The following is a 56,241-nucleotide window of genomic DNA, read 5'->3' as shown; positions in this document are numbered from 1 at the left end:
GGTGGACTGCGCCAGCGCCAAAAAAGCGGAAGATACGCTGGCGCTGCTGCGTAAAACCCTGGGCTCGCTGCCGGTTGTTCCGCTGGCGCTGGAAACCCCGATCGAACTGACGCTGACCGAGTGGGTGCGTTCCGGTACCGTGGCTCAGGGCTTCCAGCTGCTGGATGAAGCCGAGCTGAAAGCGATGCTGGAAGATGGCGGCGTGATCCGCGCGAAAAAACAGGATCTGGTCAGCGATGAGATCGCTGTGCACATTGAGGCTGGTAAGGTGGTGACCAAGCTGGCGCTCGACTGGCAGCAGCGCATTCAGTTCTTAATGTGCGATGATGGTTCGATTAAACGTCTGAAGTTCTGCGACGAGCTGCGGGACCAGAATGAAGATATCGACCGGGAAGATTTCGCTCAGCGCTTTGACGCGGACTTTATTCTGATGACCGGCGAACTGGCCGCGCTGATTCAGAATCTGGTAGAAGGGTTAGGCGGCGAAGCGCAGCGCTAATCGGGTAAATTCCTTCCTGCCTGCGCAGGAAGGAAACGAACATTACAGATAGCGGCACAGATAAGAGGTCGGCTCAGCCACCTGCAAATTAAACTCGCTATTCCCCGGAACGTTGAATACTTCCCCGGCAGCATAGACTTTCCACTCGGTTTCACCCGGCAGAAGAACGTTCAGCGCGCCGCTGACTACGGTCATCTCTTCCGGCTGCGCGGTCCCGAAGGTGTATTCCCCTTCCGCCATCACGCCCACGCTCGCACGACCGGTGCTGCTGCTGGTGAAGCCAATGGATTTTACTTTTCCGTCAAAGTATTCATTGCTTTGAAGCATAAACTCGCCCTTATGATCTTGTGTTGAAGGCACAATATAGGGGGCGCTCCTTGCCCCTGTCACGTAAAATTAACGTGTTACAACAGGTTAAACTAATAGTTCTGCCGCCAGCCGTGAAATCAGTATATTTGACAATAAAACCGGAATATCCAGCGCTTTTTGTAATATATCGCGATGCTGCTGGTGGTAACAAAGACAATCCAGCATTAATACGTCAGCGCCTTGTTCAATCAACTCCCTGCCCGCGGCCAGCAGCTGTTCTTTACTACCGTTAACCGGACTGCAGATAGCATAAAGAGGAGTATGCGTTAACACCTGCCATTTATCCCGCTGCAGCGGCAGCATCTCTTCCACCGGAACAATTACTCCCACCTGATGGCCGTCAACAATCGACGCGACCAGCGGCGGAATGATCCTTTGCGGCTCGAGCAGGATTGCATTATTTGCTTTAAATCCGCTAAAAGGATGGGTACTCATCAGTAAAATAAGGTCGTAATTTTGTTTATCGAGCATCGCAATGACGCTATGTAAATCACGTTCAACTTTCTGCCGCGAGACTTGCGCGATTTGATTATCATTGAGCAAGGTTAACAGCGCTTCATCGCCGGGTTCCACGCAGTAATCGCGCATAACCTCTTCGCGCGCCATTTTGCCTAACAGGCTAATATGATTGATCTGATCTTCCCTGATATGTTCAGTTAAAAGCGGCAACATCTCCGCCACCGGTACCACCCCAATGGTCAAAATTGCCATCGATGCACTACTCATATCATTTACCTTTGTCACAACCGCTGTTTCAAAACAGGCTTCTATTTACGACTTCTGCCCCCTGGTGACCAAAATCAACCGTCGTGAAGCGTAGCAGGTTACGGCTAATATGGAATGTAAAGATTCCAGAAGCGCTTAAAACGCTCCTGAAAATCCGTATCTTAGTTAATCATTAGTACTGTTAATTAATTAAAAATGTGATATATGCCCGGTTACGACTTTTTCAGAGCGAATCCCGGACATTTATTGGGGAATTATGACTTGTCAGGATCTTCGTAACGCCGTTTAGCGTCCAGCGCTTCCTGTTCTGTAGGGTGCTCACTGATAAGCGAGTTAGGCGTCGGATGGTCAGCGCGCAGTTCATACCAGGTCACCGTTTGCCCCTCGGGGCCTTTCTCAACGGCGACAACGCGCGCTTCCCTTGGATATGGAGGTCTGGTCGGCATAGCATTTCCTTTTTTTACCTTAAGAGATTTAAAGTATAGGCGCTGCCGATCCGTTTACCCCAGGTAAAGTCTTAACTGGTATAGGTCTCACCGCAGACGGTCGTCATAATCTGTTCAACGACTTCATCCGGCGGGACGGTCGCGTTGATAATATGATGCGCGGCGGCCCGATACAGCGCTTCCCTCTGTGCCAGCACCTCCCCCACTTCATCGCGGATCGGCTTTCCGGTCAGCGTAGGGCGCTGTTCCGCCTTCGGATAGGCTTCAAGACGACCAATCAGGGCAGAAACCGTGGCCTCAAGATAGATCACGACGCCATTTTCCCGCATAAACTGACGATTGTATTCGCTGAGAATAATGCCGCCGCCGGTAGCGATGATCGTTGCGGGTTGAGCGACGCGTTCCAGCGCCTGCGTTTCCAGAGCGCGAAAGCGTTCCCAGCCTTCCTGCTGAACGATAGTCGCCACGCTGCGTTGTTCATGCTCCTGAAGCTCATGATCCGTATCGGCGAACTGGAAACCGCGAGCTTCCGCCAGCGCATGACCGATCGTCGTTTTACCGCAGCCGCGAGGCCCGACAAGAAAAATTAGCTGTGTCATTACCGAAGACCCCTTGGTTCCGCGTTTTGCGGATAAATGAAAGCGAAAAGAGAAACAATGGTACCGCAAACTTACCCGACGATAACCGTAAAATAAACGTTACACACCATCTGCAAACCCTTTCACCTTAGTATTAGAAAGGACTTTAAATGTAAACTTATCATTGCATGTGGTGTTATGCCAGCTTTACTTTTGTACAAAAGTTATTTTTTGTTCGCAGTCTGGCGTAAACAGTAACACATTTCTGCACAGCTTTACGCAGCCACATATTTACAACATCCGTGCTTCGGAGCGAATCTGAGGCTAATCAATCAGTATGACAGAGGTATGTAGTATGCAATCTGAAGAGCAACGCCTTATCGATGGACTGTTTTCCCGGTTAAAAGAGGCCGAGAGCCGCAGCGCATCGCGCGATTCCAGCGCCGAGGAGCGGATTGCCGGGCACATTAAAGAACAACCGTTCGCCCCTTACTATATGGCGCAAACGATTCTGATTCAGGAAGCGGCAATCAAGCAGCTCAACGAGCGGATTCAGGCGCTGGAAAGTCAGGTCAGCCAGCTGCAGGCCGCGAAGCCGAGCAGCGGTGGCTTTCTCTCTGGTCTGTTTGGCGGCGGTCAGTCTCGCGGTTCCGATCCCATTCCTGGGGCCGAGCAGTATGGTCGCCCTCAGGCCAGCGTCCAGCCTCAGTATGCTCCGCAGACGCAACAGCAGAGCTATGCGCCTCAGGGCGCCCGCAGCGGCGGCGGTTTTATGGCCGGTGCGCTGCAAACCGCGGCGGGCGTTGCGGGCGGGGTGGTGCTGGGAAACATGCTCACCAATATGTTTAGCGGCTCGCATCCGCAGGAGATCGTTAATATCATCGAAGAGAAACCGCAGCCGGATCTCAGCCAGGCGCAGGACAATAGCGTCGCTGACGATACCTTCCGCCAGGATGACAGTCAGTTCCTTGCCGACAACAACGACTATGATGCCGACTTCGACGCCGGTTTTGGCAACGATGATTTCGGCAGCGACGACGACAGCTGGGTTTAACCCTGCTGGCGCTTGACGTCCAGCAGCCATTTCTCCAGCGCGGCGGCAAACTGCTGTCGATCGCGCTGGGATAAGCTATCCGGGCCGCCGGTCTGCACGCCGCTGGCCCGCATCGTTTCCATAAAATCGCGCATCGTGAGGCGTTCGCGTATCGTCGCCTCACTGTAGCGTTCGCCGCGCGGGTTCAGCGCCGCCCCACCCTTCGCCAGCACTTCCGCCGCCAGCGGGATATCGGCGGTAATCACCAGATCCCCCGGTTCACATAAACGTACGATTTCGTTATCCGCCACGTCAAAACCCTGCGCCACGCGCAGCGTGCGAATAAAGCGCGACGGCGGGACGCGCAGCGGCTGGTTAGCGACCAGCGTCAGCGAGATTTGCGTACGCTCGGCGGCGCGGAACAAAATATCTTTAATGACGTTCGGACACGCGTCCGCATCAACCCAAATAGCCATTGCGGCTCCTGTCGATGAAAAAGAGATAACGTATTGTCGCCTGCTTTGGCCTTCCGCGAAAGCAACAAGATGATAAGCTATGTCGCTAACGATAAAACAAACAAGGGGATTGGTGATGGAGAAGAAAATCGGCTTTATCGGCTGCGGCAACATGGGCAAGGCCATTCTCGGCGGCCTGATCGCCAGCGGACAGGTTCAGCCGGGACAAATCTGGGTCTACACCCCGTCGCCGGATAAAGTGGCGGCCCTGCACGACCAGTACGGCATAAATGCGGCGCAAAGCGCGCAGGAAGTGGCTCAGGTAGCGGATATTATCTTTGGCGCCGTTAAGCCGGGCGTGATGGTGAAAGTTCTCAGCGACGTTGCCTCCAGCCTGAATAAAGACTCTCTGGTGGTTTCCATTGCCGCTGGCGTCACCCTCGACCAGCTGGCGCGCGCTCTGGGCCACGATCGTAAAATAGTCCGCGCGATGCCCAATACGCCTTCGCTGGTTAATGCGGGCATGACGTCGGTTACGCCAAACGCGCTGGTTAGCGCCGAAGAGACCGCGGATATCCTGACCATCTTCCGTTGCTTTGGCCAGGCGGAAATTATTGCTGAGCCGATGATCCACCCGGTGGTAGGCGTCAGCGGCTCCGCGCCGGCTTACGTCTTTATGTTTATCGAAGCAATGGCTGATGCCGCCGTACTCGGCGGAATGCCGCGCGCTCAGGCATATAAATTCGCAGCCCAGGCGGTGATGGGCTCGGCCAAAATGGTGCTCGAAAGCGGGGAACATCCGGGCGCGCTGAAGGATATGGTGTGCTCGCCGGGCGGCACGACGATCGAGGCCGTGCGCGTGCTGGAAGAGAAGGGTTTCCGTTCCGCCGTTATCGAAGCCATGGCGAAATGCATGGAAAAATCAGAGCAGCTGAGCCGTTCCTGATATCCACATCGGACAGCGGGTGGGGTATCCCTCACCCGCTCATTTTCTACACCTGTTTTTTCAGGCACGCGCTCATAAATTTGCTGCGATCGTCACCTTTCAGCGACTGCTGGGTCGCCTGACCGTTGCACTCGCGCATTTTTAGCTGCTGAGGCGTTAACCCCTTACCGTCCTGGGCCGCGCCCTCTTTCTTCAGGCAGCTGCTCATAAACGTTTTACGCTCATCCCCTTTTAGCGACTTCGCTGATGCTTCTTTATTGCAGACGCTCATCTTTTGCTGCTGGGGGGTCAACTCTTTTTCCGCGGCACTCACCGCTGTCATAAATACCAGGCCAAAAAGTAGGGTCACAAGTAATGTTATTTTCATCGCACCATCCTCTATGAGTGGAACACTGTAAGTCTGGTCGCTGATGGAGAAAAAACCAGCCGGTAACGAAAATTCATCACCGGCGTCCGGTTATTTCAGATTAAGTGCGGCTTTCATGGTGTAAAACAGGTCGGTCTGATCGGTTAAGCCCACCACGTTAGCCGCATGCGGGCCATAGGCGGCGATACGCAGCTGAGTACCGGTATGCTCCATCGACTCTTCTTCAGAGTTGCCGTAGCTCATCACCATCACCGAGCCATCTTTGGTGTTCAGCGCCTGCGTCAGGCCCGGCGCTTTGGTATCGGCGGGGATAATCTGGCTGGCGTGAGCGTGGTCGGCGGTGACGATAACCAGGGTGTTGCCCTCTTTTTTGGCAAATTCCAGCGCCTTCTGTACCGCTTCATCCAGATCGACGGTCTCGCCAATCTGGCCGCACGGATTCGCCGCATGATCCTGTTTATCGATGGAAGCGCCTTCCACCTGCAGGAAGAAGCCTTTCTCATTGCTGCTCAGCAGATCGATGGCTTTTTCAGTCATCTGCGCCAGCGTCGGCACCGATGCATCGCGTTTCGGGTTCGGAGTACAGGTTACTGCCGCCTTATCGATATTGCCGTGATAAGACGCCTTTGGGCCTTCCCAACGCACCGGCATATTGCCTTCCGCGAAGAGACCGAGCAGCGGTTTATCCTGATTTGCCTGGCTAATGGCGGCCAATGAGCTGGCATCGGTAACGATCTGGTAGCCGCGGGCCACCGCCTGCTCGTGCAGCGTTTTGCCCTGCCATTCGCCGGCCGTCGCGCTTTCAGCGAAGGTTTTCGCTCCGCCGCCCAGCGTCACGTCGGGACGCGCGTTCAGCAGTTGTTCGGTAATGGAACCTTTCCCGCCCTTTTCCAGCGCATTGCTGGCGCATTTTTCGCTGGTCACGCTCGGGCCGTAGCATTTACGCGAAGTGACGTGCGCCACCAGCGCAGCCGGCGTCGCGTCCTGCAGTTCCGCCGTTGAGACGTTACCGGTGGCTAAACCCGCCGCTTTCGCCAGCTCAAGGATAGTCTGATGATCTTTTTCATGGATATCGACGCCCAGCGCGCCGTTATAGCTTTTTACGCCGGTGGTCCATGCGGTAGCGGAAGCGGCGGAGTCGGTCACATAATTCGGCTTGCCGGTTTTCTTATCCAGCGAATAGTGGGTGTACTGGCCAGTCAGCGGCAGCGCGTCAATCCCTTTAAAAAATCCGCCCGCCCCTTCTGCATAATTTCGCGCGGCGGTAATTTCAGAATCCCCCATCCCGTCGCCAATCAGCAAAATAATATTTTTAGCTGGTTTATTGATTAACGAAGCGCGCAGCGCCTCGGTCCGATCGCCGCTTAAACGACGCGCGCCGCCCGGCGTGGTGATATCGCCCTGGGCGGCGCGATTTTCCAGAACCGGTGCGGTTGTTGTTTCTGCGTGAATAATCGGGGAGCCCAGCAGAGGTAGCAGGGCAATAAACAGGGCGCTTAATTTCACTTTTATCGTCTCCATGTAAAAAATACTTTAAAAAACAAAACGAGGGAGACTGTATAAAAGCGATGTGACAGTAAAATGACAGCATCCATACCTTGTCACGAAACTAACTACGAGGATGCCGTAACAGCTTTTTTATATATTGCTGCAGTAGCTGGGTATCGCGGTCATCGACCAGCGGGCCGGGGCTGGCCTCGTCGATCGCCTGCTCGATATCGCTGATGAGCGCCTGCTGGGCGTCCTGCGCCATATGGCGCAGCAGAGCAGTGACCACCACTTCCAGCGCCTCGACCTGGGCCGTCAGTTCCTTCGATTCTTCTTCCTTTTGGGCGAGTTTTACCAGTAGCTCAGCAATGAGATTCTTCACAGCGCTTTATCCTTATGCGAGGTCCGTAGTCTGCTATTTATGTCATACATTAGCCGTCGGTTGCCACAATTATTTTTTTAAAATGAATCGGCTCATCGATGAATAACAAGCGAAACGTTTTGCTCTTTACACCCCGCCATCCAGGAAATGACTCAATGACGGATTAATAAGCGACATAACCAAATTTAACAAATAAGAATAAAATGGAATATCGCTATTCTATCGATAACTATAACGTATCGCCATAATATATCTGGTAGGCCAGATTAACGCTGTCCGGCGCGTCTTTTCCGGCCAGACGTGCAATAAGTATTTCGCTCGCAGTTTTACCGATTTCATAACGTGGGGTAATGACGCTGGCGATTTTTTGCAACCGGGCGCGGCCAATTTCCAGCCCGTGAAAACCGGCAATCGCCATCTCCTGCGGGACGTTTTTTCCCTGAGCCTGGCACTCCAGCAGCACGCCTACCGCCAGATCGTCGTTGGTACAAAAGATCGCATCGATATCCGGCCGCACCTGCTGCATTTGCAGAAACATCTGCCGGCCAAGCGCAACCGAGGAGATGGTGCGCGGCGCCATATGATAGGGCTTCAAACCGTGGGCCGCCAGCGCCAGTTCGGTTCCGTGAAAGCGGCTTAAATCGCGGGGATCGTCCATTGAACCAAAAAAGGCGATCGCCCGTTTACCGCTCTCAAGAAAGGCGTTCGTCATGTCCCACGCCGCCTTTTCGTTATCGAAACCTACCTGGATATCCAGTTGCTGACCGCCAAAATCCATCAGTTCAGCAACAGGAATACCGCTGGCGCGGACGTATTGCACCATGCGATCGCTATGCTGTTTTCCGGTCAAAATCAGCCCGTCAATGTTATAAGAGAGCAGGTTAAGCACCTCGCGCTCTTCACGCTGCGGATCGTATTCGTAGTTGGCAATCAGGGTCTGGTACTGGTGAGCGGAAGTGACGGATTCGATTCCGGCCAGCACATCGGCAAAAATCTGATTGCGAAAAGAGGGAATGAGCACGCCAATCGTTTTGCTGCGGGCATTAAGCAGGATTTCCGGCGCCCGATTAGGAATATAGTTGTTCTCTTCCATGACCTTCGAAATCAGCTCACGGCTGCGCTGGGAAACCTGACCGGGGTCGCGTAAATAACGACTGACCGTCATTTTATTCAACCCCGCCAGGTTGGCGATATCCTGCAATGTCATCCGGTTGTTTTTCATCAGGTTCTCTACGACAAACGACTTATGTCCTTGCAGAGAACCTTACCACAGCAGCGGCGGTTTATGTTAACCGGCGACCTTTTTTGCCGTCACCGAGGAGGTGGCGGGTTGTGGGTTAGCGCGCACGTTGTACATCAGCACGACGGAGGACAACAGCGCGATAGCCATAAAGGTATAGGATACCCCCGGTCCGCCGGTAATACCGTTCAGATACCCCACCAGCCACGCGCCAAGGAAAGCGCCGAGCGCGCCGAAGCTGTTGATCAGGCCCATCGATACCCCGGAGACGTTACGCGGCAACAGTTCAGGAATGAGCGCGAAGAACGGGCCATAGGGCGCGTACATGCACGCCGCGGCAATCACCAGCAGCAGGTAAGAGAGCCAGAACGCCTGGTTGCCCACCATCCACGAACCAAAGAAAGCGATAGCGGCAATCAGTAATAATGGCCAAATAAACAGCTTTCGATTCTGAAACTTATCCGACAGCCAGGAGACCGTCAGCATCAGGATGATTGCCGCCAGGTACGGCACCGCCGCCAGCCAGCCCACAGCCACGATATCCATCTGCGCGGCGTTTTTCAGAATTGACGGCATCCACATCATGAAGCCGTACACACCGATGCTCCACAGCGCATGGACCGCGCAGAGCATAATGACATTGCGCGAGCGCAGCGCTTCACCGTAGTTGCGCACTGGCTTGATATGACTCTGCTCGCTGTCCATCACCTTCTGCAGGGTCTCTTTTTCCTGCTCACTCAGCCAGGAAACCTCGGACGGTTTATCGCGCACCAGAATCCACCAGCATACCGCCCACAGCACCGCCGGAATGCCTTCGATAATAAACATCTCGCGCCAGCCCCACGCCTGAATGAGGTAGCCCGAAACGATCGACATCCACAGCACCGTCACCGGATTTCCGAGGATCAGGAAAGTATTGGCGCGTGAACGTTCGGTTTTGGTAAACCAGTTACTGATATAAATCAGCATTGCTGGCATCACCGCCGCCTCGACCACGCCCAGCGTAAAGCGAATCGCCATCAGCATCGGAATATTGCTGACGAACCCGGTCGCCGCCGCGCAAAATCCCCATAAAATAAGACTGAAGAAAATCATTTTTCGCACGCTGCGTTTTACCGCATATATCGCACCGGGCACCTGGAAAAAGAAATAGCCGAGAAAAAATAGTGCGCCAATAAGCGATGCCGTTCCTTTCGTAATCCCTAAATCACTTTCAATTCCCGCCGCAGCGGCAAAACCATAATTTGCGCGGTCAAGGTAGGCCAGACTATAGGTAATAAATATAATCGGCATTAAATACCACCAGCGACGCACGGGTAATTTCGCGAGCATTTGCATAAGCCATCCTCAGGTGTTGAATACCATCACACGGGTTTAATAATCCGTCCTTCAGGCAGTGCGTGCGCGCATGCGGTTCGAAGGACGTGAAGTGATTCAGACGGCGGCAAGCATCCCGCCATCCACGAATAACAAATGACCGTTAACAAAGTTTGCCGCTGAAGAAGCCAGATACACCGCGGCGCCAATCAGTTCTTCCGGTTTGCCCCAGCGTGCCGCCGGGGTGCGCTGATACAGCCAGGCGGAAAATGCCTCATCGTTGACCAGGGCGGTGGTCATCTCGGTGGCAAAATATCCCGGTGCGATACCGTTAACCTGAATATTGTATTCCGCCAGCTCAACGCACATGCCGCGGGTCAGCATTTTAACTGCCCCTTTCGAGGCCGCATAAGGCGTAATGGTTTTACGCCCCAGCTCGCTCTGCATTGAGCAAATATTAATTATCTTCCCGGCGCGGCGGCCGATCATATATTTCGCCACCTGCTGCGAAACCAGGAAAACGCCCTTCTGGTTGACCTCAATAACGTTATCCCACTCCTCCTCCGGAAACTCGGTAAAAGGGAAACGTCGTTGAATCCCGGCGTTGTTAATTAAAATATCAATGGCGCCGACCTCCGCTTCGATGCGGGCTATCGCCTGCTCGACCTGCGTCGCCTGAGTGACATCAAATGCGTACCCTACCGCGCGGAAGCCCTGCGCCACCAGCGCCTGCGCCGCCTGGTCCGCACGAGCCTGAGTCCGATCGTTGATGATGATTTCTGCCCCATACTCCGCAAGGCCGCCGGCCAGCAAATTGCCTATCCCCTGAGCAGACCCGGTGATCAGCGCGCGCTTCCCTGTCAAATCGAATAAATTTCGCATAAAACCTCTTTTTTAGATAACTGTTACGCGTAACTGTATACGCGTAACAGTTAATAATAGAAGAGGATGAGAGGAGAAAATGATCGTTTTGTGATCGGTAATACATTTGAAGCTGAAGGCGGTCGGCGACCGGCATTGACGCTGTGATGTCAATACCGGCGAAGGAGAAGAGAAGGGAAGGGATTAAGCCGTTGTACGACGGCTGCGACGCAGCATGATGGCCAGCTGCCAGATATTGATCAGGACAATAACCGCCGTCGCGATAAACACCCAGCGGAAGCCGGCCATGGCCGAGACCGATGCGCCGATTAACGGACCGGCTACGTTGCCAAGATACATAAACGACTGGTTATAACCAAAAATCCGCCCGGTCACGCTGTCGCTGCAGTATTTCAGCAGAAGCGTTTGCACCGCCGGCAGCATTGCCCCATCGGCAAAACCGAGCAGAAAACGCAGCACACCAAGCTGGAATGGGGTTGTGACGAACGACATGGCAAAGAACATCACCACCGCGCAGCATAGCGTCGCCAGCAGGATCCGCGAGGTGCCGATCCTGTCGCCCAGTTTCCCCAGACGGGGAGCCGAAATCAGCGCCGACACGCCCGGTACGGCGGCGATCATGCCGGCAAGAAAGGCGATGTTATTGCTATCCGGCGCCATCGACTTAATAAAGAGCGCCAGAATCGGGCCAATTGAACCATTGCACAGTTGGATCACCAGGGTGGTGAAAAACAGGCTGATTACCAGACCCGGATAAGGCAGCGAGGCAAACACCGCCTTACCGCTCAGCCGCTCCGCTTTACTCATCTGCGGGCGGACGCCCTCTTTGATCAGAAACAGCGTCACCAGGAAACTCACGGTCAGTAAAACAGCAGTGATGATAAAGACCGCGCGCAAACCGACATGGTCAGCCAGGAAACCGCCGAGCAGCGGCCCACCGATCACGCCGCTGATTTGCGCCGTTGAAAGTGTACTCAGCGCCCAGCCGCTACGCTCGCGCGGAACCTGAGACGCCACCAGCGCCATAGCGTTAGGAATATAGCCGGAGGTCAGCCCCATCACCGCACGCAGGATAAACAGTTGCCAGACGTTGGTGGCAAAGGCCTGGAGTAAAATGGCGATGGCCATCCCCAGCGAGGCGCGCAGCAGCATTAGCTTGCGCCCTTTGCGGTCGGCCAGGCTGCCCCACATCGGCGAGACGATCGCTGACACCAGAAAGGTGACGCTGAAGGTCAGCCCAGACCACATGGATAACGCTTCGTGCGAGGTTACGCCGAGTTGAGAAACGTACAGCGGCAAAAAGGGGAGAATTTGGCTGATAGCCAGTCCGGTAAAAAAACAGCCAAACCAGACGGAGATAAGATTAACCTTCCAGGATTCCATAACTACGCGTATTCATTAATTTTTTGGCAATTATTACCTAGCTTAGCAATTTCCCCGATCCGCCGTACTACCAGAGATGCGCCAGAGGTGAGTTTAGTGTTTTATGACACCATATAGCCCTGTTGCGAATGATTTCGTGGTGAAAATCGTGGTGTACAGTGAGTTATGCTTAGAAACAGAAACCCTGGCCGCGCATCCCGAAGTGAAAATGGTTGGCATGGGCCGCGTTATAGTCCGGCCCTAAAGCGTTGCCGTAATAGCGGCAACCGCCGGCCAGTAACGCCTGCAGCCAAGGGTGATACTGCGCATCGGGCCACCCTTTCAGCACGCTGACGCGTCGGCCATCGGACAGACGAAAGCCGCTGACATCCAGCGCCTCCGCGGTAGCATGCTCACTACGCCGCGCGTTCTGGCGATGGTAAATATTACGGCAGGCATAGCTGCCAAAATGGTCAATCTGGCGGAGCTCTTGCCCCAGCATCCGGCGAGTCAGCGGTTTCGCCTGCTGTTGCAGATATAGCGCGCTGCTCAACGCCAGCGGACAACTGGCAAGAAAGCTGCTGCTGAGCTTCACCGTGCCAAAATCACGCACCCGAACCACATTCTGCAGAGGACACGCTCCTCCGCTATCGGCCACCGGCTGGCTGGAAATGAGCTTCCGCCGGTTGGCCTCCTCAAGCAGGCCAGCGCACTCGGCGGGCGTTAATCGCCGCAGTTTATAGTGGCTGAGGAGTCCCGGGGGGTCTTCCAGGCGCAGCGGCGCGAATGGATTGTACTGTGCGGGAAGATAACGATAGCCGTAATATCCGGCCGCCAGCAGCGCCAACAGAACGATAAGACCTTTTCCTTTCACGCGCCGCCTCCCAATGCTTTACCCGGTGAATATTATGGCAGCCAGGGGGCTCTTTCACATGCTATGTTATGCCCTTTGATGTAATCATGATGGAAGTTGAAATGGCTAAGATGAGGGTTGGGATCGTTTTCGGCGGTAAGTCGGCAGAACATGAAGTGTCGCTTCAGTCAGCGAAAAATATCGTGGAAGCGATCGATAAAACGCGCTTCGACGTAGTTTTGCTGGGGATTGATAAGCAGGGGCAATGGCATATTAACGACGCCAGTAACTATCTGCTCAATCCGCAGGATCCTGCCCATATTGCCCTGCGCCCGTCCGATATTACGCTGGCGCAGATTCCCGGACGCGAGGCGCAGCAGCTGATTAACGCTGATAGCGGCCAGCCGCTGGCGGCCATCGACGTCATCTTCCCGATCGTTCACGGCACTCTTGGCGAAGATGGTTCTCTGCAGGGTATGCTGCGGATGGCTAACCTGCCCTTCGTCGGCTCCGACGTCCTCGGCTCCGCCGCCTGCATGGACAAAGACGTCACCAAACGTCTGCTGCGCGATGCCGGGCTGTCGATTGCCCCTTTTATTACCCTGACCCGCGCTAACAGGAATCAGGTAAGCTTTGCCGAGGTGCAGGCGAAGCTGGGCCTGCCGCTGTTTGTTAAACCGGCGAACCAGGGCTCCTCGGTGGGCGTCAGCAAGGTCAACAGCGAAGAACAGTATCAGCAGGCCGTCGCCCTGGCCTTCGAATTTGACCATAAAGTGGTGGTTGAACAGGGGATTAAAGGGCGTGAGATCGAGTGCGCGGTATTGGGCAACGATAATCCCGAGGCCAGCACCTGCGGTGAAATCGTCCTCAACAGCGAATTCTACGCCTATGACACCAAGTACATTGACGATCAGGGCGCGAAAGTGGTGGTTCCGGCGGCCATCGACAGCGATGTAAACGATAAAATTCGCGAGATCGCCGTTCGTGCCTATCAGACCCTCGGCTGCAGCGGCATGGCGCGCGTCGATGTGTTCCTGACCGCCGATAACGACGTGGTGATTAACGAAATCAATACGCTGCCGGGTTTCACCAACATCAGCATGTATCCGAAGCTATGGCAGGCCAGCGGCCTGGATTACACCAGCCTGATTAGCCGCCTGATTGAACTGGCGCTGGAGCGTCACGCCGCCGATCGGGCGCTGAAAACATCGATGAATTAATCAAGGTATCGCCCGGTGGCGGCTGGTGCCTTACCGGGCCGGTAGCCCGGACAGATGCGCAGCATCGCCTCCGGGAAACCACATCCAACACGGCTTCAGGTTATCTCCCCGGGGGCGGCGCAAGCGCCTGCCCGGGCTACGGGTTCACCGCCTCCGCCTTACGCTTCCTCTGCCGGGCGGCGGCGAATAATAAAACCGGCGATCCAGAAGCTAATCACCCACGTCACCAGCCCAACCGCGTAAGAACGCCAGCCTTCGGTTTCATACCCCAACAGCCCGACTACGCCATTCATAATAAAAATTAACCCCAGGGCAACCGCATAGTAGTGCCAGTCGCGGCGGATTTTTTCAGTGAGTTTCATAACCACTCCGACAACAAAAAAAGCATCTTCGCATAGCCATCACCGCCGGTCTGCAGCCGCGTGGAGAATTGTCGCACATTGCGATAGCGGTCTAAATTTCACAAATTTGTAGCAAACTCACAAGCCGATGAAATCAGGAATATTCCTGGGCGGAAATTACCAGCAATCTGATACTGGAATCCCCCCGGGGTTGCCAGAATGACTCGTATGTAGCCGAAGTAAAAAATCGGCAAGAAAGCGAAGTCCGGAGGTCAATATGGCTGAGTTCACCTTTGCAAAGACCGTCAACGGCGGCAAAAAGAGGAGCGCTATTACCAGCAGCAACATCGCCTATGCTCTGTTTGTGCTGTTTTGCTTCTGGGCCGGCGCGCAAATGCTGAGCATGCTAATCCACGCGCCGGGCGTTCTTGAGCACTTGATTCAGATGCAGGACAGTAGCCGCCCCCGGGTCGAAATTGGCCTGCTGGTCGGCACCCTGTTTGGCCTGATTCCCTTCGTGGCGGCCAGCCTGTTAATTGGCATATCAGGGCTGATTTTTCGCTGGCGCAGCCGCCGTTAGCGGCGCGCCATACAGCTGGCCCGTCGGTCGTCAACGCGTTTGGCAAACCAGGCGGTGGTCAGATTACGGGTGATTTTGGGGCTCTCAAGCTGTATACCCGGCAGGACTTCCCGCGGAAGCGTTTTACCGGCTTTCTTATCGGCGATGCGAAATACCTGTTTATAAAGATCGCTCTCTTCAAACGCCAGCGTGTCGCCTTTCTTTAACTGACGATGGATCTCGTCGTCGCTCATCGCCAGCTGGGAGGATAAGCGGCGCACCGCCAGTTCGGTGGTTCCCGCCTCGTCGCTGTCGTAGCGAATTAAGTCGCCATCCAGCGCCAGCTTCACGCCCGTTGCTTTAGAGACGGCATTCTGGAAGGCGGCATTGCGGCTGGCGTACCATCCGGCGTTAAAATCAGCAAAACGGTACAGCGGTACGCTGTAGTTCGCCGGATAGTTCAGCAGATGATAGGTGCCAAACCACAGACCGCCGCGCAGGCTGAACACCTCCTGGCGCACGGTACCGTCGATTTTCCACGGATAGCCGTCGGTGTGCTGCTCGGCGAAAGCAATGCTGACCTGCATCGGGCCGCCGGTATGTACCGGGTTCAACGAGCCGAACAGCTTCTGTCCCATCGGCACCATGCCGATAAAATCATCGAAAATCGCGCTCAGCTGCTTTTCGGTTTTCACGCTATCCAGACGTTCGCTATAGCTTTTGCCGTTGGGTGATTTGATTTTCAGCGCGGTATGTACCAGAAAAACCGGGATGTGCATTTTTTCCGCCCGGCGGTCTATCTCCTGCCAGGCGATTTTATTCAGCCCCGGCACCGCCGGGTCAGATTGATAGTTGGATTCCTGCTGCGCCACCGCCAGCACCGAACAGACGTTCTCTTCCGTCGGCGCCAGCTTCTGACTGGCAAAGGTTTTGGCGATGGCCTGCGCCCAGGCTTCGCGATCCTTCACGCTGGCGGGCATTTTCTGCCGCACTACCGCGGCGACATCAATCGCCTTTTCGCCCTTTTTCAGCTCCGGCTCCGGTTTGCTGGAGCAGGCGCTGAGGACAATCCCTGCCAGTAGCGTCAGGGTGAGAGAAGTGATTCTGGATTGCGCTACCGGCATGGTTCATCCTTGCGTTGATTAACTTAATGTTTGCGTCACGGTCTGCAGCTCTTTGCCATCCAGCTCGCGCTCGAAGCTGCGCAGACGTTTGTAGATAGACATCAGCTCAACCAGTGTAGTCCATGAGCTGATCAGGTACTGGAACGAACCGCGAACCTGGCCAAAGACGTTGGTTATCTGAGTCATCAGGCCCAGCGTAATCGTACCGGCAACAATCGACGGAAACAGCAGGAACAAACCGAAAACGTTATCCACCTGCAGATAAAGAATACGGGCGATATTGAAATACATATAGTGGAAATAGAGGCGGAAATAGTTGCGGCGCACGGCGCCAAAGAGTTCACGCACCGTCGGCGGCGTCGCGCGGTTAGCGTCATCTTCGCCGTAAACCAGCTCTTTACGATAGGCGGCCTCAACGCGCTGGTTTTTGAACTCCAGGCCGGGCAGCTTGATCCCAACGACCGCCAGCAGGCCGGTACCCATTAACGACCAGACGATGGCGGCAATCACCAGGCCGTAAGGCAGATGACCGACAATCGGTAAATCCGGGACGTGCGCGGAGAGCGTTACCAGCACCGGCAGGAAGGCGATAAGGGTCATCACCGCGTTAAGGAAGCTGACGCCCATGCTCTCCAGCGTGGAAGCAAAGCGCATGGTATCTTCCTGCACGCGCTGCGCGGCGCCTTCGATATGGCGCAAATGCTGCCAGTGCGCCATATAGTGTTCGTTCATCGCGGTACGCCAGCGGAAGACGTAGTGGCTGACGAAGAAGTTGTTCATCACGCCGATCACCACTGCGATTAGCGCAATGCCGAGGAAGATGCCAATTTCATGATAGAACTGGTTAATGCTGACCTTATGCGGCGTTGCCAGCGCGGCCTGGATAAGATCGTAGAACGGAGCATACCAGGCGTTAATGGCCACCCCAACCTCGACCAGAAACCAGGTAACGAAAATAATCAGCGAGGTACCGAGGATCGACCAGTACTGCCAGCGGTGCGGGCTGTAAATAAACCAGAAAAGGGCGAAAACGCCCACGCAGAATATGTAGAAGGCGTAGAACACCAGGTAGTTGAGGGACCAGAAGCGCGCCGCGCTAATCGCCACATCCTGCGATGCGCCGGTGACCCGCAGCAGCCAGTCGCCGCCGCCCGCCTGCCAAAAGATCACCGCCAGCAGCGACCAGATAAAGGCAGAAATAAAAAACGGCCCCGGTTTGGGGAAAAAGGATTTAAACATCTTGCTCTCCTGCTAACTTCTTTTTCGTTTTGCTGTGCTGTGTACCACAAAAGCGCCCGCCGCAAAGCCGTCGCAGCGAAGCAAAGTGGGCGGATGATGAGACCGGATATCAGCAGCTTAGTTCGCCTGCCATCCGCTAAGAATTGTTTCTGTCGGTTTCACCTGTAAAGGATTGCCGGGAACGGTCAGTGAACGCCACACATCGTTGTAGTGGGCGATCAGCGTGACGGCCGGCGCCGCTGGACGGTTGGCGGTAGTGTGGGCATCTTCCGCGACAGTAATCGCGTAGCCCCGGCTGGCGCCGTTTTTGATGGTGGTATCCACGCAGTAGTCGGTGGCGCAGCCGCAAATCACAAACTGCGTGATGTGATGTTCGCGCAGCACCTCTTCCAGACGGGTATGGTAAAAGGCGTCGCAGGCGGTCTTAGTCACATACAGGGAGCCTGCGGGTTGGATCAGCTCGGGGAGCAAAGCAAAACCTTCGCTCCCCTCTTCGAGGCCGCCCGCTTCGCAGTGCTGAATGAAAATTACGGTGTCCGCAGCGTTAATCAGGCGGTTAATTTGCGCCGCGCAGCGCTCGCGCTCAACTCGCGGCGTCGCGAAAACGCCGTTTTGCATATCCACTACCATCACTACCCGTTTCGCCGCCATCTTCTCTTGCCCCCCCTCTTTAGCCAAAACGATCATCATACGCGCCCGCAGGTGAATGCCGCTATCCGAAAGCAAAAAAAGGATTTTTTACGCCAGGTTACGTTTTTCCGCACAGAATCGTGCTATTAGCGCTTTGCACGGCGGCGCTTCGTAGTATAAATACGCTCTATCTTTTTTCTTCATCATGATGGATGCTCCCGTTGAAACGTAGTCTGCTCATTTTTGCTGCGCTGTGCGCGGCGTCGTTGACATCGGTCCAGGCCGCACAGCCGAGCGTCGACCCGGAATTCGCCGCTGATGTGGTCGATCGTTACGCTAACCATATCTACTACGGCAGCGGCGCAGTCGGTATGGCGCTGGTGGTTATCGACGGAAACCAGCGCGTATTCCGCAGCTTCGGCGAGACGCGCCCGGGCAATAATGAGCACCCGCAGCTCGATTCGGTGATCCGCATTGCCTCTATCAGCAAATTGATGACCAGCGAAATGCTGGTCAAACTTCTCGATCAGGGCGTGGTTAAGCTCAACGATCCGCTAAGCAAATATGCTCCGCCGGGTGCGCGGGTGCCGACTTACCAGGGGGCGCCTATCACGCTGGTGAATCTGGCGACCCATACCAGCGCCCTGCCGCGCGAGCAGCCCGGCGGCGCGGCGCACCGGCCGGTATTTGTCTGGCCAACTCGCCAGCAGCGCTGGAACTGGTTATCCACCGCAACGCTGAAAACCGCTCCCGGCACCCAGGCCGCCTACTCCAATCTGGCATTCGATTTACTCGCCGATGCGCTCTCTACCGCTGCAGGCAAGCCTTATCCGCAGCTGTTTGAAGAGCAGATCACCCGTCCGCTGGGGATGAAAGACACCACCTTTACGCCTTCGCCGGATCAGTGCCGGCGCCTGATGATTCCCGAGAAAGGAGCCAGCCCGTGCAACAATACGCTGGCGGCTATCGGCAGCGGCGGCGTCTATTCCACGCCGGGCGATATGATGCGCTGGATGCAGCAGTTCCTCTCTTCCGATTTCTTCGCCCGTGGGCAGCAGGCGGACCGGATGCAAACGCTGATTTATCAACGCAGCCAGCTGACGAAGGTGATCGGTATGGACGTGCCGGGTAAAGCCGATGCGCTGGGCCTCGGCTGGGTCTACATGAAGCCGAAAAACGGCCAGCCGGGCATTATTCAGAAGACCGGCGGCGGCGGCGGCTTTATTACCTACATGGCGATGAACCCGCAGGCCAACGTCGGCGCCTTCGTGGTGGTCACCCGTTCTTCATTGACGCGTTTCAACAACATGAGCGACGGGATCAACGAGCTGGTCAGTGAATTAAGCGGCGTCCGCACCGGGATTGAGACCGCCAGCCAGTAACCTGTGGGGATGTTTTGCCGACGATTGATAAGGATCGTTTTGGCGAAACATCCCGCCGCCAATTGAGGTAAACTCACTTTTTTCATTTCACAAAATCAGGCAAACCATGACAGATTTAATCACTCGCCCACGCCGCCTGCGCAAGTCCGCTTCGCTACGTGCCATGTTTGAAGAGACAACACTGAGTTTGAACGACCTGGTGTTGCCGATCTTTGTTGAAGAAGAAATCGACGATTACACGGCCATTGAAGCCATGCCCGGCGTGATGCGTATTCCGGAAAAACACCTGGCGCGCGAAATCGAGCGCATTGCCAACGCCGGCATCCGTTCGGTGATGACCTTCGGCATTTCCCATCACACCGATGCCGTTGGCAGCGATACCTGGAACGAAAACGGCCTGGTGGCGCGCATGTCCCGCATCTGTAAAGAGGCGGTGCCGGAGATGATCGTCATGTCCGACACCTGTTTCTGCGAATACACCTCCCACGGCCACTGCGGCGTGCTGTGCGATCACGGCGTGGATAACGACAAAACTCTTGAGAATCTCGGCAAGCAGGCGGTGGTCGCCGCTGCCGCAGGCGCGGATTTTATCGCGCCTTCCGCCGCGATGGATGGCCAGGTGCAGGCTATTCGCCAGGCGCTGGACGCCGCCGGATTTACTGATACGGCGATTATGTCCTACTCCACCAAATTCGCTTCATCGTTCTATGGCCCGTTCCGCGAAGCCGCAGGTACCGCGCTGAAAGGCGATCGTAAAACCTATCAGATGAGCCCGATGAATCGCCGCGAAGCGATTCGTGAATCGCTGCTGGACGAAGCCCAGGGCGCCGACTGCCTGATGGTCAAACCGGCGGGTCCCTATCTTGATATCCTGCGCGATCTGCGCGAGCGCACCAACCTGCCGATCGGCGCGTACCAGGTGAGCGGTGAATACGCGATGATTAAGTTCGCCGCCCAGGCTGGCGCTATCGATGAAGAGAAAGTGGTGCTGGAAAGTCTCGGCGCAATCAAGCGCGCCGGCGCAGATCTGATCTTCAGCTATTTCGCCCTCGATCTGGCCGAAAAGAAAATCCTGCGTTAATTCGGCTATTACTGCCTCCCCGGTGGCGGCTGTACGACCGGGCTACAGGCTCACAGCTATCTGTGGGTTGGTAGCCCGGACAGGCGCAGCGCGCCGCCTCCGGGAAGTCATTTTAATAACGCTCGCCGCACAATAATTCCTTCACTTCCCCACCCCAATCAACAGGATACAAACTACGGCTTACATCGCGATGAAAGGTTGAATAGGGCCAATCCCGTACCTGCCTTACCCACCCGTGCTTAATCGGATTGATATAAATATAATCAACATGGCTTCGGTAATCCTTCTGGTTGCGAATGGCGTGTTCCCAATATCTCGGTTGCCACACGTTATGCGCGCCTGTTAAACCTGAAAAATGCTTTTTAATTGCTCTCCAGCGCGATGGAAAATCGCTGTCGTTGTCAGGTAAGGTCCAGATGCAATGAAGGTGTTCGGGGAGCACCACCCAGGCATCAATATGAAAAGGTTTCTGTTTGTGGACTATTGCCACCGCCTGTCGTAACGCATCAATATGCTGAACCAGAAATCGACTCTCTCTGTCGCGTAAATTGACGGTGAAAAACCAGCTCCCACCCTTGAGGTAATAACGACGATAATCGACCATCGGATGCTCCCTGCTGAAGATATTTGCCTGTTCCCCAGGTTAAAAGAGGGGGAGACCGAAAGGCAAGAAACCGGAGATCAATCTGGAAAAGCGTTCGCAACTTTTCACCTGTGGCCTTCCCGGAGGCGGCGCTGCGCGCCTGTCCGGGCTACCCGCTCCCGCCAATCCCAAATCTTCACTCAACTGTAATCTGAACGACATCTGCGCCTTCTACTGTCTGGGCAGGACGGAGGAGGTGCCGCTATGTTTAGTCTCGACAATGTCATCGATGACCTGTGGCCTCAGGCAAAGCCAGCGCTCTGGCAGAAAAAGGTGCTGAAAAAGCTCCTGCATGAGGAAGAGTTTCAGCAGTTTGCCGCGCGTCATCATCACCTGAAAGGACTGGATACGGTCGAACAGGTGCTCGAACATCTTAATATCCGCTGCGCTATCCCGGCGCACGATCTCGAACAAATCCCCGAACATGGTCCGCTGGTCATCATCGCCAACCACCCCACCGGTACACTTGACGGCCTGGCCCTGCTCTACGCGGTGTCCCGCGTGCGCCGCGACGTCAAAGTGGTCACCAACCGCATGCTGACTCACCTTGAACCGCTGAGCTCGCTGTTTATTCCGGTCGATAATATCAATGGCCGCACCGCCAAAGCGGCGTTGCAGCAGATGGACCAGCAGTTGCAAAACGGCGGCGTGCTGATTTTCTTCCCGGCCGGCGAAGTTTCACGCCTCACCCGGCGCGGTATTCGTGATAAAAAATGGCACTCCGGATTTATTAAGCTGGCGGCGAAATACCGCGCCCCGCTGCTGCCAGCGTGGATCCGCGCGCGCAACAGCGCACTGTTTTACGCCAGTACCCTGATGTCCGAGAATCTGCCGTTACTGCTGCTGATGCAGCAAATGTTCCGTCGCCGCAACAGCAGCCTGCCGGTGAATATTGGTCAACAGATAACCTGGTCAAACTGGTTCAATCCGCAAAGCTCTTCTCGGGAACTGACCGAGCGCTGCTATCGCCACCTGGAGCTACTCGGCAAAGGGCTGCCGGGTATATTCAAAACCGAAAGCGCTATCGCCCGTCCCGAAGACCGCGCCCTGCTCAAGCGCGAGCTGGGGAAGGCTGAAACGCTGGGACACACAGCGGATGGTAAAGTCATCTATCTCTGGCAGCGCCGCGGCCAGGAAGATGCGCCGATACTGCGCGAGCTGGGCCGTCTGCGGGAAATCGCCTTCCGCGCGGTGGGGGAAGGCAGCGGCAAACGTCGCGACGTTGACGTTTATGACGACGACTATCTGCAGCTGATTCTGTGGGATGAGGAAGATCTTGAGATCGTCGGCGCTTACCGTTTTATGCCAACCGCAATACAGCTGGAAAAGCGCGGCCTGAACGGCATCTACAGCTACAGCCTGTTTCATTACGACGCGCGCATGGACGATATTCTGCAACACGGCATTGAACTGGGTCGCAGTTTTATCCAGCCGCGTTACTGGGGCCGCCGCGGGCTGGACTACCTGTGGTCCGGCATTGGCGCGTATCTGGCGCGCTATCCGCACTATCGCTATCTGTTCGGCCCGGTGTCGATTTCCGGCGGGCTGCCGCCGTCGGCGCGCGATCTGCTGGTGGCTTTTTATCGGCTGTGGTTCCCGGCGACGCATCCGCTGGCAGAGTCGCGGCGTCCTTATCCGGCCTCGCTGCCCGATGTACTGGCGCAGTTTGGCGGAGAAGATTACAACGACGACCTGGCGCGGCTAAAGTCCCTGCTCGGCAACCTCGGTTGCGCGATCCCGCCGCTGTATAAACAGTACTCAGAAGTCTGCGAGCCGGGCGGCGTGCAGTTTATCGATTTCGGCAGCGACCCGGATTTCAACAACTGCGTGGATGGGCTGGTGCTGGTGGATTTGACCTATCTGAAGGCCAACCGCTATCAGCGCTATATTGGGGTACATCTGGACGCGCAAAAATCGGCATAAAAGCCTTTTCCCGGAGGCGGCGCGTTGCGCCTGTCCGGGCTGCAGTGCGTTTATCGTAGGTTGTTTCCCGGCTTATGGCACATTGCGCCTTAGCCGGGCTACGGGTTAACCGCGTTCTGCGGAGCGGTAGCCCGGACAAGGCGCGTTAAGCGCCGCCTCCGGGAAACAGCGCACAATGCAGCGGCCACTTTCCTCCTCGGCTCGCGGCTGATGCCTTAGCCGGGCTATAGAAATTAACCAGCCCGGTAATACGGCTTGTCCCCGAGAATCGTCGCCCGGTGCATAATGCGCCGCTGCGGCAGGTAATCGGCGTTGGCGTAGTGCTGGGTGACGCGGTTATCCCAAATCGCCACGTCGTTCGGCTGCCAGCGCCAGCGCACCTGAAAGTCCGGTTTAGTGACGTGAGCAAACAGGAAGCCGAGCAGCGCCTCGCTCTCTTTCTCCGTGACGTCAACGATGCGGGTGGTAAAGCCCTCATTGACAAACAGCGCCTGTTTACCGGTCACCGGATGGGTACGCACTACCGGATGTAGCAGCGGCGGATTTTTCGCGACCGCCTCCAGCCAGCGCTGATGCTCCTCTTCGCTTTTACGATATTTATACTCCTGAAACGATTTGCGGAAATCATGCTCCGCGTGCAGGCCGCTTAACAGCTGGCGTAAAGGCCCGGAGAGTGCCTCATAGGCCGCAATGCCGCTGGTCCACAGGGTGTCGCCGCCGGTTGACGGCAGCTCTTTTGCCGCGAGGATCGCCCCGGCGGGCGGCGTCTCAATGAAGGTGACATCGGTGTGCCAGTTATCGTTATCCGGCGGGTTATCGTCGTGGGTATCAAGCACGATAATCTCATCGACGCCGGGCGCATGCGGATAGACCGGATGAATATGCAGGTCGCCAAAGCGCAGGGCGAGATCCCGCTGCTGTTCGGGAGTGATATTCTGCTCGCGCAGGAACACCACCTGATGACGCAGCACCGCGTGATACAGCTGCTCAAACTGGTTGTCGCTCAGCGGGCGGGTAATATCGACGCCGGATACCTGCGCGCCAATATACGGCCCCAGCGGGGTAATGCTTAAACGTTCGCTCATTGTACTTCTCCATGCCAGGGCGTCAGTCGACGCTGCAGCGCGCGCAGCCCCAGTTCCAGTAAAAAGGCGATGATGGCAATCACCGCGATCCCGGCCAGCACCACGTCGGTGGCGAGGAACTCACCGGCGGACTGCACCATAAAACCTAACCCGCGGGTGGCGGCAATCAGCTCCGCGGCCACCAGCGTCGACCAACCCACGCCGAGCCCAATTCGCAGGCCGGTGAGGATTTCCGGCAGCGCGCCGGGCAGGATCACCAGCCACAGCACCTGCGCCCGGCTGGCCCCTAAAGATTGCGCGGCGCGAATGCGCACCTGCTGGGCACTCTTTACGCCCGCCAGCGCCGACATCGCCACCGGCGCGAATATCGCCAGGTAGATCAACAGGATCTTCGAGGTCTCGCCGATGCCGAACCAGATCACCATCAGCGGTAAATAGGCCAGCGGCGGCACCGGGCGATAAAGCTCGATCAGCGGGTCGAGGATCCCGCGTACCGTGGGGCTCAACCCCATGGCGATCCCGACCGGCACGCCGAGCAGTACCGCCGCCAGCAGCGCGATAACGATACGCGTCAGGCTCGCCGCCAGGTGCTGCCAGAGGGTGGCGTCCATAAAACCCTGCGGACCGGCAATAGTGATAAGTTTCTGCAATACCTGCCCCGGCGGCGGCAGAAACAGCGGGCTAATCAGCTGCAGGGCGGCAACGGCCCACCAGATAGCCAGCAGTACCGCCAGGGTCGCCGCGCTGAGAGTGAGCTGACGCGAGAACGGCCAGCGCCACTTCAGCCTCCGCTGACGCGGTTTATCATTGATGACCACGCTCATGAGAAAGCCTCCCGTTGTTCAAATACCCGGCTGAGGACGTACTCGCGCTGTTCGATAAACCGCGGGTCCGATTTAATGCTGCGGCAGGATTCGCCGGCCACAAAGCGGCGGCCAAAATCGAGCGGCAGCCGTTCGAGCACCCGGCCCGGCCCCGGCGAAAGCAGTATCAGCTCGGTGGCCATAAACACCGCCTCTTCTATATCGTGGGTGATCAGCAGTACCTTCTTGCCGGTCTCATGCCACAGGCTGAGCAGCAGGGTTTGCATCTGCTCGCGGGTAAAGGCATCCAGCGCACCAAACGGCTCGTCGAGAAGCAGCAGCTGCGGATTGGCCGCCAGCGCGCGGGCAATGCCCACCCGCTGACGCTGGCCGCCGGAAAGCTGCCAGATAAAGCGCTTTTCCGCCCCTTCGAGGCCGACTTTTTTCAGCATCCGCGCGGCGGTTGCCCGGCGCTGCGTTTTGTCGACGCCCGCCAGCTGTAGCCCGAGCGCGACGTTATCCTGCACGTTGCGCCACGGCAGCAGCCCTTCATTCTGAAAGACCACGCCGCGATCGGCTCCCGGCCCTTCAACCCGCCTGCCTTCAAGAGTGATGCTGCCGTGCTGATAAGGCACGAATCCGGCAATCAGGTTCAGCAGCGTGGTTTTACCGCAGCCGGAAGGCCCGAGGACCACCAGCAGTTCACCGCTGTCCAGCGTCAGGTTGATATCCGCCAGCGCTGGTTTACCGCCGTAGTCGGCGGAAAGATGCGAGATTTGCAGCATCATGATCTCCTTTACTTCACAAAACGGTCGGTAACGTACTGGCTGTAATCGCTTCCCGCTGCGGGGACTTTACCCTGCTCTTTCAGGAATTTAGCGGTGTCGATGATGGCTTTATTCACCGGCCCGTTCAGCTCCTGCGCCTGCTGGGCGGCGGTCAGATAGGTATTGCCTTTCACCAGCCCCGGCACGTCGGCTTCCGGTACGCCGCTCAGGCGCGCCAGCTTGCTGATGTTTTCCGGCTGCTTCAGCCACTCATCCGGGTTGGCGATATAGGGCTGCTGCGCGTCAATGGCGCTTTTGGCGAAGGCTTTGACAATATCAGGATGCTTTTCGGCAAAGTCTTTGCGTACCACCCACACGTCCAGCGTCGGCGCGCCCCACTCCCCCACCTGCGACGAGTCGGTGAGAACCGTGCCGTCTTTTTCCAGCGCGTTGACCGCCGGCGCCCATACGTAGGCGCCGTCAATGTCGCCGCGCTGCCAGGCGGCAATAATCGCCGGCGGCTGCAGGTTGAGGATCTGCACCTGCCCCGGTTTAATCCCCCAGTGCTTCAGCGCCGACAGCAGGCTGTAGTGAGTCGTAGAGATAAATGGCACGGCGATGCGTTTGCCAATCAGATCCTGCGGTTTGGTGATGCTCTTTTTGACCACCAGCGCTTCGGAGTTACCGAGCTTTGAGGCCAGCAGAAAGACTTCAATCGGCACCTGCTGGGTGGCGGCGACTGCCAGCGGGCTGGAGCCGAGGTTGCCGATCTGCACGTCGCCGGAAGCCAGCGCCCGCACGATGCTCGCGCCGCTGTCAAACTTGCGCCAGTCGACGGTCGCCCCGCTCGCTTTGGCGAAGGTGTTGTCCGCCTGGGCGACTTTCGCCGGTTCGGCGGAGGTCTGATACGCCACGGTGACGTTCACCGCCTGGGCCTGGAATGCCGCCAGCGCCAGCGCGGCAATGAGTGTGATACGCGATGATAGTGCCATAGTGTCTGCTTCCCATAGTTGTTATGGGTGCAGTATTTCCGGCGCGATGCGTTTGATGAAGTAATTAAAAATTCTTGCTAAGAACAAAGCGTTTTTAGAAAAAAATCGGCAATGCTTATACACAAAATCATTCATGCTGCATCGAGGCGGCAAGGTTGTTCGTCCCCGGGAGCTGACATAAGTCAGTGACCGGGGCGGGCAAACGAAGCCAACAAAGAGGCAGCTTGAAGGATGAAGTGTATTGCGATTTTGTTACATTCATTGCATAACTGCGCCTGATTGATTGCCAGCGCAGCGGCGGCAGGCATCATAGAACCATGATGCGCTAAGAGAGAAGAAACATGATTCGAGTGGTGCTGGTCGATGACCATGTGGTGGTGCGTTCAGGCTTTGCGCAGTTACTCAGCCTCGAAGAGGATCTCGAGGTGGTTGGCCAGTTCAGCAGCGCGGCGGAAGCCTGGCCGGCATTATTGCGCGACGACGTCAACGTGGCGGTCATGGATATCGCCATGCCGGATGAGAACGGCCTGAGCCTGCTAAAGCGCCTGCGCGCGCAAAAGCCGCAGTTTCGCGCCATTATTCTCAGCATTTACGACACCCCGGCCTTCGTGCAGAGCGCCCTTGATGCCGGCGCCAGCGGCTATCTGACCAAACGCTGCGGCCCGGAAGAGCTCGTGCAGGCGGTGCGTTCCGTCGGTATGGGTGGACACTACCTGTGCGCCGATGCCCTGCGGGCGCTGCGCGGCGGAGAGCAACCGGCGCAGGTGCTCGAGGTGCTCACCCCGCGTGAACGCGAAGTGTTTGATTTGCTCGTTAAAGGCGACAGCGTCAAGGAAATCGCCTTCAAGCTCGATCTCAGCCACAAGACGGTGCACGTTCATCGCGCCAACGTGCTGGGCAAACTGCAGTGCCACAGCACCATTGATCTGGTCCATTTCGCCCTCGACCACCAGCTGCTGGCGGGTCATTAATGTCGCGCAGCCTTCGCCACAGCGTCATCTCGCTGTTCATCGTGCTGGCCTGGGGAAGCGGCTGGCTGATGCTGTGGACGCTCGGGTTTTACCTGACCCATAACGGCCAGCAGGCGGCGCTGTTCCTGCCTCACGGCGTCTATCTGGCGCTGCTGATCCTGCTTTCGCGCCGCTACTGGCCCGCGCTGGTGCTGCCTCCCGTGTTGATGCTGTTCTGGCTGCACGGCGAACAGCTGCTGAACGGCTATATTCTGCTGGCCGCGCCGTTGATCGGCCTGCTTCCCGCCGGCATCGCCCAACAGTTCTGGCACCGCTTCCCCCTTTACTGGCAGCGGCTGACGCTGCTGCTGGCCACGGTCACCGCCAGCGCGCTGCTCAACACCGCCCTGCTCTCGCCGTTTGTGAAAAGTCCGGCGATGATGCTCGGTCTGGCCTCGTTTACCGGCGGGGTGCTGCTGACGCCGTTTGTCTATCTGATTTTTGAATTCCTGCGCCAGCAGCACCGCTACCACCTGCTGGGGCTGGATACCAATAATCCGCCGCTGCGCACCTCATTGATCATCTGGTGCAGCCTGTTCTTTATTATCGGCATCGGCACCCAAATGGTTCTGTCGCCGGAAATCGAGCGTCTGCTGTTAATTGTGGTGTTTCTGCCCAACGTGGTGATGGCGTGGAAGTTCGGCTGGCAGGGCGGCGTTCTCTCCGGTCTGCTGGGCAGCATGATGATCACCATTGCCCGCCAGGTTGGCGTCGGATTCAGCAACCTGGTGGAGCTGGAGATTTTTCTGGCGACCCAGGCGCTGCTCGGTATCGGGCTGGGGATTGCCATCAGTCGCCAGCAGCACCTGGCGCAAAACCTGCACCACTATCGCCAGCGGCTGGAGGCGGAGCTGGCGGCGCGGCGGGCGCTAACCGAAAAGCTGATCCATACCGAAGAGGATACGCGCAAAAGCCTGGCGCGCGAGCTGCACGACGAAATCGGCCAGAATATTACCGCCATTCAGATCCAGTCGCAGCTGGTGAAGCGAGCGCGCGATCCGGCGCAAACCCAGGCCGCCGCCAGCCAGATTAACGATCTCGCCCGGCGTATTCACCACTCTACCCGCCAGCTGCTGCGCCAGCTACGCCCCCCGGCCCTTGATGAACTGTCGTTTAAAGAGGCGCTGCACCATTTGCTCAATGAGTTTGCCTTTGCCGAGCGCGGTATCCGCTGCCGCTTTGACTACCGGCTCACCGCCACGCCGGAGAGCGAAACGGTACGTTTTACCCTCTATCGGCTGCTACAGGAGCTGCTTAACAACGTCTGTAAACACGCCGACGCCAGCGAGGTTGCCATTGCTCTGTATCAGCAGGGGACGCTGCTGCGCCTGGAGGTCAAGGACAACGGCATCGGTATCAGCCCCGACAAAATGGCCGGCTTCGGCATTCAGGGCATGCGTGAACGGGTCAGCGCCCTGGGCGGAGAGCTGACCCTGGAGTCGCAGCATGGGACGCGGGTAATTGTTAACTTGCCCACAAATTTGCAACAAACAGCCGGCTAACCAGGAAAAAGTCTTAGTCACTCCGGACTTTCTCTCATCCCCTTTCGATTTCACTTTCATATAGTCAGCAAAACGGAGACGGCGATGCGCTCAGCAACCGACATTAATCAACATTACCGGACGCTGCGTCCGCAGCTGCTGATGTACATGGTCATCGGATATGCGGCGTTTTACCTGACGCGCAAAAGCGTCAACTACGTATTGCCGGCGCTGCAAACGGATCTGGGTCTGGATAAAGGCGATATCGGCCTGCTGGGATCGCTGTTTTACCTGACCTACGGTCTGTCGAAGTTTACCGCCGGACTGTGGCACGACAGCCACGGGCAGCGCTGGTTTATGGGCGTGGGCCTGTTCGCCACCGGTCTGCTGAACGTGGTGTTCGCCTTCGGCGAATCGCTGACGCTGCTGCTGGCGGTCTGGACGCTGAACGGATTTTTTCAGGGCTGGGGCTGGCCTCCCTGCGCCCGCCTGCTGACCCACTGGTACTCGCGCAACGAACGCGGCTTCTGGTGGGGCTGCTGGAATATGTCGATCAATATCGGCGGAGCGATTATCCCGCTGATTAGCGCCTTTGCCGCCCACTGGTGGGGCTGGCAGGCGGCGATGCTGGCACCGGGGACGATCAGCATGGCATCAGGCATCTGGTTAACGCTGCACCTGAAAGGAACGCCCCGCGAAGAGGGATTGCCGTCAGTAGGCCGCTGGCGTAACGACCCGCTGGAGCTGCGCCAGGAGCAGCAAAGCCCGCCGATGGGGCTATGGCAGATGCTGCGCACCACGATGCTGAAGAATCCGATGATCTGGCTGCTGGGCGTCTCTTACGTGCTGGTCTATCTGATCCGCATCGCGCTCAACGACTGGGGCAACATCTGGCTGACGGAGAGCCACGGCGTCAATCTGCTCAGCGCCAACGCCACGGTGATGCTGTTTGAAGCGGGCGGTCTGCTCGGGGCGTTGTTCGCCGGATGGGGCTCGGATCTGCTGTTCAGCGGCCAGCGGGCGCCGATGATTTTACTGTTCACGCTGGGGTTGATGGTCTCCGTCGCCGCGCTTTGGCTGGCGCCGGTCCATCACTACGCGCTGCTGGCGGTGTGTTTCTTTACGGTGGGCTTCTTCGTTTTTGGCCCACAAATGCTGATTGGCCTCGCGGCGGTGGAGTGCGGACACAAAGCGGCGGCGGGTTCAATTACCGGATTTCTTGGCCTGTTCGCCTATCTGGGGGCAGCGCTGGCGGGCTGGCCTCTGTCGCTGGTCATTGAACGCTACGGCTGGTCGGGCATGTTCAGTTTACTCTCGGTCGCCGCAGTTCTGATGGGTTTATTGCTGATGCCGCTGCTGATGGCGAGCATTACTACCTCTGCTGCTCAAAGGATAAAATAATGAAAAAAACGCTGGTCACTACCCTGATTGCTTCCGGCATTGCGCTGGCGACGTTAAGCGGCGCGGCGCACGCCAAAGGTCGTCTGGTGGTCTATTGCAGCGCCACCAACGAAATGTGTGAGGCGGAAACCAAAGCCTTCGGCGAAAAATATGACGTAAAAACCTCATTTATTCGCAACGGTTCCGGCAGCACGCTGGCGAAGGTCGATGCCGAGAAGAAAAACCCGCAGGCGGATGTCTGGTACGGCGGCACCCTCGACCCGCAGTCCCAGGCCGGTGAAATGGGCCTGCTGCAGCCCTATAAATCGCCCAATCTTGCGCAGGTGATGGAGCAGTTCCGCGATCCGGCGAAGCTGAAAGGCAACTACTCCTCGGCGGTGTACGTTGGCATACTCGGCTTCGGCGTGAACACCCAGCGCCTGAAAGAGAAAAATCTGCCGGTGCCGAAATGCTGGAAAGATCTGACTAAACCGGAATATAAAGGCGAAATTCAGATTGCCGACCCGCAGAGTTCCGGCACCGCCTACACCGCGCTGGCGACCTTCGCCCAGCTGTGGGGGGACGATCAGGCTTTCGATTATCTCAAACAGCTTAACGCTAACGTCTCCCAGTACACGAAGTCCGGTATCGCCCCGGCCCGCAACGCCGCCCGCGGTGAAACGGCCATCGGCATCGGCTTCCTGCACGACTATTCGCTGGAAAAAGAACAGGGCGCGCCGCTGGAGCTGATCTCGCCGTGCGAAGGCACCGGCTATGAAATTGGCGGCGTCAGTATCCTGAAGGGCGCGCGCAACCTCGACAACGCCAAACTGTTTGTCGACTGGGTGCTGTCGAAAGATGCCCAGGAGCTGGCGTGGAAGAAAGGCAAGTCTTATCAGATCCTGACCAACACTACCGCCGACACCTCGCCGAACTCGCTGAAGCTCGACGACCTGAAGCTCATCAACTATGACATGGATAAATACGGCTCAACGGACGTGCGTAAAGCGCTAATCAATAAATGGGTTAGCGAAGTGAAGATGGGTAAATAAGCCCGCATTGCGTTCATTTGCCGGGTGGCGGCATCACTGCCCTACCCGGCCTACGACACCGGAAAACTTATGTCACACACACTTGCACTCCATCCCGTGAAAAAGCGGGATGCGATATTCCTTTGGGTTTTATTCGGCTGGCTGGCGTTTGCCCTGCTGCCGAGCTGGAGCCTGGATTACGGTCTGCTGGAGTCCACGAGCGATGAAATTCTCGCGGCCTACGGCTGGTCACAGTTCAATATCAGCTGGCTGTGGTATCTGTTACCGAGCCTGCTGCTGATTCGTCCCTTTCAGGAAGCCAGGCGGGAGCAGCGCAGCCGCCACTATCTCGATGCTGGCTGGGCGTTCTGCTGTATGGCGTTTATCGTCGTCAGCGCCACCGTGGAAGGCCGCGGATTAGGCTACGCCACCATCGTGCTGTTTGTCGCGCTGGGGGCCATCATGACCCTGGCGCTCACCCGCCTGGAATGGCTGGGGGGCGACCGCTTTGTCATTGGTTCGCTGGTCACCATCGTGGCGTTAATCGGCGTCTTTATCGTCTGGCCGAGCATCGCTATTTTCATCCCGATGTTCACTAACGACGCCGGCGAGTTTGCCCCGCTGGCGTTTATGGCCGTGCTGTCGCAGGCGCATATTGTCCAGGTGATCCTCAACTCCATCGCCCTGTCGATTGCGGTAGGCATCGGCTGCACTTTCTTTGGTCTGGTGCTGGCGATTTACACCACCCGTATCGCCCAGCGCAGCGCGATTATTGGCCGCATTTTCTCGATTCTGCCGATCGTCACCCCGCCGTTTGTCGTCGGTCTCGGCGTTACCCTGATGATGGGCCGTTCCGGCTACGTCACCGAACTGATGGTCGACTGGTTTGGCTTAACCAACACCAACTGGCTGTACGGATTTACCGGCATCTGGCTGGCGCAGGTGCTGGCGTTCACCCCGATGGCGTTTATGATCCTCGACGGCGCGATTAAGACCATTCATCCGTCGCTGGAGGAGGCGTCGTACACCCTGCGCGCCAGCCGCTGGCAGACCTTCAACGGCGTCTTCGTCCCGCTGCTGAAACCGGCGCTGGCGAACGCGTTTTTAATCGTCATCGTTCAGTCGCTGGCCGACTTCAGCAACCCGCTGGTGCTCGGCGGCAACTTCGACGTACTGGCGACGCAAATCTACTTCTATATCACCGGTTCGCAGCTCGATTATCAGGCCGCCAGTACTCTCGGCGCATTCCTGCTGCTGTTCTCGCTGCTGGTGTTCTGCATTCAGTATATGTGGATCGGCAAGCGCTCTTACGTCACGGTTTCCGGCAAGTCCTACCGTGGCGACGTGCAGCCGCTGCCGGTGACCCTGGTGTGGAGCGTGATCGCCATTCTGGCGGTGTGGATCGCCTTCAACGCCCTGCTCTACGGCAGTATTTTCTACGGCAGCTTTACCGTTAACTGGGGCGTGGACTACACCCTGACGCTGGATAACTTTATCAAGCTGTTCGGCCAGGGGATGAGCGACGGCGCCTGGCCTTCGCTGCTCGATACTCTGCTTTACGCCGGGATCGCCGCGCCCATCACCGCCGCCTTCGGCCTGCTGATCGCCTGGATCGTAGTGCGACAGCAGTTTAAAGGCAAAAAGACCATCGAGTTCACCACCATGCTGTGCTTCGCGGTGCCGGGCACCGTGGCGGGCGTCTCCTATATTCTCGCCTTTAACAGCGCGCCGGTGTACCTCACCGGAACGGCGGCGATTGTGATTATCTCGATGGTCATGCGTAACGTGCCGGTGGGCATTCGGGCAGGTATTGCCGGTTTAGGCCAGATCGACAAATCGCTGGACGAAGCGTCGCTCAGCCTGCGCGCGGGTTCCCTGCGCACCATTACGCATATCCTGCTGCCGCTGCTGCGCCCGGCGATCCTCTCGGCGCTGATCTACAGCTTTGTGCGCGCCATTACCACCGTCAGCGCCATTGTGTTCCTCGTGACGCCGGACACCCGCGTCGCTACCGCCTATATCCTCAACCGGGTGGAAGACGGCGAATACGGCGTGGCGATCGCCTACGGATCGATTCTGATCGTCGTGATGCTGGCGATTATTTTTATCTTTGACTGGCTGATCGGGGAAGCGCGTATCTCCCGGTCAAAAGCCAAAAACCAGGCGTAATGGAGCGCACTATGAGTCAGAAAAATTTTGTTGAGCTGCGCAACGTCACCAAGCGATTCGGCAGCAACACGGTTATCGACAATATCAATCTCACCATCCCTCAGGGACAAATGGTGACCCTGCTCGGCCCTTCCGGCTGCGGCAAGACCACCATTCTGCGCCTGGTCGCCGGGCTGGAAAAACCGAGCGAAGGACAGATTTTCATCGATGGCGAAGACGTTACTCATCGCTCCATTCAGCAGCGCGACATCTGTATGGTATTTCAGTCTTATGCCCTGTTTCCGCATATGTCGCTGGGGGACAACGTCGGCTACGGTCTGAAGATGCTCGGCGTGTCGCGCAGCGACGTGAAAGCGCGGGTGAAGGAGGCGCTGGCGATGGTGGATCTGGAAGGATTCGAAGATCGCTATGTCGATCAGATCTCCGGCGGTCAGCAGCAGCGCGTGGCGCTGGCGCGCGCCCTGATCCTCAAGCCAAAGGTGCTGCTGTTTGATGAGCCCTTAAGCAACCTCGATGCCAACCTGCGGCGCAGCATGCGCGATAAGATCCGCGAGTTACAGAAGCAGTTTGATATCACCTCGCTGTACGTGACCCACGATCAGAGCGAAGCCTTTGCGGTTTCCGATACCGTGCTGGTGATGAATAAGGGACATATCATGCAGATCGGCTCGCCGCAGGATCTTTACCGCCAGCCCGCGTCGCGCTTTATGGCGAGCTTTATGGGAGATGCCAACCTGTTCCCGGCCGCCTTTAGCGAGGATTTTGTCGATATTTATGGCTATCGGCTGCCGAGGCCGCCGAATTTTGCCGCCCAGGGCGAGGGCAGCGTCGGCGTGCGCCCGGAGGCAATCACCCTGAGCGATCGCGGCGAGGAGAGCCAGCGCTGCACGATTCGCCACGTGGCCTATATGGGACCGCAGTACGAGGTGACGGTAGAGTGGCACGGGCAGGAAATTTTGCTGCAGGTGAACGCGACGCGGCTGCAGCCGGATGTCGGCGAGCACTATTATCTCGAAATCCACCCGTACGGGATGTTTGTGTTAGCGGATGCCGGGTGATTGATGCCGGGTAGCGCTTACGCTTACCCGGCCTACGATTCGTGCACGTTGTAAGCCGGGTAAGGCATCAGCCGCCACCCGGCGCAAACTCAACGCCGCGCGTTCAGTTCGGCAATATCCTTCGGCGTCGTGCGGCAGCAGCCGCCAATCAGCTTCGCCCCCGCCGCCAGCCACTGGGGTAAATATTCCGCCAGCGTTGCACAGGCTTCGCCGTGGCGATGCCAGGTCTTGGATACCGCGTCATAGTGCTCCCCGGAGTTAGGATAAACCACCAGCGGCAGCGCCGTCAGGCTATGCAGATGCGCCAGCGCGGCGGTGGTGTTTTCCAGCGCGATACAGTTAATGCCCAGCGCCACCACCTGCGGATAGTTTGCCAGCACGGCAACCACTTCCCGCAGCGGCGTGCCGTCGCTGAGATGCTGCGCATCGCGCAGGGTAAACGAGAACCATGCCCGCGCGCGCGGATAGGCAGTCAGCAGCTCCGCCAGCGCCTTCATCTCGGCGAAATTCGGCATCGTTTCACAGGCCAGCAGATCGGCCCCGGCGTCGAGCAGCGCTTCCACGCGCGGACGATGAAATGCCTGAAATTCCTCATCGCTGCGGACATAATCGCCGCGATACTCCGAGCCGTCCGCCAGGAAGGCGCCGTACGGCCCGACCGAACCGGCAACCAGCAACGCGCCCGCCTGCGGGTTTTCCGCCAGATACGCTTCCCGCGCCTTGCGGGCCAGCTCAACGCTTTTGCCGATCAGCGCTTTCGACTGCGCTTCATCAAGGCCGAGGGCGGCAAAACCTGCCGGAGTGGCCTGATAGCTGGCGGTGATCGCCACCTGCGCGCCGGCGCGGAAATAGTCGAGGTGAACTTCGCGGATAAGCTCCGGGTTGTCGACCAGCACTTTCGCCGACCACAGGCTGTCGGCAAGATTGCAGCCGCGCGCTTCCAGCTCCGTCGCCATCGCGCCGTCCAGCAGGATAAAGGGCTTTGCGTCGAGGAGGGCGGTTAACGGATTATTCTGCGACATGTTGAGGCTCCTGGGTGAGTTTCCGTGAACGAGTCAGATAATACGCACCATAACACAGTGCCACGAACGGGATCCCGCACCACAGCGCAATCCTCTGACTCGGGTCAAACGCCAGACCCACGCAGGCTACCAGGCAAAGCACAAATCCCAGCACCGGCACCAGCGGATACCACGGCGCGCGATAGTGCAGTTCGCTTAGCGCCTTCCCCTGCTGCAGATGGCGACGGCGGAACATAAAGTGCGAGGCGCAAATGCTCAGCCATACCGCCACCACCGCAAAACCGGAAATCGCCGACAGCGCGACAAACACCGTATCCGGGGCCACGACGCTGGAGAAAAGCGCCAGCACGCCGCCGAGCATGCTGACCGAAATCGCCGTCAGCGGTACCCCGTTCCTGGTCAATTTGGTAAAACAGGACGGCAGCGTTTTTTCATTGGAGAGCGACCACAGCATCCGCCCGGAGGCGTAAAGGCCAGAGTTGGCCGCCGACAGAATCGCCGTCAGGATCACAAAGTTAAAGATATCCGCCGCGTAGGGAATACCGACCTTTTCAAACACCAGCACAAACGGGCTTTTCTCGACTCCCGCCTGCTGCATCGGGATCAGCGCCGCCAGCACGAAGACGGTGCCGATGAAAAAGATAATCAGCCGGGCGATGGTGGTACGAATGGCCACCGGAATGACTTTATGCGGATTCTCCGTTTCCCCCGCCGCGATGCCGATAAGCTCGGTGCCGGAGAAAGCGAAGTTAACCGCCACCATGGTCATCAGGATCGGCAGACCGCCGTGCGGGAACCAGCCTTCGGCGGTGATATTGCGCAGCCCCGGCGCCGGAGAGCCATCCTGCATCGGAATGATGCCAAAGATCGCCGCCCCGCCGAGAATAATAAAGGCGATAATGGTGACCACCTTCACCAGCGAGAACCAGAATTCACCTTCGGCAAAGAAGCGGGTGGAGATAACGTTGAGCGCGAAAATCACCGCGCAGAACACCACGCACCAGACCCATACCGGCACCTGCGGGAACCAGTACTGCATGCAGAATCCGGCGGCGGTGAAGCTTGAGCCAAGCGCGACGGTCCAGGTCAGCCAGTAGAGCCAGGCGACGGTATACCCGGTCGCCGGGCCGAGATAGCGCGCGGCGTAGACGTGAAACGCCCCGGTTTCCGGCATCGCCACCGAAAGTTCGCCCAGACACTGCATCACCAGCCAGACCACTAGCGCGCCAATCAGATAGGCCAGCAGCGTGCCCGCCGCTCCGGTGGTGGAGATGATATAGCCGGTATTAAAAAATAGCCCTGTGCCAATAACGCCACCCAGCGACAGCATGATCAGGTGGCGAGTCTTCATGGTGCGCTTAAGCTGCCCACCTTGTTGTTGTGTTGTTTGCATTTGACCCCACGGGCGTATAGACATCTAAACATCCAGATAAGAGGTTCCTTATACCCCGCCTGTCGCCAAATTGCAAAGCCGCCGGGCCTGTCATCTATGCATTCGCCCAAATCATCATCGCCACTTATGGGCAGAATAACGACAAAAGAGAAACCGTGATCGCCGCCCTCATTAAATCAAAACATTGGTGCTAATTTTACAAAACAACAAACCAAAAAAGGATAATGCCATGATACCCCGCGCTTTGCCTCTGTGGGCCGCCGCTGCCGCCGTCGGCCTTCTACCGCTGCACGCCGCTCAGGCCGCGAGTTCCGTGAAGTTTCCCGATAAAGTCTGTGATATCACCCACTACGGCGCAGAAGGCCATCGGCTGCAAATCGCGCTCAACACCGATGCCATTCAAAAAGCGATTGATGACTGCGCCGCCGCCGGAGGGGGAACGGTGCTGGTGCCGAAAGGTAATTTCCTCACCAACCCGCTGTTTCTGAAGAATAATATTCAGCTTAAGCTGGAGAAAGACGCCACCCTGGTGGCCTCAACCGAAGTGGCTGCCTATCGCGGCGATGATAAAACGCGATACGCCGAAGCGGAAAACGGCTGGCTGCCGTTTATCAGCATCGCCGACGCGCAAAACGTGGCCATCGTCGGTGAAGGCACTATCGACGGCCAGGGCGCGGTGTGGTGGGAACGCTGGCGGGAAAATATCCGCGCCACCGGCAAGAAAGGCGGTACCGACCGGCCACGGCTGATTTATATCACCCGCGCCAGCAACGTGCTTATCGACGGCGTGACCCTCACCCATTCACCCAGCTTCCACGTGGTCACCCGCTACGCGCACGATGTCGATATCAACGGCACGCGTATTCTTTCGCCGTGGCATGCGCCGAACACCGACGCCATCGATCCTATCGATAGCCAGAATATCCGTATTACCAACAACTATATCGACTGTAACGACGACCATATTGCCATCAAGGCGGAGAAAGCCGACCCGCGCTTCCCGGACGGCGTGGTGGATAACATCTATATCGCCAACAACACTCTGAAGCAGGGGCGCGGGATCTCCATCGGCAGCGAGAGCGCAGGCGGCGTGAATAACGTGCTGGTGGAAAACAATACCTTCGAAGGTTCGATGTACGGCATTCGGATTAAAAGCCCGCGCGGCAAAGGCGGCGAGGTAAAAAATATCGTCTACCGTAATACCAGAATGCATAACGTTGAGGTGCCGCTGGTGTTCTCCGCCTATTACAAAGCCGCGCCGATTGTGCAGGCCGAGGTCGATAAGTTGTTGCAGGCAGGCGGCTTTACCCTCGGCGAGCAGATCTATCCGCCGGACAGCGACCCGAAACAGCCGTTCGATAAATACAAGACTCCGCACTTCAGTAACATCACCGTTGAGAATTTAACCTCCACCGGCGACAGCAAAGCGGCGGCCTATATTATCGGTACCCCGGAAGCGCCGCTCAGCGGTTTCCATTTTAGCAACGTCAATATTGAAGCCGACCGCGGCCTGCGCATTCGCAATGCCGAGCTGGAGAGTAAAGGACTTAACCTGCAGGTGAAAGCAGGTCCGGTAATTCAACAAGACGCTGGCGCCATCGTGCACCAGTAACGCCATATTTGCGGGCAGCTGCACCACGGCGACTCTTCCGCCGGGCGCGGTCTGCCCCTTTTTTGATCCTCGTTGGCGTAGAGCCTGGCCCAACAGGCGTAATCGTTGCAGACCGTTTGGACACGGACAGCGCGCAAGAACCGGAGCGTACACGTAGTACGTGAGGATGGTTCGCTACGCTCCCCCTGCGGGCCGCCCTGAAGGGCGTTCAACACTCTGTGAGTATTGTCTGAGCACTGCCCAGGGCCAAACTGGCAAATAAGATAGCCCTAATGGGATAGGTTCTTAAACCGCCGCGTTTATCGGTGGTATGCCCTGGCATTCTCTTTGCAACCCTCCCGATATCTTTATCTGGCGAGGCAACGAACATGACAGAGCAAACCACAACGCTTAAAAGAACGCTCGGCAGTTTCCGCTTATGGGGGATCGCCGTTGGGCTGGTTATTTCCGGGGAGTATTTTGGCTGGAGCTACGGCTGGTCCCAGGCCGGGACGCTGGGCTTTCTGATCGTCGCGCTGGCCATCGCCGCGATGTACTGCGCCTTTATTTTTAGCTTCACCGAGCTGACCACCGCCATTCCGCATGCGGGCGGACCTTTTGCCTACGCCTACCGCGCCTTTGGCCCCACCGGCGGGTTTATCGCCGGCTTCGCGACCCTGATTGAATTCGTCTTCGCCCCGCCCGCCATCGCTATGGCCATCGGCGCCTATCTGAACGTGCAGTTTCCGGCGCTCGACCCCAAATGGGTGGCCTGCGGCGCCTATATTATCTTTATGACGCTGAATATTCTCGGCGTGGGGATTGCCGCCACCTTTGAGCTGGTGGTGACGTTATTAGCGATTTTCGAACTGCTGGTGTTTATGGGCGTGGTCGCGCCGGGCTTCTCCTGGAGCCATTTTACCGCTAACGGCTGGGCGGGCGCGGAAAGCTTTAGCGGCCTGGCGCTGCCGGGCATGTTTGCCGCCATCCCGTTCGCGATCTGGTTCTTTCTGGCGATTGAAGGCGCATCGATGGCCGCCGAAGAAGCTAAAGATCCGCAGCGCACTATTCCCCGGGCGCTGGGCGGCGGCATTCTGACCCTGACCGTACTGGCGATAGGCGTGATGGTCTTTGCCGGCGGCGTCGGCGACTGGCGAACCCTGGCCAATATCAACGACCCGCTACCGCAGGCGATGAAAATGGTGGTCGGCAACAGCAGCGGCTGGCTGCATATGCTGGTGTGGCTGGGGCTGTTTGGCCTGGTGGCCTCGTTCCACGGGATTATCATGGGCTACTCGCGGCAGATTTACTCTCTGGCGCGCGCGGGCTATCTCCCCGCCGGGCTGGCGACGCTGAACCGCCGCACCCGCACGCCGCATCTGGCGATCCTCGCCGGGGGCGTGGTCGGCATCGCCGCCATTTTCTCCGATTCGCTGATCACCATTAGCGGGATGCCGCTGACCGCCTGTATCGTCACGATGTCGGTATTTGGCGCTATTGTTATGTATATCACCTCGATGGCGGCGCTGTTTAAGCTGCGCCGCAGCGAGCCGAAGCTGATTCGACCGTTCCGCGCGCCGCTCTATCCGTGGGCGCCGGCCTTCGCGCTGGCCATGGCGGTGCTCTGCCTGGTGGCGATGGTCTGGTACAACACGCTGCTGGCGCTGATTTTCGCCGCCATGATGCTCGGCGGCTACCTGTGGTTTCGCAAGACCGCAGCGGCTCGCCAGCGCGCGGCGGTGGATCCGCAGCTGCGTACGGTCTCCTGAGGAGGCGACACATGTATAAAACCACGCTATCGGGCCAGGTATGGCGCTTTGAGAGCCTGAAAACCCTACTGGCGAAGGCCTCCCCTGCGCGTTCCGGCGACGCGCTGGCGGGCGTTATCGCCGGCTCCGCCGAAGAGCGGATGGCGGCAAAAATGGCGCTGGCGGAGGTTCCGCTCACCGAGATTCTCGATAATCCGCTGATTCCCTACGAGCAGGATGAGGTGACCCGGCTGATCCTCGATACCCACGACGCCCGGGGCTTCGCGGCGATTCGCCATCTTACGGTCGGCGATTTTCGCGACTGGCTGCTCGACGACGCCACCGATGAAGCGGCGCTGCGCCAGGTCGCCCGCGCGATAACCCCGGAGATGGCCGCCGCGGTCAGCAAGCTGATGCGCAATCAGGATCTGATCCTCGCCGCCAGCAAATGCCGGGTCGTCACCCGTTTTCGCAACACTATCGGCCTGCCGGGGCGCCTGAGCGTGCGCCTGCAGCCCAATCACCCGACCGATGACCTCAAAGGCATCGCCGCCAGCATGCTCGACGGCCTGCTGTATGGCGCAGGAGACGCGGTGATCGGCATCAATCCGGCCAGCGACAGCCTGCCGGTGCTGGCGCAGCTGAACCATATGCTTGACGATATCATTCAGCGCTTCGCCATTCCGACCCAGTCGTGCATTTTGACCCACGTCACCAACACCCTGCAGCTGATTGAGCGCGGCGCGCCGGTGGATCTGGTGTTCCAGTCGGTGGCCGGTACCGAAGCCGCCAACAGCGGTTTTGGCATTAATCTGGCGCTGCTGCAGGAAGCGCGGGAAGCGGCGCTTAGCCTGAACCGCGGCACGCTGGGCAACAACGTGATGTATTTTGAAACCGGCCAGGGCAGCGCTCTTTCCGCCAACGCCCATCACGGCGTTGACCAGCAGACCTGCGAAGCCCGGGCCTACGCCGTCGCCCGTCATTTTGAGCCGCTGCTGGTCAATACGGTGGTGGGCTTTATCGGCCCGGAGTATCTGTACGATGGTAAGCAGATTATCCGCGCCGGGCTGGAAGATCACTTCTGCGGCAAGCTGATGGGGCTGCCCATCGGCTGCGACGTTTGCTACACCAATCACGCCGAAGCGGATCAGGACGATATGGATACCCTGCTGACGCTGCTTTGCGCGGCCGGGCTGACCTTTTTGATCGGCGTACCGGGGGCAGACGATATTATGCTCAACTACCAAAGCACCTCGTTCCACGATGCCCTTTACGCCCGCCGACTGCTGGGTTTACAGCATGCGCCTGAGTTCGCCGACTGGCTGACGAAGATGCAGATTATTGACCGCCACGGCGCGCTGCGTCTGACCGATGCCCGCCATCCGCTGCTTTCCGTCCTGCCGCAAGGAGAACCGGTATGAATCCTCCCGACGCCTGGAACCCGCTGCGTGAGTTTACCGATGCGCGGATTGCGCTGGGACGCAGCGGCGCCAGCCTGCCGACCCGCGAAGTGCTGAATTTCGGCCTCGCCCACGCCCGGGCGCGCGATGCTATCCACCAACCTTTCGCCAGCGACCAGCTTGTTCAGCCGCTGGCGGAGCTGGGGCTGTCGACGCTGACCGTCCGCAGTGCCGCCAGCGATCGCCATGTCTATCTGAATCGCCCGGATTTGGGGCGACAGCTGAATGAAGAGAGCCGCGCCGACCTCGCCGCCAGCGGCGCGCGCCCCGCCGACCTGCTGCTGGTGATTGGCGACGGGCTGTCGTCGTACGCCGTGCAGCGCCAGGCAGTGCCGCTGATTCGCGCCCTGCTGCCCTATCTGAAAACCCTCGGCCTGAGCCTGGCCCCGGTGGTGCTGGCGCACCAGTCGCGGGTCGCGCTCGGCGATGATATAGGCGAAACGCTGAAGGCCAGAGCGGTGGCGATATTGATTGGCGAACGGCCCGGGCTCTCTTCGCCGGACAGCCTCGGAGTGTATTTAACCTGGCAGCCGCATCGTCAGCGTCTGGAGTCGGAGCGCAACTGTATTTCTAATATCCGTCCGGAAGGGCTGAGCTTTGATGCCGCCGCTTTTAAGCTGGCCTGGTTACTGGAGCAGGCCTTTTTGCGGCGGCTTACCGGAGTGCGCCTGAAAGACGAAAGCGATAATCCTGCGCTGCATGGAAAAATAAAACCGTTGAGCCAGCTAAAATAATAAACCAGGCGGACAGCAGAATAGATTTTTAATATTACCGGGCGCACCTGGATATTATTTTCGGGTGCGCGCTGGCATTGCGGATTTTGCAGGCCGGGTAAGGCGTCAGCCGCCCCCGGCATAATGCGTTCACCGTACCCAAAACAGGGTTGTCATCAGCCTTATGCCCTTTCCTGCAGGTAATAAGAATATTGCATGAGTAAAAACGAAACGGACGTTGTAAGGTAAATCTGCATACCAAATATATCTCGTTATCTATTCAATATAACAGCCAATAATTCGCCGGATATCCAGGTGAATTATTTCTCAATGTTATGCAGTCATTGATGGTTAAAGATATACCCAAAATAATTCGAGTTGCAGGACAAAACGGTTAACCGTTTTGAACAGCGCTTGCGCTGGCCCTGAAAGGGTGAGTCCCGTAGGGGCGAATCACGCGGCGACGCAGGGAATCCCCAGGAGCTTACTCTAGTAAGTGACTGGGGTGAGCGAGGAAAGCCAACGCACATGCAACTTGAAGTATGAAGGGTATAAATAATCGACCGACGGTGAGGTAAAAATGAACAAGTTTTCCGGGAAAGCGTCTTTAATGGCCACGCTGGTTGCCGCGTGGGTCGGTGCCAGCAGCGCGCAGGCGGCTGAAATTAAAATTGGCGTGGTCTTGCCGCTGAGCGGCGCGCTGAGCGGCTACGGACAACCTTCGCAAAAAGGGCTGGATATCATCCAGAGCATTACGCCGACGTTAAAAAACGGCGACACCGTGAAGCTTATCGTGATTGACGATAAGAGCGACAAGGTCGAAGCCGCTAACGCCATGCAGCGCCTGGTCTCCAGCGATAAAGTCGACGCGGTGATCGGCGAAGTCACCTCCTCCAATACCCTGGCGATGACCAAAATCGCCGACGACAGTAAAACGCCGCTGGTCTCCTCAACCGCCACCAACGACCGCGTCACCCGCAACCACCCTTACGTCAGTCGGGTCTGCTTCTCCGACAGCTTCCAGGGCGTGGTCGGCGCTAACCTCGCCTCGCGCGATCTGAAGGCTAAAACCGCCGCCATCGTCTTCGACAGCAGCAACGACTACTCCGTTGGCCTGGCGAAAGCCTTCCGCACGCAGTTCCTGAAAAACGGCGGCACCATTCCTATCGAAGTTCAGGCTCCCGGCGGCAGCAAAGACTTTAAGGCCCAGCTGGCCAGCGTGAAGGCGAAGAACGTCGACATGATCTATATGCCGATCTACTACACCGAAGGGGCGCTGATCGCCGTACAGGCGAAGCAACTGGGGCTGAGCAAGCCGGTGGTCGGCGGCGACGGGCTGGCGGCGGATCAGGTCTTTTTTGACGTCGGCAAAGACGCGGTCAACGGCTATATGACCACCGACTACTACTCGCCGAACGCCAAAGAGCAAACGCCGGCGGGCGAGGTGTTTATCAAAGCCTGGGAAGCCAAATACCAGCAGCCGACCCATACCTGGGGCGCGATGGCGGCGGACGCCTATAACGTCATTATCAACGCCATGAACCAGTGCAGCGACCCGCGCGACCGGGTTTGCGTTAACGAAAAAATTCGCGCTACTAAGGACTTCCAGGGCGTAACCGGTACGCTGACGTTACAAAACGGCGACGCTATCCGCAGCGCGGTCATCAACGAAGTGAAGGATGGCAAGCTGGCGTTTCGTACCGTGGTTAATCCTTAACCCCGTCATACTTCAAGTTGCATGTGCGCTGGCTGTGTTACTCGGCTCATCCATGAGCATCGCCCCTACGGGGCCAGCGCAAGCGCTGTTCAAAACGGTTAACCGTTTTGTCCTGCAACTCGAATTATTTAGGGAAAATAAGAGAGATATCAGATGGATGGTGCCATTTTTCTCCAGCAAGTGGTCAATGGAATGAGCCTTGGGGGCATGTACGCCCTGATTGCCATCGGTTATACGATGGTTTATGGGGTGCTGCGCCTGATCAACTTCGCCCATGCGGACGTGATGATGGTCGGGGCGTTTACCACCCTGTTTTTGTTTTCTTCCATTGGACTACCCTTCGGGGTAGCCGTTTTCCTGACCCTCGCGCTGTGCGGCCTGTTCGGCATGCTGATCGACCGGGTGGCCTATCGCCCGCTGCGTCAGGCATCAAAAATCTCGATGCTGATCACCGCCATCGGCGTCAGCTTCTTCCTCGAAAACCTGTTCAACGTGCTGTTTGGCGGCAGCTCGCGCTTCTTTTCCGCACCGGAATTTTTCAACAACACTCGCGCCTTTGGTGACGTGATTATCACCAACGTGGCGTGGATCGTACCGCTGATCACCGTCCTGCTGCTGCTGGCGATCCTCTGGCTGCTGTACCGCACCCGCTACGGGATGGCGATCCGCGCGGTGGCCTTCGACGTTAATACCGTCCGCCTGATGGGCATCGACGCCAACCGCATTATCTCGCTGGTGTTCGCCCTCGGCAGCAGCCTCGCGGCGCTGGGCGGGGTGTTCTACTCCATCAGCTACCCGACCATCGACCCGCTGATGGGCGTGCTGATCGGCCTGAAGGCCTTCGCCGCCGCGGTGCTCGGCGGAATCGGCAGCGTCACCGGCGCGGTGCTCGGCGGCTTTATTCTCGGCTTTACCGAGGTGGTGGCGGTCGCCCTCTTTCCCGAGCTGGGCGGCTACAAAGACGCTTTTGCCTTTATGTTCTTGATTCTGGTCCTCTTATTCCGCCCGGTTGGCATTATGGGCGATGAACGTCTGGAAAGGAGCCGTTTCTGATGCTCAACGCTACGACTACCGCCGGGGCGCAGCTGCGCAACCTGGTCATTATTGCTCTCTGCGTCGCGCTGCTGGCCGGGATCAACGTCGTCTTCAACGACTACATTATTCGCGTCATCAGCACCATTTTCGTCTTTATGATCCTCGCAGTCAGCTATAACCTGATCAACGGCGTGACCGGCCAGCTGTCGCTGGAGCCCAACGGCTTTGTGGCGGTCGGCGCTTACGTCACCGCCCTGCTGATCCTCCCCAGCGACAGCAAGCTGGATATGTTTGAGATGGCCGCGCCCAGCCCGTGGATCCTCGTGCTGCACGCCGGGTTCCTGCCCGCGCTGCTCATTAGCGGCCTGTGCGCGGCGGCGCTGGCGGTTTGCCTTGCCCTGCCGGTCTTCCGCGTGCGCGGCGACTACCTGGCGATTGTGACCCTCGGCTTCGGCTTTATCATTAAAATCCTCGCAATCAACAATCCGCAGATCACCAACGGCGCGATTGGCCTCAACGATATTCCGCAGCAGCCGCATCTGCTGTTCTGGTGCGGGCTGTTCGCCCTGCTGGCGACCGGGATGATTTTGCAGCTGGTGTGGTCGAAGTACGGGCGAATGATGAAAGCGGTGCGCGACGACGAAGACGCCGCTATCGCCATGGGGGTGAACACGTTTCGCATTAAAACCTGCGCCTTCGCCACCAGCGCCTTCTTCGAAGGGATCGGCGGCGGCCTGCTGGCCTCGCTGCTGACCACCATCTCGCCGGGCCTGTTCGACTTTATGCTTACCTTCCAGCTGCTGATTATTATCGTGCTCGGCGGCCTGGGCAGCACCACCGGCGCGCTGCTTGGCACCGTACTGGTGGTCGGCAGCGGCGAGTGGCTGCGCTTTCTCGACCAGCCGCTCCAGTTCTTCGGTCACGATCTCGGCGCGTATCCGGGCCTGCGGATGGTGGTGTTCTCGCTGCTGCTGCTGATCATCATGCTGTTCGCCCGCGAAGGTCTGTTGGGCAAAAAAGAGATTTGGCAGGTGGGCAAAAGGAGACGCGGCGATGGCGCAAAATAAGGTCATTTTACAGGTGCAGGACGTGACCATGCAGTTCGGTGGCCTGCGGGCTATCGACAGCGTCAGTTTCCACGTCGACGAGGCGGAAATTTTTGGCCTGATTGGCCCCAACGGCGCGGGCAAAACCACGATGTTCAACGTCATCACCGCCAACTATAAACCGACCAGCGGCAGCGTGACCCTCGCGGGAAAATCGCTAAAAGGGCTGAAGCCGAACCGGGTGGTCAACGCCGGGATTGCCCGCACCTTTCAGAATATCCGCCTGTTCAACTCGATGACGGTATTAGAAAACGTGATGGTTGGCCTCGACAGCGCCAGCCGCTATTCGCTGCTGGAAGCGGCGCTGCATATCGGCCGCTACTACCCCGCCGAGCGGGCGGCAAAGGCCAAAGCGATGGCGATTCTGGACGATATCGGTATCGCCCATTTCGCCGACGTGCAGGCCACCAACCTTAGCTACGGCAACCAGCGCAAGGTGGAGATCGCCCGCGCGCTGGCGACCTCGCCAAAATTACTGCTGCTCGACGAACCCGCCGCCGGGATGAACCCGAAGGAAACGGAAGATCTGGCAGACCTGATCTTCCGCATGCGTAACGACTATCAGCTCAGCGTCCTGCTGATCGAGCACGATATGCCGTTCGTCAACAAGCTGTGCGAGCGGGTGATGGTGCTGGAGTACGGTAAGCCGCTGTTTAGCGGCCTGATGTCGGAAGCCATTGAGGATCCGGGCGTGATTTCCGCTTACCTGGGGGACGTTCGTTATGCTTAGCGCGCGCGAATTAAACGTGTTTTACGGCGTGATTCAGGGACTAAAAGGCGTTGATATTGATATTTACGACCGGGAGATCGTTACCCTTATCGGCAGCAACGGCGCGGGGAAAACCTCAACCCTCAACGGCATCGTCAACCTGGTGCGCTCCACGGGGCGGGTCAATTTTCTCAACGAGGATATCTCCCGCAGCCAGACGCATCAGATTGTGCGTAAGGGGCTGGCGCTGGTACCCGAAGGACGGCGCATCTTCACCAACCTGACCATCGAAGAAAATCTGCGCATGGGGGCCTACAATAATCTCGCCGGCTTTACCCGCCTGCGCGATCGCATGTACAGCCTGTTTCCCCGCCTCAAGGAGCGGCGTGCTCAGATGGCGGGCACCATGAGCGGCGGCGAGCAACAGATGCTGGCTATCGCCAGAGCGCTGATGAGCGAACCGGTACTGCTGATGCTCGATGAGCCAAGTCTCGGGCTGGCGCCGAAAATTGTCGGGGAGCTGTTCGCCACGATTAGGCAGCTGCGGGAGGAGAATATTACCGTGCTGCTGGTGGAGCAAAACGCCACGGCGGCGTTGACCATCGCCGATCGCGCGTATGTGCTGGAGAATGGGAAGATTATGCTCTCGGGTCCTGCGCAGGAGGTGCTGGCGAATCCGGAAATCAAGCGGATGTATCTGGGGGGATAAAGCTGTTCAGGGCTGCGGCTTCGCTTCCTGCGTCGCCGCAACCGCAAACAGCCTCGCGCTACACAAAGCACACCTCGTTCCAGTAGGCTTCACGCGTCCTGCGCCGCTCAGTATGTTTTATCATGGCGAAACCACCTTGTTTCAACGTTGCCGAGCTCAATTCCGTAGAGACTGGCGACCGGTAATATTGCCTCCATGATGCGTTGGGTATCCTGCTGCCCGGCTTCACCGTCAGATAAAGAAGCCAGCCAGCCCGTTATGCGTTGCCACAGCGCCACTTTCATTTTCTCCTCCGTCAGGAAGCATTTTTGCCTGGGTCTATTTCAACCACAGTTGACGGCGAGCGGGAAATATCAATTCCGGATTAGTAATGCTGTGGGATGCATATTGGGGCCTTTCCCGGATTGCGACGCAAACGTCTTATCCGGGCTACTTTTCCTCGGTTTGGTAGCCCGGACAGGCGCGTCAAGCGCCGCCTCCGGGAGAGTTTCATACAGCAGCGGGGATATCTCTGAAACAACGTGTTATGCAGCGATGCCCTGGCCCCCGCTGAAATCGGCGAACCGGAGGACCGAAGACAAGGGCTGGCCGCCAGGGATGGCGGCCAGAGGCGAATCGAGACAGCGATGTCGAGTTGAGCCGACCGCGGGCTGAGGACCGGGAGGTGAGCGCAGTGCGCAGCACCGATTTCTTTGCGGGACCGCGGGGATTGTAAAGGGGGAGATGGTTCTCCCCCCCTTTACCCGTTCACGTACCTCGATGAAACATTTTCTGCGACTTGAGGGTGAACGGAACCCCTCTACACCCTCCCGGAGGCGGTGCTACGCACCTGTCCGGGCTACTTTTCCCCAGCGTAGTAGCCCATCCGGTTAAACAATATCCACAACTTTGTTAAGTTCTTTTTCGTTATAGATAAGAACTTTTTCTTCTTTGCCGCCGACGGGCGATTTGTGGGAGCGTGATAAACACAAAACAAAACAGGGATTCAGGGGAATAACAATGCGCATTGCAAAAACAAAAATCGCGCTGGCGCTGGGCATGCTGGTGCTCGCCGCGCAGGCTCAGGCCGATCAATTAGCCGATATCAAAGCCGCCGGCGTGGTCAAAGTCGCCACCTTCGACGCCAACCCGCCGTTCGGTTCGGTAGATCCGAAAACGCATAAAATCGTCGGTTACGACGTGGACTTCGCCGAAGCGCTGGCCAAATCTCTCGGCGTTAAGCTGGAGCTGGTCGCCACTAACCCGGCCAACCGCATTCCGCTGCTGCAGTCCGGCAAGGCCGACCTGATCGTCGCCGATATCACCATCACTCCGGAACGTGCACAGGTCATTGATTTCTCAACACCTTACTTTGTGACCGGCCAGCAGTTCCTCGTTCCGGCAAAATCACCGGATAAGCTCGATGATTACAGCAAAGCGCGCATCGGCGCGGTAAAAGGCACCACCGGCGAACAGGCGCTGCATCAGCGTTTCCCGCAATCGCGCGTGCTCTCTTATGATGATATCCCGCTGGCGCTGACCGCCCTGCGCAACGGCAACGTGCAGGCCATCACTCAGGACAGCACCATCCTGGCCGGACTGCTGGCGGAAGCGCCGGACAAAGCTAACTTCAAAATCATCCCCGACCTGCTGAGCAAAGAAGAGATTGGCGTCGGCGTGAAGAAAGGCGAACCGGCCCTGCTGAAAGCGGTCAATGACGAGCTGGTCAAGCTGGAGAAATCCGGTGAGGCGGCCAAAATTTACGACGTCTGGTTTGGCCCGAGCACCAAAACCCCGCAGCCGCGCGCCTTTACTATCGAAGCGAAATAAGCAGAGAAAGATGATGTTATCGGCTCTATTTTCACGCTCCGCGGCATCGTCCGCGGATTTTTCGCATCTGCAGCGCGCCAGCATTGAGTTTCGCGATGTTGCCAAAAGCTACGGCGACCATCGGGTGCTGAACGGCGTTAACTTACAGGTTGAACCCGGCGAAGTGGTGGCGATCCTCGGCCCTTCGGGATCGGGCAAATCAACCCTGATCCGCCTGATCAACCAGCTTGAATCACTCAGCGGCGGCGAAATACTGATCGACGGCAAACCGACAGCGCAGCTCACCGGCAGCGCTCTGCGCCAGCTGCGCAGCCGGGTCGGCTTTGTTTTTCAGCAGTTTAATCTCTATGCCCACCTGACGGCGCAGGAGAATATCACCCTCGCGCTGGAACGCGTCCACGGCTGGGGCAAAAGCGCCGCCCGCGAACGCTCGCTGGCGCTGCTCAACCAGGTCGGCCTTGCGGATAAAGCCCGGCAGATGCCGGCCCAGCTCTCGGGGGGCCAGCAGCAGAGGGTGGCTATCGCCCGCGCCCTCGCCTCCTCACCGCAGATTATTCTGTTCGATGAACCCACGTCGGCGCTCGATCCGGAGATGATCGGCGAAGTACTGCAGGTCATGAAAAACCTCGCCCATAGCGGGATCACCATGGTGGTGGTGACGCATGAGATGCAGTTCGCCCGCGAGATTGCTGACCGGGTGGTGTTTATCGACGGCGGCGATATTCTCGAAGTCGCGCCGCCGGCCGAGTTTTTTGCCCGGCCGCAGCACGCCCGCACCCGCCGTTTCCTGCAAAAGGTGCTCGATCCGCTGCACCAGGAGAGTGAGGCGTGATCCCGCATCTCGACTGGCATGGCGTGCTGAGCGGGCAGCCGCTGCAATGGATCATCTCCGGTTTTCTCACCACCGTCTGGGTCAGCATCGCCGGGATGGTTCTGGCGACCGTGCTGGCCATCCTGCTGCTGGCACTGCGTCTCGGGGGCGGCAGGCCCGGTCGTTGGCTGGTGGCGGCCTGGGTTTCACTGTTCCGCAATACGCCGCTGCTGGTCCAGCTGCTGTTCTGGTATTTTGCCGCCTGGAATCTGCTGCCGCTGGGGGCGCGGGATTTTATTAATGACGATCGCAGTTGGTCGATTCTCCCGGGCAACGTCTGGTGGCTGACGCCGGAGTTTCTCTGCTCAATGTGGGGACTCGGGGTCTTTACCTCGGCGTTTCTGATTGAAGAGATCGCCTCCGGGCTGCGCGCCGTTAGCCACGGTCAGCGGGAAGCGGCGCTGTCGCAGGGGTTTACGCCCTGGCAGGAGCTGCGCCACATTCTGCTGCCGCAGGGGCTGGCTAACGCCTGGCAGCCGATTATCGGCCAGTATCTCAACCTGATGAAGCTCTCTTCGCTGGCGAGCGGTATCGGCTTTGCCGAACTGACCTATCAGGTGCGGCAAATCGAGAGCTACAACGCGCATGCGCTGGAGGCGTTTGCCGTCGGCACCGCGCTGTATCTGGCGCTTGGGGTGCTGATGGGCGTGGCGCTGACGCGTCTCGGTCCGGGAAGAGCTCAGCAAAGGAGAGCCGGTTATGAACGCTAATCTGGCGGTCATCGTTGATAACCTCGATTATCTGCTGTGGGGGCGGCTGGCGGACGGTATCCCCGGCGGCGTGGTGCTGACGCTGCTGATGGCTATCGGCGCCGCCGCGCTGGCGCTGCCGGGCGGCGTTCTGCTGGCAGCTATCGCCTGGCGCTACGAAGGGATCGTGCGGCGGCTGCTATTTCTGTGGGCGGAAATTATTCGCGGCATCCCGCTGATCTTCGTGATTTTCTGGCTGTGGTATCTGCTTCCTATGCTCACCGGCAGCGATCTCCCGGGCGCGGTCACCGTCACGGTGGCGCTGGCGTGGTTTACCGCCGCCTCGGTGATGCATTCAGTGCTGGCGGGCCTGCAATCGCTACCCCGTGGGCAATACGAAGCAGCGCTGACCCAGGGTTTCGCTCCCGGGCAAACGCTGCGCCTGATCCTGCTACCGCAGGCCCTGCGTAACGTTCAGCCGTCGCTGGTTGGGATATTTATCGGCCTGCTCAAAGACACCTCGCTGGCCTTTATCGTCAACGTGCCGGAGCTGACTACCGTCGCCGGGCAGGTCAATAACCGGGTGCAGATCTACCCGCTGGCGATTTTTGTTTTTACCGGCGCGGTTTACTATCTGCTGTGCTGCGGACTGAGTCTGCTGGCGAATCGCCGATATGGGAGAGCGACCGGGTAGCCATCGGCCGTGGCGCGGTGAAGGATTATCGCGCCACGCTGCGTTTCCTGAGCAACGCGTCTCTTCTGCGCCGGAGCAAGGCTGCTTGATACTATTTCAGGTAATACATTGATTTATATAATATATATTATTTACGACTCATAACATTTACGCTCGCCCGGCGAAGGGATAAACGGCCGCCGAGCTTAAATCTCAGATGGCTAATTTATTTATTTTAAAATCCAGCTTCACCTCCGCGTTACGCTGATGGGTATAAACCGTTTTGACGCTGCAGTTCTCAATTTTGGCAATAGATTTCGGCTGTATCCCCTGCGCAAGATGACCAATGATTTGCATCTCTTTACGGGTCATTTTTCCTTTTTTTATATCACTGCGGCGAAAACGACCGTTTATGGCTCGGGTCAGCTCATGGCGAATAGCGTATAAGGATTCCGTATAAACCACGCCTCTGGCCTGGCTATTGAAATACCAGTAATTGGCCAGCGCCTCCAGCCTGGTTGCGGCAATTAATATCACCTGTTTTTTCTCGGCGATTTTCAGCCATTGGTGTTCATGGCTGATAAAGTGGCTCATAAATTTAGGGCTAATATTAATAAACATAAACCCGTCGCGTAGTTCATCCAGAGATGGGTAGATCAAATCGCGGATATCAAAAATAATCGTGGATAATCCATCAACAAAATAGCGATCTTCTCTCGGCCAGATACATGACCGTAAATCAGTGAGATAGTCCATATATCACGCGCTCCTCATCCATGATTTGCCGCTTTCCTTAACGGGAAGAGTACAAAGGAAGGCGACTCCTCTGCGCAAAAAACGCCACTAAACATATATAAGATGAATAATTCAGATTTTATATAAAACAAAATAAAACATACGCATGGCATATAATTTGTATTTAAATGCGCAATCACAATATGAAACAGCCACTTTATGTTTCAGAAGTTATGTGTTTAATTACCACGAGTCAATATGAAGGATGGATGAAATGGCACTTCACAACTAAGAAATTAGAACCCCTAAAATAAAATGATAAAAAAAATTAGAGTACCTTAATTAACTTAAAAACAAGAAATCACAAAAAAACCATTAATTACAATGAGATAGAAAAAACATGACGCTTGAAAATAATTCTCAATTCATCTAATCCAGGAATTTACCCACCAGCCATTAGGAACTTTCTTAGGGAAAAACACATTAATAGAAAAAATTCATAGCCGGAACGATAAAGACAATTAGCATGAATTATTTAATGATGGAATATCATATATATTCGGGATACGAAAACATCATTTCATCACGTATCAAAGCGGACATAATGTTGATATTTTTTCGGCGCAAAATAACATCAAAAAAACATAAAAAATCAAAAATAGATCATTCTCAATGATGAATGTTATCCGGATGGCGAGCGCTGCCCGGCTACTTCACCGGACAGTCTTTTGTCATTTTAATAAATTTGTCGTTATAGATAATGTAGTGGTTCCCCGGCTGGCGCAGCGAAGCCTTGCGGACAACGTCCCCGGGCCGCAAATACCATGCATCCCCTTCCTCTTCCGTCGTATCGCATCCGGGCTTGATCAGCAGCTTAAACCAGGTATTGCCGGTGTTGCTGACGGTCCCCGCCGCGCGATCGTAAGCCCATTTGAACTGTACCTCGCGCGGGCGAACGACGAGGATAGTGTCCATGACCACCACCGGATCCATACTCACTTCCGTACCGCTTTGATTACGCATTACGTAATTACGGGTCGGAATTTCCCGGAACGATACCCGATAATAGCGCTCGCGGTTATCTTTCGGGCCGTGATAGTAAAACTTAAAATATTCGCTCTCCCCCGCCTGTAGAGTGAGCTGACGCGGGGCAAACAGCAGCTCGCCGTCCGCCGGACGGGAACGCACCTCTTTGCCGCCGGGGCGGTCGATAGCGACGATAGAGACCCGATACAGCCGGGCGCTTTTATTGTTGTTGATAACCCGCTTAGCAGCGAAATTGTCTTCCGCTGCCAGCGAGAAGGTTAAATTCCCCACCGAAATAGCCTGCGCTGCTGTCACCAGTCCCAGCGACAGCAGGCAGATCAGCATCCGCAGCAAATTAGTTAATGTTACGCCACGTCGCCTGGACATGAATTTCTCCTGAAGCACTCACTTCACCAAACCAGCCGTTATCATCCACCGTTCGCAGCGATATCGCATTATCCATCGGGATGGAAAACTTCACCGTCGTTTTGTCCATCTGCCCGACATCGCCGGAAATATCCGTCCATGGCGTGGTTAACCACAGGGCATCGGTCATATCGCGCCAGGTATCATCGCATCCGGCATCGTAAGTTTTGGTTGACCCGGTCTGCGTCGTAAACGCCAGCGTCGCCGGGAACGGCACCTTCGCCGTGCCGTCGGATGAACTAAAAATACAGTATGAACGCCCGCCAATAACCTGTGCCGGGCCGGTGACTTTAATCAGCACTTCATCGGCGGCGGTCTTACCGCTGGTCGTCACAATATAGCCGAAATCCAGCGACGGCTCGCCGCTGCCCACGTAGCCCTCGCGGGTCGGCGCCGAGGTGTACTCATCGGAAATAATGCTGATGCTGAAATCACGCGGCTTAATTATCAGGGTGTTAGAGGTTGAAAACTCGTACCAGCCAGACTCGGGCGAGGTGGTGTTATAGAAACGGAAATTAAACAAATCTTTGGTATTCACGTCGCTGATGCCCAGCGTCACCATCTGCTTAAAAAAGTTGCTTGAGAAGAAGACATACACTGAATCTGATGATTTCATCTCATTAAACGTATAGTACTGAGAGATGCCGCTCACCGGCTTCCATGAGTTGCCGTCGAGGCTGAACTGCATATCGTAGCTGCCCACCGCGGAGGCCAGCGCCGAGTTACTGATAGCCGGGAAAATATGAATTGAGGTATTGCTGAGGCCGTTGGTTTGCAAATTGTAGTTCACCATTTTGCAGCTCAGACCGGAACGGGTACCAATAGTCTGGGTGCGACAGTCGGCATTGCCTTCGCCCAGCGTCGGAACCCCGTCGCTGTTGATAAACACTTCCGCCAGCGCATGGGTGTTAATCAGCTTCAGGTTTGCCGCTTTAGTATGGGTGACGTTACGCACGTACCAATACCCTGAGGCCTGATCTTTGCAGCGTGCGCCGCTGCTGGCATCGTAGCTCACCGACGTCATGCAGGAGTTGATGGTCATTGAGAAGCTGCTGCCCACCGACATCTGCTGCAGATACTGGTAGAAAGCATCGGACATCATGCCGTGCATCCACTTTTGTCCGCCGGTGGTTACCGTCGCGCCATAGAAGCCGTTGGCATCGGTAGTTTGCGGCAAGATCAGGCTGGTGGCCATATCGCAGCCCGCATACCAGTTGATACAGCGCAGGCCGAGTAAAGGGTGCGAAGCCGGTGAGTTATCCAGCCACATATCGAAGAACCAGTTGGCGTACAGGCCGGTGTTATAGCCGTTGTCGATATAGCCCAGGCTCTGCTGATAAATGGTGCCCGAGCCGTTATATTTCAGCCCGGTCCAGCGGTTAGCCCCGGTCATACGCGGGTCCAGCGCGCCGCCCGGGGTGACAAAGAAGTTATCATCCGAGTTGTTTTCCACGAAAACAAACTGCATGGCCGCCGCATCCGGCCAGGTGGTTTTGGTGACCGCGGCGTTGACCCGCGTCACGCACAGCGCCGCCGTTAACATCACTAAACATGCCAGCCACTTAGCTTTCATTACCTTCTCCTGTCGGCTGCACGCGGGCATAGGTGGAGAGGCCGCTACAGACCACATCGCCCACCCATACCGCGCCGCGCGCCTGGCTTAGCTCCAGCGCCACTTCGCAGCTCTGGTTTTTACCGTAACTGAAATCGATGGTGGGATACTTTTTATCCACGTCCATCACAAACTCACCGTTCTCATCGGTGCGGGTACGACCGATATGGTTATTAATCCGCGCATTGGCCAGCAGCGTGCCGTCTTCCGCGCGAATGCGCCCGGAGACCGTGACCATCTGCTTCACTTCCGGCTCAATCACCGCCACGTTCCCCGGATAAAGGGTCAGCTGGCTCTTGCGCCCGGTCACGATATCGTAGCTGTCGAGCGAATTTT

Annotated in this window: 56 protein-coding genes and 1 pseudogene (2 of these 57 running past the window's edge); 27 read left to right on the top strand and 30 right to left on the bottom strand. The window is 57.2% G+C overall.

The features are described from left to right. A protein-coding gene (gene rdgC / locus K2184_RS19940; RefSeq protein WP_004099396.1) for a recombination-associated protein RdgC crosses the window boundary here: on the top strand, window positions 1-499 show its 3' portion. 413 nt of this gene lie to the left of the window's left edge; only the last 499 of its 912 coding nucleotides appear in the window; the start codon falls outside the window, past its left edge; it ends in the stop codon at window positions 497-499. A gap of 42 nt (window positions 500-541) precedes the next feature. Here the strand turns inward: rdgC and ppnP are convergent, their stop codons facing one another. The 4 genes from ppnP to aroL all read right to left on the bottom strand — a co-directional run bounded on the left by ppnP (window position 542) and on the right by aroL (window position 2,639). Beyond that, window positions 542-826 carry a pyrimidine/purine nucleoside phosphorylase gene (gene ppnP / locus K2184_RS19935; protein WP_004099395.1) on the bottom strand — a complete coding sequence of 95 codons (285 nt, stop codon included), beginning with the start codon at window positions 824-826 and terminating at the stop codon, window positions 542-544. Window positions 827-913: 87 nt separating this feature from the next. Beyond that, window positions 914-1,594: an AroM family protein gene (locus K2184_RS19930; RefSeq protein ID WP_168217105.1), complete on the bottom strand. Its 681-nt coding sequence runs from the start codon at window positions 1,592-1,594 to the stop codon at window positions 914-916. Window positions 1,595-1,848: 254 nt separating this feature from the next. Beyond that, on the bottom strand, window positions 1,849-2,040 hold the full coding sequence (locus tag K2184_RS19925; protein ID WP_070557159.1) for a YaiA family protein: 192 nt from the start codon (window positions 2,038-2,040) through the stop codon (window positions 1,849-1,851). Window positions 2,041-2,111: 71 nt separating this feature from the next. Continuing rightward, window positions 2,112-2,639 carry a shikimate kinase AroL gene (gene aroL / locus K2184_RS19920; RefSeq protein WP_004099392.1) on the bottom strand — a complete coding sequence of 176 codons (528 nt, stop codon included), beginning with the start codon at window positions 2,637-2,639 and terminating at the stop codon, window positions 2,112-2,114. Window positions 2,640-2,973: 334 nt separating this feature from the next. Here aroL and K2184_RS19915 point away from each other — a divergent pair, with 334 nt between their 5' ends. Next, window positions 2,974-3,672: a DUF2076 domain-containing protein gene (locus tag K2184_RS19915; protein WP_004099391.1), complete on the top strand. Its 699-nt coding sequence runs from the start codon at window positions 2,974-2,976 to the stop codon at window positions 3,670-3,672. On the opposite strand, the gene K2184_RS19910 is transcribed toward K2184_RS19915, so the two are convergent. Beyond that, on the bottom strand, window positions 3,669-4,127 hold the full coding sequence (locus K2184_RS19910; protein WP_004099390.1) for a YaiI/YqxD family protein: 459 nt from the start codon (window positions 4,125-4,127) through the stop codon (window positions 3,669-3,671). The two genes, K2184_RS19915 and K2184_RS19910, sit on opposite strands and share 4 nt — an antisense overlap. A 115-nt stretch (window positions 4,128-4,242) precedes the next feature. Here K2184_RS19910 and proC point away from each other — a divergent pair, with 115 nt between their 5' ends. Further along, window positions 4,243-5,052, top strand: coding sequence for a pyrroline-5-carboxylate reductase (gene proC / locus K2184_RS19905; RefSeq protein ID WP_004099389.1), 810 nt, complete (start codon window positions 4,243-4,245; stop codon window positions 5,050-5,052). Window positions 5,053-5,098: 46 nt separating this feature from the next. Here proC and psiF read toward each other — a convergent pair whose 3' ends face one another. From psiF to K2184_RS19865, 8 genes are all read right to left on the bottom strand, one after another. Beyond that, window positions 5,099-5,419, bottom strand: a complete 321-nt coding sequence (gene psiF, locus K2184_RS19900; protein WP_004099387.1) for a phosphate starvation-inducible protein PsiF — start codon at window positions 5,417-5,419, stop codon at window positions 5,099-5,101. A gap of 90 nt (window positions 5,420-5,509) precedes the next feature. Next, entirely contained in the window at window positions 5,510-6,940 is a 1,431-nt protein-coding gene (gene phoA, locus K2184_RS19895) for an alkaline phosphatase (protein ID WP_024273826.1), read from the bottom strand. An 88-nt stretch (window positions 6,941-7,028) separates the two neighbouring features. Next, window positions 7,029-7,289 carry an anti-adapter protein IraP gene (gene iraP / locus K2184_RS19890; RefSeq protein WP_004099385.1) on the bottom strand — a complete coding sequence of 87 codons (261 nt, stop codon included), beginning with the start codon at window positions 7,287-7,289 and terminating at the stop codon, window positions 7,029-7,031. 229 nt (window positions 7,290-7,518) lie between these two features. Next, entirely contained in the window at window positions 7,519-8,511 is a 993-nt protein-coding gene (gene idnR / locus K2184_RS19885) for a DNA-binding transcriptional regulator IdnR (RefSeq protein WP_004110964.1), read from the bottom strand. 66 nt (window positions 8,512-8,577) lie between these two features. Next, complete coding sequence (locus K2184_RS19880; RefSeq protein WP_032727869.1) at window positions 8,578-9,867, bottom strand: MFS transporter; 1,290 nt, start codon at window positions 9,865-9,867, stop codon at window positions 8,578-8,580. 96 nt (window positions 9,868-9,963) lie between these two features. After that, window positions 9,964-10,728 carry a gluconate 5-dehydrogenase gene (gene idnO / locus K2184_RS19875; RefSeq protein WP_004099382.1) on the bottom strand — a complete coding sequence of 255 codons (765 nt, stop codon included), beginning with the start codon at window positions 10,726-10,728 and terminating at the stop codon, window positions 9,964-9,966. Window positions 10,729-10,911: 183 nt separating this feature from the next. After that, window positions 10,912-12,111, bottom strand: coding sequence for a multidrug efflux MFS transporter (locus K2184_RS19870; RefSeq protein ID WP_004099381.1), 1,200 nt, complete (start codon window positions 12,109-12,111; stop codon window positions 10,912-10,914). A 169-nt stretch (window positions 12,112-12,280) separates the two neighbouring features. Beyond that, window positions 12,281-12,964 (bottom strand): extensin-like domain-containing protein, encoded by a 684-nt coding sequence (locus tag K2184_RS19865; RefSeq protein WP_004099380.1) that lies wholly within the window; start codon window positions 12,962-12,964, stop codon window positions 12,281-12,283. Between the two features lie 101 nt (window positions 12,965-13,065). Here K2184_RS19865 and ddlA point away from each other — a divergent pair, with 101 nt between their 5' ends. Continuing rightward, complete coding sequence (gene ddlA / locus K2184_RS19860; protein WP_004110961.1) at window positions 13,066-14,163, top strand: D-alanine--D-alanine ligase; 1,098 nt, start codon at window positions 13,066-13,068, stop codon at window positions 14,161-14,163. A gap of 158 nt (window positions 14,164-14,321) precedes the next feature. Here ddlA and K2184_RS19855 read toward each other — a convergent pair whose 3' ends face one another. Next, window positions 14,322-14,525: a DUF2754 family protein gene (locus tag K2184_RS19855; protein ID WP_004132489.1), complete on the bottom strand. Its 204-nt coding sequence runs from the start codon at window positions 14,523-14,525 to the stop codon at window positions 14,322-14,324. 256 nt (window positions 14,526-14,781) lie between these two features. Here K2184_RS19855 and K2184_RS19850 point away from each other — a divergent pair, with 256 nt between their 5' ends. Beyond that, on the top strand, window positions 14,782-15,084 hold the full coding sequence (locus K2184_RS19850; RefSeq protein ID WP_004099375.1) for a DUF2755 family protein: 303 nt from the start codon (window positions 14,782-14,784) through the stop codon (window positions 15,082-15,084). On the opposite strand, the gene K2184_RS19845 is transcribed toward K2184_RS19850, so the two are convergent. The 3 genes from K2184_RS19845 to K2184_RS19835 form a co-directional block, all read right to left on the bottom strand. Beyond that, on the bottom strand, window positions 15,081-16,187 hold the full coding sequence (locus tag K2184_RS19845; protein WP_004099373.1) for a DUF1615 domain-containing protein: 1,107 nt from the start codon (window positions 16,185-16,187) through the stop codon (window positions 15,081-15,083). The two genes, K2184_RS19850 and K2184_RS19845, sit on opposite strands and share 4 nt — an antisense overlap. Window positions 16,188-16,205: 18 nt before the next feature. Beyond that, window positions 16,206-17,426 carry a peptide antibiotic transporter SbmA gene (sbmA, locus tag K2184_RS19840; RefSeq protein ID WP_004099371.1) on the bottom strand — a complete coding sequence of 407 codons (1,221 nt, stop codon included), beginning with the start codon at window positions 17,424-17,426 and terminating at the stop codon, window positions 16,206-16,208. A gap of 117 nt (window positions 17,427-17,543) precedes the next feature. Then, window positions 17,544-18,056 carry an isochorismatase family protein gene (locus tag K2184_RS19835; RefSeq protein ID WP_163525690.1) on the bottom strand — a complete coding sequence of 171 codons (513 nt, stop codon included), beginning with the start codon at window positions 18,054-18,056 and terminating at the stop codon, window positions 17,544-17,546. A gap of 221 nt (window positions 18,057-18,277) precedes the next feature. Here K2184_RS19835 and ampH point away from each other — a divergent pair, with 221 nt between their 5' ends. Beyond that, the gene (ampH, locus tag K2184_RS19830) at window positions 18,278-19,438 is read left to right on the top strand and encodes a D-alanyl-D-alanine-carboxypeptidase/endopeptidase AmpH (protein WP_016808633.1); all 1,161 of its coding nucleotides are present in this window, start codon (window positions 18,278-18,280) and stop codon (window positions 19,436-19,438) included. A 106-nt stretch (window positions 19,439-19,544) separates the two neighbouring features. Further along, window positions 19,545-20,519 (top strand): porphobilinogen synthase, encoded by a 975-nt coding sequence (gene hemB / locus K2184_RS19825; RefSeq protein ID WP_004099358.1) that lies wholly within the window; start codon window positions 19,545-19,547, stop codon window positions 20,517-20,519. Between the two features lie 112 nt (window positions 20,520-20,631). On the opposite strand, the gene K2184_RS19820 is transcribed toward hemB, so the two are convergent. Next, window positions 20,632-21,123: an REP-associated tyrosine transposase gene (locus tag K2184_RS19820; RefSeq protein WP_004099357.1), complete on the bottom strand. Its 492-nt coding sequence runs from the start codon at window positions 21,121-21,123 to the stop codon at window positions 20,632-20,634. 243 nt (window positions 21,124-21,366) lie between these two features. On the opposite strand from K2184_RS19820, the gene K2184_RS19815 reads away from it, so the two are divergent. Continuing rightward, window positions 21,367-23,085, top strand: coding sequence for a lysophospholipid acyltransferase family protein (locus K2184_RS19815; RefSeq protein WP_004099355.1), 1,719 nt, complete (start codon window positions 21,367-21,369; stop codon window positions 23,083-23,085). 233 nt (window positions 23,086-23,318) lie between these two features. On the opposite strand, the gene tauD is transcribed toward K2184_RS19815, so the two are convergent. From tauD to tauA, 4 genes are read right to left on the bottom strand one after another with little or no spacing between them, the layout of a single operon-like run. Next, window positions 23,319-24,170, bottom strand: coding sequence for a taurine dioxygenase (gene tauD / locus K2184_RS19810; RefSeq protein WP_004099353.1), 852 nt, complete (start codon window positions 24,168-24,170; stop codon window positions 23,319-23,321). After that, the gene (gene tauC, locus K2184_RS19805) at window positions 24,167-24,994 is read right to left on the bottom strand and encodes a taurine ABC transporter permease TauC (protein WP_004099351.1); all 828 of its coding nucleotides are present in this window, start codon (window positions 24,992-24,994) and stop codon (window positions 24,167-24,169) included. Before tauC ends, tauD begins: the two co-directional genes overlap by 4 nt. Beyond that, a complete protein-coding gene (gene tauB, locus K2184_RS19800; RefSeq protein WP_016808629.1) occupies window positions 24,991-25,758 on the bottom strand; it encodes a taurine ABC transporter ATP-binding subunit in 768 nt (255 codons plus the stop codon). The genes tauC and tauB overlap by 4 nt, the downstream gene beginning before the upstream one ends. An 11-nt stretch (window positions 25,759-25,769) precedes the next feature. Next, window positions 25,770-26,732, bottom strand: coding sequence for a taurine ABC transporter substrate-binding protein (gene tauA, locus K2184_RS19795; RefSeq protein ID WP_004099349.1), 963 nt, complete (start codon window positions 26,730-26,732; stop codon window positions 25,770-25,772). Between the two features lie 341 nt (window positions 26,733-27,073). On the opposite strand from tauA, the gene K2184_RS19790 reads away from it, so the two are divergent. From K2184_RS19790 to fbpC, 6 genes are all read left to right on the top strand, one after another. Continuing rightward, window positions 27,074-27,703, top strand: a complete 630-nt coding sequence (locus tag K2184_RS19790; protein ID WP_004099348.1) for a response regulator transcription factor — start codon at window positions 27,074-27,076, stop codon at window positions 27,701-27,703. After that, entirely contained in the window at window positions 27,703-29,244 is a 1,542-nt protein-coding gene (locus tag K2184_RS19785) for an MASE1 domain-containing sensor histidine kinase (protein WP_004099347.1), read from the top strand. The genes K2184_RS19790 and K2184_RS19785 overlap by 1 nt, the downstream gene beginning before the upstream one ends. A gap of 60 nt (window positions 29,245-29,304) precedes the next feature. Further along, window positions 29,305-30,624, top strand: coding sequence for an MFS transporter family glucose-6-phosphate receptor UhpC (gene uhpC / locus K2184_RS19780; protein ID WP_224226429.1), 1,320 nt, complete (start codon window positions 29,305-29,307; stop codon window positions 30,622-30,624). Continuing rightward, entirely contained in the window at window positions 30,624-31,655 is a 1,032-nt protein-coding gene (locus K2184_RS19775) for an ABC transporter substrate-binding protein (protein WP_004099345.1), read from the top strand. Before uhpC ends, K2184_RS19775 begins: the two co-directional genes overlap by 1 nt. 69 nt (window positions 31,656-31,724) lie before the next feature. Beyond that, window positions 31,725-33,803 carry an ABC transporter permease gene (locus K2184_RS19770; RefSeq protein WP_004099344.1) on the top strand — a complete coding sequence of 693 codons (2,079 nt, stop codon included), beginning with the start codon at window positions 31,725-31,727 and terminating at the stop codon, window positions 33,801-33,803. Window positions 33,804-33,814: 11 nt separating this feature from the next. Continuing rightward, window positions 33,815-34,861: a ferric ABC transporter ATP-binding protein gene (fbpC, locus tag K2184_RS19765; RefSeq protein WP_134882982.1), complete on the top strand. Its 1,047-nt coding sequence runs from the start codon at window positions 33,815-33,817 to the stop codon at window positions 34,859-34,861. Between the two features lie 89 nt (window positions 34,862-34,950). On the opposite strand, the gene mmuM is transcribed toward fbpC, so the two are convergent. Both mmuM and mmuP read right to left on the bottom strand, forming a co-directional pair. Continuing rightward, entirely contained in the window at window positions 34,951-35,883 is a 933-nt protein-coding gene (gene mmuM, locus K2184_RS19760) for a homocysteine S-methyltransferase (protein WP_023329345.1), read from the bottom strand. After that, window positions 35,870-37,276: an S-methylmethionine permease gene (gene mmuP, locus K2184_RS19755; protein WP_024273818.1), complete on the bottom strand. Its 1,407-nt coding sequence runs from the start codon at window positions 37,274-37,276 to the stop codon at window positions 35,870-35,872. The genes mmuM and mmuP overlap by 14 nt, the downstream gene beginning before the upstream one ends. Before the next feature lie 229 nt (window positions 37,277-37,505). Between mmuP and K2184_RS19750 the strand changes: the two genes are divergently transcribed. From K2184_RS19750 to eutC, 4 genes are all read left to right on the top strand, one after another. Further along, complete coding sequence (locus K2184_RS19750) at window positions 37,506-38,888, top strand: glycoside hydrolase family 28 protein (RefSeq protein WP_004110925.1); 1,383 nt, start codon at window positions 37,506-37,508, stop codon at window positions 38,886-38,888. 368 nt (window positions 38,889-39,256) lie between these two features. Then, on the top strand, window positions 39,257-40,636 hold the full coding sequence (gene eat / locus K2184_RS19745) for an ethanolamine permease (RefSeq protein ID WP_004099338.1): 1,380 nt from the start codon (window positions 39,257-39,259) through the stop codon (window positions 40,634-40,636). An 11-nt stretch (window positions 40,637-40,647) separates the two neighbouring features. Then, window positions 40,648-42,036, top strand: coding sequence for an ethanolamine ammonia-lyase subunit EutB (locus K2184_RS19740; protein ID WP_004099337.1), 1,389 nt, complete (start codon window positions 40,648-40,650; stop codon window positions 42,034-42,036). Next, a complete protein-coding gene (gene eutC / locus K2184_RS19735) occupies window positions 42,033-42,809 on the top strand; it encodes an ethanolamine ammonia-lyase subunit EutC (protein ID WP_004099335.1) in 777 nt (258 codons plus the stop codon). The genes K2184_RS19740 and eutC overlap by 4 nt, the downstream gene beginning before the upstream one ends. A gap of 259 nt (window positions 42,810-43,068) precedes the next feature. Here eutC and K2184_RS19730 read toward each other — a convergent pair. After that, window positions 43,069-43,149 (bottom strand): annotated as a pseudogene (locus tag K2184_RS19730) (hypothetical protein); the annotation flags it as partial. 249 nt (window positions 43,150-43,398) lie between these two features. Between K2184_RS19730 and K2184_RS19725 the strand changes: the two are divergent. The 5 genes from K2184_RS19725 to K2184_RS19705 all read left to right on the top strand — a co-directional run bounded on the left by K2184_RS19725 (window position 43,399) and on the right by K2184_RS19705 (window position 48,064). Further along, window positions 43,399-44,505, top strand: a complete 1,107-nt coding sequence (locus tag K2184_RS19725) for an ABC transporter substrate-binding protein (RefSeq protein ID WP_026055932.1) — start codon at window positions 43,399-43,401, stop codon at window positions 44,503-44,505. 153 nt (window positions 44,506-44,658) lie between these two features. Beyond that, window positions 44,659-45,558, top strand: a complete 900-nt coding sequence (locus K2184_RS19720; protein ID WP_004099333.1) for a branched-chain amino acid ABC transporter permease — start codon at window positions 44,659-44,661, stop codon at window positions 45,556-45,558. Then, on the top strand, window positions 45,558-46,607 hold the full coding sequence (locus K2184_RS19715) for a branched-chain amino acid ABC transporter permease (RefSeq protein WP_004099332.1): 1,050 nt from the start codon (window positions 45,558-45,560) through the stop codon (window positions 46,605-46,607). Before K2184_RS19720 ends, K2184_RS19715 begins: the two co-directional genes overlap by 1 nt. Further along, entirely contained in the window at window positions 46,594-47,376 is a 783-nt protein-coding gene (locus tag K2184_RS19710; protein WP_004099331.1) for an ABC transporter ATP-binding protein, read from the top strand. The genes K2184_RS19715 and K2184_RS19710 overlap by 14 nt, the downstream gene beginning before the upstream one ends. Continuing rightward, on the top strand, window positions 47,369-48,064 hold the full coding sequence (locus tag K2184_RS19705) for an ABC transporter ATP-binding protein (RefSeq protein ID WP_004099330.1): 696 nt from the start codon (window positions 47,369-47,371) through the stop codon (window positions 48,062-48,064). The genes K2184_RS19710 and K2184_RS19705 overlap by 8 nt, the downstream gene beginning before the upstream one ends. A gap of 107 nt (window positions 48,065-48,171) precedes the next feature. Here the strand turns inward: K2184_RS19705 and K2184_RS19700 are convergent, their stop codons facing one another. Further along, complete coding sequence (locus K2184_RS19700; protein WP_004099329.1) at window positions 48,172-48,348, bottom strand: hypothetical protein; 177 nt, start codon at window positions 48,346-48,348, stop codon at window positions 48,172-48,174. Between the two features lie 715 nt (window positions 48,349-49,063). Here K2184_RS19700 and K2184_RS19695 point away from each other — a divergent pair. The 4 genes from K2184_RS19695 to K2184_RS19680 are packed head-to-tail and all read left to right on the top strand — an operon-like array spanning window position 49,064 to window position 52,127. Beyond that, a complete protein-coding gene (locus tag K2184_RS19695) occupies window positions 49,064-49,873 on the top strand; it encodes an ABC transporter substrate-binding protein (RefSeq protein WP_004099328.1) in 810 nt (269 codons plus the stop codon). A gap of 13 nt (window positions 49,874-49,886) precedes the next feature. Further along, a complete protein-coding gene (locus K2184_RS19690; protein WP_004099327.1) occupies window positions 49,887-50,705 on the top strand; it encodes an amino acid ABC transporter ATP-binding protein in 819 nt (272 codons plus the stop codon). Further along, window positions 50,702-51,454, top strand: coding sequence for an amino acid ABC transporter permease (locus tag K2184_RS19685; protein ID WP_004099326.1), 753 nt, complete (start codon window positions 50,702-50,704; stop codon window positions 51,452-51,454). The genes K2184_RS19690 and K2184_RS19685 overlap by 4 nt, the downstream gene beginning before the upstream one ends. Further along, window positions 51,444-52,127 (top strand): amino acid ABC transporter permease, encoded by a 684-nt coding sequence (locus tag K2184_RS19680; RefSeq protein ID WP_004099324.1) that lies wholly within the window; start codon window positions 51,444-51,446, stop codon window positions 52,125-52,127. The genes K2184_RS19685 and K2184_RS19680 overlap by 11 nt, the downstream gene beginning before the upstream one ends. A gap of 192 nt (window positions 52,128-52,319) precedes the next feature. Here K2184_RS19680 and ecpR read toward each other — a convergent pair whose 3' ends face one another. The 4 genes from ecpR to K2184_RS19660 all read right to left on the bottom strand — a co-directional run. Beyond that, window positions 52,320-52,862: an ECP biosynthesis operon DNA-binding transcriptional regulator EcpR gene (ecpR, locus tag K2184_RS19675; RefSeq protein ID WP_004099323.1), complete on the bottom strand. Its 543-nt coding sequence runs from the start codon at window positions 52,860-52,862 to the stop codon at window positions 52,320-52,322. 687 nt (window positions 52,863-53,549) lie between these two features. Then, entirely contained in the window at window positions 53,550-54,254 is a 705-nt protein-coding gene (locus tag K2184_RS19670; RefSeq protein ID WP_196552870.1) for a fimbria/pilus periplasmic chaperone, read from the bottom strand. Continuing rightward, window positions 54,223-55,836 (bottom strand): fimbrial adhesin EcpD, encoded by a 1,614-nt coding sequence (gene ecpD, locus K2184_RS19665; protein WP_224226431.1) that lies wholly within the window; start codon window positions 55,834-55,836, stop codon window positions 54,223-54,225. Before ecpD ends, K2184_RS19670 begins: the two co-directional genes overlap by 32 nt. 19 nt (window positions 55,837-55,855) lie before the next feature. Continuing rightward, window positions 55,856-56,241: the 3' end of a fimbrial biogenesis outer membrane usher protein gene (locus K2184_RS19660; protein ID WP_004099320.1), read on the bottom strand. 2,143 nt of this gene lie beyond the right edge of the window; the window shows 386 of its 2,529 coding nt (coding positions 2,144-2,529); its start codon lies off the right edge, out of view; the stop codon is at window positions 55,856-55,858.

Source organism: Klebsiella sp. K5-306 (assembly GCF_051835185.1).
Classification (GTDB): Bacteria; Pseudomonadota; Gammaproteobacteria; order Enterobacterales; family Enterobacteriaceae; genus Klebsiella; species Klebsiella oxytoca.
The sequence above is the reverse complement of the archived record's forward strand: the minus strand, read 5'-3'. Positions and strand labels throughout refer to the sequence as shown.

What these genes read in the sequence shown, in the direction of transcription:
- proC (WP_004099389.1), top strand. Translation starts at nt 4,243, where the DNA reads ATGGAGAAGAAAATCGGCTTTATCGGCTGCGGCAACATGGGCAAGGCC.
- K2184_RS19680 (WP_004099324.1), top strand. Translation starts at nt 51,444, where the DNA reads ATGAACGCTAATCTGGCGGTCATCGTTGATAACCTCGATTATCTGCTG.
- idnR (WP_004110964.1), bottom strand. Translation starts at nt 8,511, where the DNA reads ATGAAAAACAACCGGATGACATTGCAGGATATCGCCAACCTGGCGGGG.
- aroL (WP_004099392.1), bottom strand. Translation starts at nt 2,639, where the DNA reads ATGACACAGCTAATTTTTCTTGTCGGGCCTCGCGGCTGCGGTAAAACG.
- K2184_RS19850 (WP_004099375.1), top strand. Translation starts at nt 14,782, where the DNA reads ATGGCTGAGTTCACCTTTGCAAAGACCGTCAACGGCGGCAAAAAGAGG.
- fbpC (WP_134882982.1), top strand. Translation starts at nt 33,815, where the DNA reads ATGAGTCAGAAAAATTTTGTTGAGCTGCGCAACGTCACCAAGCGATTC.
- tauA (WP_004099349.1), bottom strand. Translation starts at nt 26,732, where the DNA reads ATGGCACTATCATCGCGTATCACACTCATTGCCGCGCTGGCGCTGGCG.
- K2184_RS19915 (WP_004099391.1), top strand. Translation starts at nt 2,974, where the DNA reads ATGCAATCTGAAGAGCAACGCCTTATCGATGGACTGTTTTCCCGGTTA.
- sbmA (WP_004099371.1), bottom strand. Translation starts at nt 17,426, where the DNA reads ATGTTTAAATCCTTTTTCCCCAAACCGGGGCCGTTTTTTATTTCTGCC.
- K2184_RS19725 (WP_026055932.1), top strand. Translation starts at nt 43,399, where the DNA reads ATGGCCACGCTGGTTGCCGCGTGGGTCGGTGCCAGCAGCGCGCAGGCG.
- K2184_RS19785 (WP_004099347.1), top strand. Translation starts at nt 27,703, where the DNA reads ATGTCGCGCAGCCTTCGCCACAGCGTCATCTCGCTGTTCATCGTGCTG.
- K2184_RS19710 (WP_004099331.1), top strand. Translation starts at nt 46,594, where the DNA reads ATGGCGCAAAATAAGGTCATTTTACAGGTGCAGGACGTGACCATGCAG.
- hemB (WP_004099358.1), top strand. Translation starts at nt 19,545, where the DNA reads ATGACAGATTTAATCACTCGCCCACGCCGCCTGCGCAAGTCCGCTTCG.
- tauB (WP_016808629.1), bottom strand. Translation starts at nt 25,758, where the DNA reads ATGCTGCAAATCTCGCATCTTTCCGCCGACTACGGCGGTAAACCAGCG.
- K2184_RS19925 (WP_070557159.1), bottom strand. Translation starts at nt 2,040, where the DNA reads ATGCCGACCAGACCTCCATATCCAAGGGAAGCGCGCGTTGTCGCCGTT.
- mmuP (WP_024273818.1), bottom strand. Translation starts at nt 37,276, where the DNA reads ATGCAAACAACACAACAACAAGGTGGGCAGCTTAAGCGCACCATGAAG.
- K2184_RS19715 (WP_004099332.1), top strand. Translation starts at nt 45,558, where the DNA reads ATGCTCAACGCTACGACTACCGCCGGGGCGCAGCTGCGCAACCTGGTC.
- K2184_RS19750 (WP_004110925.1), top strand. Translation starts at nt 37,506, where the DNA reads ATGATACCCCGCGCTTTGCCTCTGTGGGCCGCCGCTGCCGCCGTCGGC.
- ecpR (WP_004099323.1), bottom strand. Translation starts at nt 52,862, where the DNA reads ATGGACTATCTCACTGATTTACGGTCATGTATCTGGCCGAGAGAAGAT.
- K2184_RS19740 (WP_004099337.1), top strand. Translation starts at nt 40,648, where the DNA reads ATGTATAAAACCACGCTATCGGGCCAGGTATGGCGCTTTGAGAGCCTG.
- eutC (WP_004099335.1), top strand. Translation starts at nt 42,033, where the DNA reads ATGAATCCTCCCGACGCCTGGAACCCGCTGCGTGAGTTTACCGATGCG.
- K2184_RS19775 (WP_004099345.1), top strand. Translation starts at nt 30,624, where the DNA reads ATGAAAAAAACGCTGGTCACTACCCTGATTGCTTCCGGCATTGCGCTG.
- K2184_RS19705 (WP_004099330.1), top strand. Translation starts at nt 47,369, where the DNA reads ATGCTTAGCGCGCGCGAATTAAACGTGTTTTACGGCGTGATTCAGGGA.
- ppnP (WP_004099395.1), bottom strand. Translation starts at nt 826, where the DNA reads ATGCTTCAAAGCAATGAATACTTTGACGGAAAAGTAAAATCCATTGGC.
- mmuM (WP_023329345.1), bottom strand. Translation starts at nt 35,883, where the DNA reads ATGTCGCAGAATAATCCGTTAACCGCCCTCCTCGACGCAAAGCCCTTT.
- K2184_RS19855 (WP_004132489.1), bottom strand. Translation starts at nt 14,525, where the DNA reads ATGAAACTCACTGAAAAAATCCGCCGCGACTGGCACTACTATGCGGTT.
- K2184_RS19720 (WP_004099333.1), top strand. Translation starts at nt 44,659, where the DNA reads ATGGATGGTGCCATTTTTCTCCAGCAAGTGGTCAATGGAATGAGCCTT.
- psiF (WP_004099387.1), bottom strand. Translation starts at nt 5,419, where the DNA reads ATGAAAATAACATTACTTGTGACCCTACTTTTTGGCCTGGTATTTATG.
- K2184_RS19835 (WP_163525690.1), bottom strand. Translation starts at nt 18,056, where the DNA reads ATGGTAGTGGATATGCAAAACGGCGTTTTCGCGACGCCGCGAGTTGAG.
- K2184_RS19690 (WP_004099327.1), top strand. Translation starts at nt 49,887, where the DNA reads ATGTTATCGGCTCTATTTTCACGCTCCGCGGCATCGTCCGCGGATTTT.
- K2184_RS19870 (WP_004099381.1), bottom strand. Translation starts at nt 12,111, where the DNA reads ATGGAATCCTGGAAGGTTAATCTTATCTCCGTCTGGTTTGGCTGTTTT.
- K2184_RS19770 (WP_004099344.1), top strand. Translation starts at nt 31,725, where the DNA reads ATGTCACACACACTTGCACTCCATCCCGTGAAAAAGCGGGATGCGATA.
- K2184_RS19845 (WP_004099373.1), bottom strand. Translation starts at nt 16,187, where the DNA reads ATGCCGGTAGCGCAATCCAGAATCACTTCTCTCACCCTGACGCTACTG.
- K2184_RS19670 (WP_196552870.1), bottom strand. Translation starts at nt 54,254, where the DNA reads ATGTCCAGGCGACGTGGCGTAACATTAACTAATTTGCTGCGGATGCTG.
- K2184_RS19880 (WP_032727869.1), bottom strand. Translation starts at nt 9,867, where the DNA reads ATGCAAATGCTCGCGAAATTACCCGTGCGTCGCTGGTGGTATTTAATG.
- K2184_RS19790 (WP_004099348.1), top strand. Translation starts at nt 27,074, where the DNA reads ATGATTCGAGTGGTGCTGGTCGATGACCATGTGGTGGTGCGTTCAGGC.
- ddlA (WP_004110961.1), top strand. Translation starts at nt 13,066, where the DNA reads ATGGCTAAGATGAGGGTTGGGATCGTTTTCGGCGGTAAGTCGGCAGAA.
- K2184_RS19910 (WP_004099390.1), bottom strand. Translation starts at nt 4,127, where the DNA reads ATGGCTATTTGGGTTGATGCGGACGCGTGTCCGAACGTCATTAAAGAT.
- idnO (WP_004099382.1), bottom strand. Translation starts at nt 10,728, where the DNA reads ATGCGAAATTTATTCGATTTGACAGGGAAGCGCGCGCTGATCACCGGG.
- ecpD (WP_224226431.1), bottom strand. Translation starts at nt 55,836, where the DNA reads ATGTTAACGGCGGCGCTGTGCGTGACGCGGGTCAACGCCGCGGTCACC.
- phoA (WP_024273826.1), bottom strand. Translation starts at nt 6,940, where the DNA reads ATGGAGACGATAAAAGTGAAATTAAGCGCCCTGTTTATTGCCCTGCTA.
- K2184_RS19700 (WP_004099329.1), bottom strand. Translation starts at nt 48,348, where the DNA reads ATGAAAGTGGCGCTGTGGCAACGCATAACGGGCTGGCTGGCTTCTTTA.
- tauC (WP_004099351.1), bottom strand. Translation starts at nt 24,994, where the DNA reads ATGAGCGTGGTCATCAATGATAAACCGCGTCAGCGGAGGCTGAAGTGG.
- tauD (WP_004099353.1), bottom strand. Translation starts at nt 24,170, where the DNA reads ATGAGCGAACGTTTAAGCATTACCCCGCTGGGGCCGTATATTGGCGCG.
- eat (WP_004099338.1), top strand. Translation starts at nt 39,257, where the DNA reads ATGACAGAGCAAACCACAACGCTTAAAAGAACGCTCGGCAGTTTCCGC.
- K2184_RS19930 (WP_168217105.1), bottom strand. Translation starts at nt 1,594, where the DNA reads ATGAGTAGTGCATCGATGGCAATTTTGACCATTGGGGTGGTACCGGTG.
- K2184_RS19820 (WP_004099357.1), bottom strand. Translation starts at nt 21,123, where the DNA reads ATGGTCGATTATCGTCGTTATTACCTCAAGGGTGGGAGCTGGTTTTTC.
- K2184_RS19695 (WP_004099328.1), top strand. Translation starts at nt 49,064, where the DNA reads ATGCGCATTGCAAAAACAAAAATCGCGCTGGCGCTGGGCATGCTGGTG.
- K2184_RS19815 (WP_004099355.1), top strand. Translation starts at nt 21,367, where the DNA reads ATGTTTAGTCTCGACAATGTCATCGATGACCTGTGGCCTCAGGCAAAG.